This is a genomic window from Thermaerobacillus caldiproteolyticus (genome assembly GCF_015326725.1).
GTDB lineage: Bacteria > Bacillota > Bacilli > Bacillales > Anoxybacillaceae > Thermaerobacillus > Thermaerobacillus caldiproteolyticus.
This window is the reverse complement of the sequence record NZ_CP064060.1, coordinates 3,497,672-3,555,342: the sequence shown is the minus strand read 5'-3', so window position 1 is coordinate 3,555,342 and position 57,671 is coordinate 3,497,672. Positions and strand designations below refer to the sequence as shown.

General features: G+C 39.7%; 55 protein-coding genes, 3 pseudogenes, 1 CRISPR repeat array and 1 riboswitch (1 of these 60 cut by a window edge). Of the genes and pseudogenes, 20 read left to right on the top strand and 38 right to left on the bottom strand.

Going from position 1 to position 57,671, the window contains the following annotated elements; all coding sequences use genetic code 11:
* The 3 genes in view from ISX45_RS17870 to ISX45_RS17860 are tightly spaced (at most 4 nt apart) and all read left to right on the top strand, a layout consistent with a single transcriptional unit that may run on beyond the window.
* A protein-coding gene (locus ISX45_RS17870; protein ID WP_194519559.1) for a xanthine dehydrogenase family protein molybdopterin-binding subunit crosses the window boundary here: on the top strand, nucleotides 1-1,365 show its 3' portion. The gene continues 960 nt to the left of window position 1, outside the view; only the last 1,365 of its 2,325 coding nucleotides appear in the window; its start codon lies off the left edge, out of view; the stop codon is at nucleotides 1,363-1,365.
* Nucleotides 1,352-2,182 (top strand): FAD binding domain-containing protein, encoded by an 831-nt coding sequence (locus ISX45_RS17865; RefSeq protein WP_181557322.1) that lies wholly within the window; start codon nucleotides 1,352-1,354, stop codon nucleotides 2,180-2,182. Before ISX45_RS17870 ends, ISX45_RS17865 begins: the two co-directional genes overlap by 14 nt.
* Before the next feature lie 4 nt (nucleotides 2,183-2,186).
* A complete protein-coding gene (locus tag ISX45_RS17860) occupies nucleotides 2,187-2,663 on the top strand; it encodes a (2Fe-2S)-binding protein (RefSeq protein ID WP_194519558.1) in 477 nt (158 codons plus the stop codon).
* 45 nt (nucleotides 2,664-2,708) lie between these two features.
* On the opposite strand, the gene ISX45_RS17855 is transcribed toward ISX45_RS17860, so the two are convergent.
* Nucleotides 2,709-4,205, bottom strand: a complete 1,497-nt coding sequence (locus ISX45_RS17855) for a YhgE/Pip domain-containing protein (protein WP_194519557.1) — start codon at nucleotides 4,203-4,205, stop codon at nucleotides 2,709-2,711.
* A gap of 60 nt (nucleotides 4,206-4,265) precedes the next feature.
* Complete coding sequence (locus ISX45_RS17850) at nucleotides 4,266-4,592, bottom strand: YhgE/Pip family protein (protein ID WP_228485732.1); 327 nt, start codon at nucleotides 4,590-4,592, stop codon at nucleotides 4,266-4,268.
* A gap of 184 nt (nucleotides 4,593-4,776) precedes the next feature.
* Between ISX45_RS17850 and ISX45_RS17845 the strand changes: the two genes are divergently transcribed.
* Nucleotides 4,777-5,196 (top strand): MerR family transcriptional regulator, encoded by a 420-nt coding sequence (locus tag ISX45_RS17845; RefSeq protein WP_181557326.1) that lies wholly within the window; start codon nucleotides 4,777-4,779, stop codon nucleotides 5,194-5,196.
* A gap of 16 nt (nucleotides 5,197-5,212) precedes the next feature.
* Nucleotides 5,213-6,376 (top strand): MFS transporter, encoded by a 1,164-nt coding sequence (locus ISX45_RS17840; protein ID WP_181557327.1) that lies wholly within the window; start codon nucleotides 5,213-5,215, stop codon nucleotides 6,374-6,376.
* An 83-nt stretch (nucleotides 6,377-6,459) separates the two neighbouring features.
* Here ISX45_RS17840 and ISX45_RS17835 read toward each other — a convergent pair whose 3' ends face one another.
* The 3 genes from ISX45_RS17835 to ISX45_RS17825 all read right to left on the bottom strand — a co-directional run bounded on the left by ISX45_RS17835 (nucleotide 6,460) and on the right by ISX45_RS17825 (nucleotide 10,069).
* Nucleotides 6,460-6,651: a coiled-coil domain-containing protein gene (locus tag ISX45_RS17835; protein ID WP_194519556.1), complete on the bottom strand. Its 192-nt coding sequence runs from the start codon at nucleotides 6,649-6,651 to the stop codon at nucleotides 6,460-6,462.
* Complete coding sequence (gene thiC, locus ISX45_RS17830; protein ID WP_194519555.1) at nucleotides 6,629-8,350, bottom strand: phosphomethylpyrimidine synthase ThiC; 1,722 nt, start codon at nucleotides 8,348-8,350, stop codon at nucleotides 6,629-6,631. Before thiC ends, ISX45_RS17835 begins: the two co-directional genes overlap by 23 nt.
* Before the next feature lie 143 nt (nucleotides 8,351-8,493).
* Nucleotides 8,494-8,608, bottom strand: a riboswitch (TPP riboswitch).
* Nucleotides 8,609-8,815: 207 nt separating this feature from the next.
* Nucleotides 8,816-10,069, bottom strand: coding sequence for a methyl-accepting chemotaxis protein (locus ISX45_RS17825; RefSeq protein ID WP_181557329.1), 1,254 nt, complete (start codon nucleotides 10,067-10,069; stop codon nucleotides 8,816-8,818).
* 198 nt (nucleotides 10,070-10,267) lie between these two features.
* Here ISX45_RS17825 and ISX45_RS17820 point away from each other — a divergent pair, with 198 nt between their 5' ends.
* Entirely contained in the window at nucleotides 10,268-11,134 is an 867-nt protein-coding gene (locus ISX45_RS17820) for an NAD(P)-dependent oxidoreductase (protein WP_194519554.1), read from the top strand.
* Nucleotides 11,135-11,166: 32 nt separating this feature from the next.
* Here the strand turns inward: ISX45_RS17820 and ISX45_RS17815 are convergent, their stop codons facing one another.
* From ISX45_RS17815 to ISX45_RS17805, 3 genes are all read right to left on the bottom strand, one after another.
* The gene (locus tag ISX45_RS17815; RefSeq protein WP_194519553.1) at nucleotides 11,167-11,592 is read right to left on the bottom strand and encodes a DUF2935 domain-containing protein; all 426 of its coding nucleotides are present in this window, start codon (nucleotides 11,590-11,592) and stop codon (nucleotides 11,167-11,169) included.
* 74 nt (nucleotides 11,593-11,666) lie between these two features.
* Nucleotides 11,667-13,793: a PAS domain-containing sensor histidine kinase gene (locus ISX45_RS17810; protein WP_194519552.1), complete on the bottom strand. Its 2,127-nt coding sequence runs from the start codon at nucleotides 13,791-13,793 to the stop codon at nucleotides 11,667-11,669.
* Between the two features lie 277 nt (nucleotides 13,794-14,070).
* A complete protein-coding gene (locus tag ISX45_RS17805) occupies nucleotides 14,071-15,168 on the bottom strand; it encodes a nitric oxide synthase oxygenase (RefSeq protein WP_194519551.1) in 1,098 nt (365 codons plus the stop codon).
* Nucleotides 15,169-15,243: 75 nt separating this feature from the next.
* Here ISX45_RS17805 and ISX45_RS17800 point away from each other — a divergent pair, with 75 nt between their 5' ends.
* Nucleotides 15,244-15,471 carry a hypothetical protein gene (locus ISX45_RS17800; protein WP_194519550.1) on the top strand — a complete coding sequence of 76 codons (228 nt, stop codon included), beginning with the start codon at nucleotides 15,244-15,246 and terminating at the stop codon, nucleotides 15,469-15,471.
* 323 nt (nucleotides 15,472-15,794) lie between these two features.
* Here ISX45_RS17800 and ISX45_RS17795 read toward each other — a convergent pair.
* The 7 genes and pseudogenes from ISX45_RS17795 to ISX45_RS17765 form a co-directional block, all read right to left on the bottom strand.
* Nucleotides 15,795-16,203, bottom strand: a pseudogene (locus ISX45_RS17795) (RDD family protein).
* Nucleotides 16,204-16,326: 123 nt separating this feature from the next.
* Nucleotides 16,327-17,373, bottom strand: coding sequence for a class I SAM-dependent methyltransferase (locus ISX45_RS17790; RefSeq protein WP_194519549.1), 1,047 nt, complete (start codon nucleotides 17,371-17,373; stop codon nucleotides 16,327-16,329).
* A complete protein-coding gene (locus ISX45_RS17785; protein ID WP_194519548.1) occupies nucleotides 17,348-17,698 on the bottom strand; it encodes an Mpo1-like protein in 351 nt (116 codons plus the stop codon). Before ISX45_RS17785 ends, ISX45_RS17790 begins: the two co-directional genes overlap by 26 nt.
* Nucleotides 17,699-18,537: 839 nt before the next feature.
* Nucleotides 18,538-19,761, bottom strand: a complete 1,224-nt coding sequence (locus tag ISX45_RS17780; protein ID WP_194519547.1) for a S1C family serine protease — start codon at nucleotides 19,759-19,761, stop codon at nucleotides 18,538-18,540.
* Between the two features lie 127 nt (nucleotides 19,762-19,888).
* Nucleotides 19,889-20,401: a PepSY-associated TM helix domain-containing protein gene (locus tag ISX45_RS17775; protein ID WP_194519546.1), complete on the bottom strand. Its 513-nt coding sequence runs from the start codon at nucleotides 20,399-20,401 to the stop codon at nucleotides 19,889-19,891.
* A 303-nt stretch (nucleotides 20,402-20,704) separates the two neighbouring features.
* Nucleotides 20,705-20,881, bottom strand: coding sequence for a hypothetical protein (locus ISX45_RS17770; RefSeq protein WP_194519545.1), 177 nt, complete (start codon nucleotides 20,879-20,881; stop codon nucleotides 20,705-20,707).
* A 319-nt stretch (nucleotides 20,882-21,200) separates the two neighbouring features.
* Complete coding sequence (locus ISX45_RS17765) at nucleotides 21,201-21,677, bottom strand: GNAT family N-acetyltransferase (protein WP_181557340.1); 477 nt, start codon at nucleotides 21,675-21,677, stop codon at nucleotides 21,201-21,203.
* A gap of 644 nt (nucleotides 21,678-22,321) precedes the next feature.
* Between ISX45_RS17765 and ISX45_RS17760 the strand changes: the two genes are divergently transcribed.
* Nucleotides 22,322-23,128 carry a MerR family transcriptional regulator gene (locus ISX45_RS17760; RefSeq protein ID WP_194519544.1) on the top strand — a complete coding sequence of 269 codons (807 nt, stop codon included), beginning with the start codon at nucleotides 22,322-22,324 and terminating at the stop codon, nucleotides 23,126-23,128.
* A 481-nt stretch (nucleotides 23,129-23,609) separates the two neighbouring features.
* Here ISX45_RS17760 and ISX45_RS17755 read toward each other — a convergent pair whose 3' ends face one another.
* Nucleotides 23,610-24,143, bottom strand: a complete 534-nt coding sequence (locus ISX45_RS17755) for a hypothetical protein (protein ID WP_194519543.1) — start codon at nucleotides 24,141-24,143, stop codon at nucleotides 23,610-23,612.
* 236 nt (nucleotides 24,144-24,379) lie between these two features.
* Complete coding sequence (locus ISX45_RS17750) at nucleotides 24,380-24,634, bottom strand: hypothetical protein (RefSeq protein WP_194519542.1); 255 nt, start codon at nucleotides 24,632-24,634, stop codon at nucleotides 24,380-24,382.
* Between the two features lie 476 nt (nucleotides 24,635-25,110).
* Here ISX45_RS17750 and ISX45_RS17745 point away from each other — a divergent pair, with 476 nt between their 5' ends.
* Nucleotides 25,111-25,659: a GNAT family N-acetyltransferase gene (locus ISX45_RS17745; protein WP_181557343.1), complete on the top strand. Its 549-nt coding sequence runs from the start codon at nucleotides 25,111-25,113 to the stop codon at nucleotides 25,657-25,659.
* 717 nt (nucleotides 25,660-26,376) lie between these two features.
* Here the strand turns inward: ISX45_RS17745 and ISX45_RS17740 are convergent.
* Nucleotides 26,377-26,475 (bottom strand): YjcZ family sporulation protein, encoded by a 99-nt coding sequence (locus ISX45_RS17740; RefSeq protein ID WP_181557345.1) that lies wholly within the window; start codon nucleotides 26,473-26,475, stop codon nucleotides 26,377-26,379.
* A 1,008-nt stretch (nucleotides 26,476-27,483) separates the two neighbouring features.
* The gene (locus tag ISX45_RS17735) at nucleotides 27,484-28,278 is read right to left on the bottom strand and encodes a M43 family zinc metalloprotease (protein ID WP_194519541.1); all 795 of its coding nucleotides are present in this window, start codon (nucleotides 28,276-28,278) and stop codon (nucleotides 27,484-27,486) included.
* Nucleotides 28,279-28,399: 121 nt separating this feature from the next.
* Between ISX45_RS17735 and ISX45_RS20370 the strand changes: the two genes are divergently transcribed.
* The gene (locus ISX45_RS20370) at nucleotides 28,400-28,669 is read left to right on the top strand and encodes a tyrosine-type recombinase/integrase (protein ID WP_407649671.1); all 270 of its coding nucleotides are present in this window, start codon (nucleotides 28,400-28,402) and stop codon (nucleotides 28,667-28,669) included.
* A 214-nt stretch (nucleotides 28,670-28,883) separates the two neighbouring features.
* Here ISX45_RS20370 and ISX45_RS17725 read toward each other — a convergent pair whose 3' ends face one another.
* From ISX45_RS17725 to ISX45_RS17710, 4 genes are all read right to left on the bottom strand, one after another.
* On the bottom strand, nucleotides 28,884-29,774 hold the full coding sequence (locus ISX45_RS17725) for a transposase (protein WP_194519539.1): 891 nt from the start codon (nucleotides 29,772-29,774) through the stop codon (nucleotides 28,884-28,886).
* Between the two features lie 257 nt (nucleotides 29,775-30,031).
* Nucleotides 30,032-30,472, bottom strand: a complete 441-nt coding sequence (locus ISX45_RS17720) for a threonine/serine exporter family protein (RefSeq protein ID WP_181557349.1) — start codon at nucleotides 30,470-30,472, stop codon at nucleotides 30,032-30,034.
* 18 nt (nucleotides 30,473-30,490) lie between these two features.
* Entirely contained in the window at nucleotides 30,491-31,249 is a 759-nt protein-coding gene (locus ISX45_RS17715) for a threonine/serine exporter family protein (RefSeq protein WP_194519538.1), read from the bottom strand.
* A gap of 151 nt (nucleotides 31,250-31,400) precedes the next feature.
* Nucleotides 31,401-34,151 (bottom strand): dynamin family protein, encoded by a 2,751-nt coding sequence (locus ISX45_RS17710; RefSeq protein ID WP_194519537.1) that lies wholly within the window; start codon nucleotides 34,149-34,151, stop codon nucleotides 31,401-31,403.
* Nucleotides 34,152-34,527: 376 nt separating this feature from the next.
* Here ISX45_RS17710 and ISX45_RS20365 point away from each other — a divergent pair.
* Nucleotides 34,528-34,654 (top strand): annotated as a pseudogene (locus tag ISX45_RS20365) (IS3-like element ISBth8 family transposase); the annotation flags it as partial.
* 712 nt (nucleotides 34,655-35,366) lie between these two features.
* Here the strand turns inward: ISX45_RS20365 and ISX45_RS17700 are convergent.
* On the bottom strand, nucleotides 35,367-36,002 hold the full coding sequence (locus ISX45_RS17700) for an AmiS/UreI family transporter (RefSeq protein ID WP_181557490.1): 636 nt from the start codon (nucleotides 36,000-36,002) through the stop codon (nucleotides 35,367-35,369).
* Nucleotides 36,003-36,553: 551 nt separating this feature from the next.
* Here ISX45_RS17700 and ISX45_RS19770 point away from each other — a divergent pair.
* From ISX45_RS19770 to ISX45_RS17690, 3 genes are read left to right on the top strand one after another with little or no spacing between them, the layout of a single operon-like run.
* A complete protein-coding gene (locus tag ISX45_RS19770; RefSeq protein ID WP_228485582.1) occupies nucleotides 36,554-36,823 on the top strand; it encodes a winged helix-turn-helix domain-containing protein in 270 nt (89 codons plus the stop codon).
* 53 nt (nucleotides 36,824-36,876) lie between these two features.
* Nucleotides 36,877-37,113 carry a hypothetical protein gene (locus ISX45_RS19765; RefSeq protein ID WP_228485581.1) on the top strand — a complete coding sequence of 79 codons (237 nt, stop codon included), beginning with the start codon at nucleotides 36,877-36,879 and terminating at the stop codon, nucleotides 37,111-37,113.
* Between the two features lie 21 nt (nucleotides 37,114-37,134).
* Nucleotides 37,135-38,412, top strand: a complete 1,278-nt coding sequence (locus ISX45_RS17690; RefSeq protein ID WP_228485580.1) for an MFS transporter — start codon at nucleotides 37,135-37,137, stop codon at nucleotides 38,410-38,412.
* Between the two features lie 211 nt (nucleotides 38,413-38,623).
* Here the strand turns inward: ISX45_RS17690 and ISX45_RS17685 are convergent.
* The 5 genes and pseudogenes from ISX45_RS17685 to ISX45_RS17665 all read right to left on the bottom strand — a co-directional run.
* Nucleotides 38,624-38,961 (bottom strand): annotated as a pseudogene (locus tag ISX45_RS17685) (transposase); the annotation flags it as partial.
* A gap of 132 nt (nucleotides 38,962-39,093) precedes the next feature.
* Nucleotides 39,094-40,485: a 23S rRNA (uracil(1939)-C(5))-methyltransferase RlmD gene (gene rlmD, locus ISX45_RS17680; RefSeq protein WP_194519536.1), complete on the bottom strand. Its 1,392-nt coding sequence runs from the start codon at nucleotides 40,483-40,485 to the stop codon at nucleotides 39,094-39,096.
* Between the two features lie 76 nt (nucleotides 40,486-40,561).
* Entirely contained in the window at nucleotides 40,562-41,488 is a 927-nt protein-coding gene (locus ISX45_RS17675) for a diacylglycerol kinase (RefSeq protein WP_181557487.1), read from the bottom strand.
* Between the two features lie 366 nt (nucleotides 41,489-41,854).
* Nucleotides 41,855-43,375: a flotillin lipid rafts scaffold protein FloT gene (locus ISX45_RS17670; protein ID WP_194519535.1), complete on the bottom strand. Its 1,521-nt coding sequence runs from the start codon at nucleotides 43,373-43,375 to the stop codon at nucleotides 41,855-41,857.
* Nucleotides 43,376-43,392: 17 nt separating this feature from the next.
* Nucleotides 43,393-43,932: an NfeD family membrane protein gene (locus ISX45_RS17665; RefSeq protein ID WP_194519534.1), complete on the bottom strand. Its 540-nt coding sequence runs from the start codon at nucleotides 43,930-43,932 to the stop codon at nucleotides 43,393-43,395.
* A gap of 143 nt (nucleotides 43,933-44,075) precedes the next feature.
* On the opposite strand from ISX45_RS17665, the gene ISX45_RS17660 reads away from it, so the two are divergent.
* The 4 genes from ISX45_RS17660 (at nucleotide 44,076) to ISX45_RS17645 (ending at nucleotide 47,428) form a co-directional block, all read left to right on the top strand.
* On the top strand, nucleotides 44,076-44,738 hold the full coding sequence (locus ISX45_RS17660; RefSeq protein ID WP_181557484.1) for a response regulator transcription factor: 663 nt from the start codon (nucleotides 44,076-44,078) through the stop codon (nucleotides 44,736-44,738).
* 34 nt (nucleotides 44,739-44,772) lie between these two features.
* Nucleotides 44,773-46,101, top strand: coding sequence for a sensor histidine kinase (locus ISX45_RS17655; protein ID WP_373367415.1), 1,329 nt, complete (start codon nucleotides 44,773-44,775; stop codon nucleotides 46,099-46,101).
* A 152-nt stretch (nucleotides 46,102-46,253) separates the two neighbouring features.
* The gene (locus tag ISX45_RS17650) at nucleotides 46,254-46,778 is read left to right on the top strand and encodes a hypothetical protein (RefSeq protein WP_194519533.1); all 525 of its coding nucleotides are present in this window, start codon (nucleotides 46,254-46,256) and stop codon (nucleotides 46,776-46,778) included.
* Nucleotides 46,778-47,428 carry a PspA/IM30 family protein gene (locus tag ISX45_RS17645; protein ID WP_181557481.1) on the top strand — a complete coding sequence of 217 codons (651 nt, stop codon included), beginning with the start codon at nucleotides 46,778-46,780 and terminating at the stop codon, nucleotides 47,426-47,428. Before ISX45_RS17650 ends, ISX45_RS17645 begins: the two co-directional genes overlap by 1 nt.
* A gap of 246 nt (nucleotides 47,429-47,674) precedes the next feature.
* On the opposite strand, the gene ISX45_RS17640 is transcribed toward ISX45_RS17645, so the two are convergent.
* From ISX45_RS17640 to ISX45_RS17610, 7 genes are all read right to left on the bottom strand, one after another.
* The gene (locus tag ISX45_RS17640) at nucleotides 47,675-47,971 is read right to left on the bottom strand and encodes an antibiotic biosynthesis monooxygenase family protein (protein WP_194519532.1); all 297 of its coding nucleotides are present in this window, start codon (nucleotides 47,969-47,971) and stop codon (nucleotides 47,675-47,677) included.
* A 79-nt stretch (nucleotides 47,972-48,050) separates the two neighbouring features.
* The gene (locus ISX45_RS17635; RefSeq protein ID WP_194519531.1) at nucleotides 48,051-49,124 is read right to left on the bottom strand and encodes an ABC transporter substrate-binding protein; all 1,074 of its coding nucleotides are present in this window, start codon (nucleotides 49,122-49,124) and stop codon (nucleotides 48,051-48,053) included.
* Nucleotides 49,121-49,924: an ABC transporter permease gene (locus ISX45_RS17630; RefSeq protein ID WP_194519530.1), complete on the bottom strand. Its 804-nt coding sequence runs from the start codon at nucleotides 49,922-49,924 to the stop codon at nucleotides 49,121-49,123. Before ISX45_RS17630 ends, ISX45_RS17635 begins: the two co-directional genes overlap by 4 nt.
* 10 nt (nucleotides 49,925-49,934) lie before the next feature.
* Entirely contained in the window at nucleotides 49,935-50,726 is a 792-nt protein-coding gene (locus ISX45_RS17625; RefSeq protein ID WP_194519529.1) for an ABC transporter permease, read from the bottom strand.
* Nucleotides 50,716-51,801 (bottom strand): ABC transporter ATP-binding protein, encoded by a 1,086-nt coding sequence (locus tag ISX45_RS17620; RefSeq protein WP_194519528.1) that lies wholly within the window; start codon nucleotides 51,799-51,801, stop codon nucleotides 50,716-50,718. Before ISX45_RS17620 ends, ISX45_RS17625 begins: the two co-directional genes overlap by 11 nt.
* An 803-nt stretch (nucleotides 51,802-52,604) precedes the next feature.
* On the bottom strand, nucleotides 52,605-52,754 hold the full coding sequence (locus ISX45_RS17615) for a YvrJ family protein (protein ID WP_194519527.1): 150 nt from the start codon (nucleotides 52,752-52,754) through the stop codon (nucleotides 52,605-52,607).
* Entirely contained in the window at nucleotides 52,747-53,280 is a 534-nt protein-coding gene (locus tag ISX45_RS17610) for a sigma-70 family RNA polymerase sigma factor (protein WP_194519526.1), read from the bottom strand. Before ISX45_RS17610 ends, ISX45_RS17615 begins: the two co-directional genes overlap by 8 nt.
* 407 nt (nucleotides 53,281-53,687) lie before the next feature.
* Between ISX45_RS17610 and ISX45_RS17605 the strand changes: the two genes are divergently transcribed.
* Together ISX45_RS17605 and ISX45_RS17600 are read left to right on the top strand one after the other, a co-directional pair.
* Nucleotides 53,688-54,149: a DUF6843 domain-containing protein gene (locus ISX45_RS17605; RefSeq protein WP_194519525.1), complete on the top strand. Its 462-nt coding sequence runs from the start codon at nucleotides 53,688-53,690 to the stop codon at nucleotides 54,147-54,149.
* A gap of 424 nt (nucleotides 54,150-54,573) precedes the next feature.
* Nucleotides 54,574-54,750 (top strand): DUF3238 domain-containing protein, encoded by a 177-nt coding sequence (locus ISX45_RS17600; RefSeq protein ID WP_267240186.1) that lies wholly within the window; start codon nucleotides 54,574-54,576, stop codon nucleotides 54,748-54,750.
* A gap of 165 nt (nucleotides 54,751-54,915) precedes the next feature.
* A CRISPR array of direct repeats spans nucleotides 54,916-56,463; the repeat unit is 30 nt; unit sequence GTTTCAATTCCTTATAGTTAAGATAAAAAC.
* A 181-nt stretch (nucleotides 56,464-56,644) separates the two neighbouring features.
* Here ISX45_RS17600 and cas6 read toward each other — a convergent pair.
* Nucleotides 56,645-57,391 carry a CRISPR-associated endoribonuclease Cas6 gene (gene cas6, locus ISX45_RS17595; protein ID WP_194519523.1) on the bottom strand — a complete coding sequence of 249 codons (747 nt, stop codon included), beginning with the start codon at nucleotides 57,389-57,391 and terminating at the stop codon, nucleotides 56,645-56,647.
* Nucleotides 57,392-57,400: 9 nt separating this feature from the next.
* On the bottom strand, nucleotides 57,401-57,664 hold the full coding sequence (cas2, locus tag ISX45_RS17590) for a CRISPR-associated endonuclease Cas2 (protein WP_062677354.1): 264 nt from the start codon (nucleotides 57,662-57,664) through the stop codon (nucleotides 57,401-57,403).
* Nucleotides 57,665-57,671: the final 7 nt, after the last annotated feature.

The window sequence follows — 57,671 nt, the reverse complement described above, 5'->3', positions numbered from 1 at the left end:
ATTGATGTCAGCCGCGCTGGTGCTGTTGATTGCACAGGCCCTTATCATATTGAAAACGTCTGGTGCGATTCATTGTGTGTATATACCAATCATCCGTATGCATGCCCATTCCGAGGATTCGGTCATGGAGAGCTCTCATTTGCGATCGAACGAACGATGGATTTATTAGCAGAAAAGTTACAAATGGACCGTCTAGAATTGCGGATGAAAAATGCCATCCGCCCCGGCCACACGACACCGACACAAGTTCTTTTAAACAACAGCAACGTTGGCAATTTACCAAAATGCATCGAACGATTGCGCGAATTGATTCATTGGGACGATTGGCAGCGTATCGAAATCGATGCACGGACCGTTCGTGCCAAAGGAGTTAGTTGCATATGGAAAACGTCAACTGTTGATACAGACGCTAGTTCCGGAGCTATTTTAACATTTAACCCAAATGGGAGCATTAACCTTATCTCCGGTGTTGTCGAGATTGGCACTGGGACAAAAACGATTCTTGCACAAATACTTGCCGAAAAGATGAAAATGGATATAAAAGACATTCATGTGAAGATGGAAGTCGATACGCAAACAACCCCTGAACATTGGAAAACGGTAGCGAGCCGCGGCACATTTATGGCAGGAAGAGCCGTACTGAAAGCGGCAGACGATGCGATTCGTCAGCTAAAAGAAATTGCATCTATCGTATTGCGCGCGTCCGTTGAAGACTTAGAAGTCGGCTACGGAAAAGTTTTTTTACGGGACGACCCAGCCATTTATGTCAATATAAAAGACATCGCCTACGGTTACAAATATCCGAACGGAAACGCCATCGGCGGGCAAATCATCGGACGAGGCAATTACATTTTAAGACATTTAACGTATTTAGATAAAGAAACTGGCGCAGGAAAACCAGGACCGGAATGGACGGTCGGAGCGCAAGCCGTCGAAATCGAATTCGATAAACGAGATTACACGTATAAAATCATCAGAGCTGTTTCCGTCATTGATATTGGAAAAGTGCTCAATGAAAAAGCAGCCATCGGGCAAGTGATGGGGGCAATGAGCATGGGGCTTAGCTGGGCAAGCCGCGAAACGTTCCTCTTTGACCGATATGAAAGAGTGTTGAACCCGCAGCTACGAACATATCGACTGCTTCGCTTCGGAGAGCATCCAGAGTATATTGTCGAGTTTGTCGAGACACCGCAAATTGATGCTCCGTATGGAGCCCGCGGCGCCGGTGAGCACGGACTCATTGGAATGCCGTCTGCATTAGCGAACGCCTTATCAGTCGCTGCCGAAGTGCCCCTGAATGAACTCCCTCTTGTTCCTGAACTGATTTGGCGAAAAAAGAAGGGGGAACATCATGGTTCCATTTGATTTTACGTATCACCAGCCGTCATCGATTCACGAAGCCATTCAATTGTTTCAGACACTACAACAACAGGGAAAAAAACCGATGTATTATGCGGGAGGAACGGAAATCATTACGCTCTCACGACTCCATCTCGTCTTTACTGATGCGGTCATTGACATCAAACAAATCCCCGAATGTCAAGTTCTCGACATTCAACAACAGCAGCTTGTTCTTGGTGCCGGTGTATCGTTAACGACCATCGAAGAAGCCAACCCCTTTCCTCTATTAACGAAAACCGCAAGCGAAGTCGCTGACCGTACGGCACGCAACCAAATTACATTAGGTGGAAATATTTGCGGACAAATTTTTTATCGAGAGGCAGTATTGCCTTTATTGCTCGCTGACAGCGAAGTCGTCATTGCCGGAAAGGACGGGGTGCAACAACGTTCGATCCATCAAGTATTTCAACAGCACATGCAATTACAACCGGGCGAATTTCTCATTCAAGTGAAAACGGAACAGACATACTTATCTCTTCCATATGCCCACATAAAAAGGCGAAAACAAGGAGAAGTCGGGTATCCGCTTGTGACGGTGGCAGCATTAAAAAAAGATGGGCAACTCCGGGTGGCATTCAGCGGCGTCTGCCCATTTCCGTTCCGCTCCCAAGCGGTCGAAGAGCGCTTAAATCAGCAACTTCCGGTCAATACACGAATTGACGAAGCCCTTCAACACCTTCCCCGTCCAATTTTAGACGATATTGAAGGGTCAGCACAATATCGCCTCTTTGTGCTAAAACATACGCTCTTTGACATCATCACTGAACTGGAGGGAGAATAAACGAATGGCAACAACACAACAATGCGAAATGCTTCTAACGGTAAATGGAGAAGCACACTCTGTCATCGCGCGACCAGCCGACACATTGTTATTTGTTCTCCGCAACAAACTTCGTCTCACAGGAGCCAAACCCGGCTGCTTAAACGGAGATTGCGGAGCTTGTACCGTGTTGATAGATGGCGTCCCAATTAAATCGTGCATGATGCTCGCGATTGAAACCGTCGGAAAAACAATTACGACCATTGAAGGGCTAAAACATTCACCGATTCAGCAAGCATTTGTCGAGCATTTTGCGTTTCAATGCGGCTATTGCACCCCCGGGTTTATTATGAACGCCCACGCCTTAACCGAAAAATATCCTGATGCCAGCGACGACGTCATTCAAGAATGGCTCGAATCAAATATTTGCCGTTGTACGAGTTACCGGGAAATCGAGCAAGCTGTCAAATCCGTTTTACTAAAAAAGCATCGAAATGATTAGCGTCTTTCGCTTATGAGCACGACCGCTCGTAAGCGGGAGACGTTTTCATGATAACGCAGGCAACGATGAAACATTCCTCTTTTGTTGCAGCCACATCCACCCATACGTGAACACGATCGCCATAATCATAAATCCACCTAAAATAATGATGTCGTTTCGTAAAAGAGCAAAATCGCCTGTGGAAATAATGACACGAAATCCCTCTACTGTATATGTCATCGGCAACAAGGAACGAACGTCTTGTAAAAGCTGCGGCACGAGTTCTACCGGATACGTGCCAGAGCTTGCTGTTAATTGCAAAACAAGCAACACAATCCCGATAAAGCGCCCCACATTATCAGCTACAGTCACAAGACACTGAACAATCGCCATATAGGCTAAACTAGCAAAAAGCGAAAACAAGTACATCTGCCAAGTATAAAGCGGTTGTAATCCAACAATATGAGTCAACAAGACAACCATTATCACGCTTTGTCCCAAAGAAATAAGCACTAAAATCACAAATTTTGATAAAAACCATGCAAGCGCATGAGGCGGAGCATGCTCCGTTTCGCGAAGCGAATATACCGTCGTAAGCAATAATGCTCCGACATATAAGCTAATCGAGAGAAAATAAGGCGCCATTCCCGTCCCATAGTTCGGTACAGCATGGACCGGCTGCTCCTTCAAGCGAACAGGATTGGCCATCATCTGATACATCGGCTGTCCAGCGTGAATATGCTGCACTCGTTTCGCCCCATCTGCCAACTTTTTAGTTAGCTCATAGCTCCCTGATAATAATTCATCTTCTCCTTTTTTTAACGCTACAAGATGATTTGTCACATTATCCCACCCATTCGTCACACTACGAGCCCCATCTGCAAGCGCGCTCATCGAATCATGGAGCGTTTTTTCCCCAGCAGCCAGCTCACCAAGTTTCGCATGTACCGTCTTCGTTCCTTCCGCCAACTGTTGCGTGCTATCACTGATCTGTTTCATTCCGTCCCTAAGCGTTTCAGCAGCCGAGGTGACTTTTTGCATACCTCTATTCATTTGATCGCTGATCTCTGTCATTTGCATAAACGCAGAGTCTTGTTGCAATTCCGGATGCTGCTGCCCATAAGCTTGCATCATTTCATGCAGTCGAGCTGCGCCGACTGATAGCTGATTCATACCGCTTACGAACTCACTCGAACGAGCAGAGAGCTGCACAGTTCTTTCTTTGAGAGTTTGTATCCCTTCATTGACAGCCGTCATTCCGTTATGAAGCTGGATCGCCCCTTGAGATAGCTTTGCTGCCCCGCTTTCCAACTCAGCAGCACCGCTTGAAAATCGTGCAATCCTCCCTTGTTGTTCCTTCATTCCTGCGATAAGTTCCCCTGTTCCAGAAGATATGTTCATCAATCCGTCACTAATTTTCTCAGAACCTTCGCTTGCTTGAGCCAATTCTTTTCCTAATTCGTTTATTTGTGCAAAAATAGCCGCCGTATATTTTTCTGTTAATGTCGACGCTAATTGTTGGCGAATTTTCTCGACACCCGTTTGTCCGATTGAGCGAAGCAAGATAGTTAAACCCTTCATTCGATTTGTAATACAACTCTAACGGTGTCGGCTTCTGTGCCATTAACATTGTCGCACGCTTGGAAAAGTTGCTCGGAATGAGTACCTCAAAATAAAATTCATTATTTTGCAATCCTTTTTCTGCTTGCTTTCGGTCAACAAAATGCCACTCAAAACTTTGATCTTTTTTAATTCGTCGACTAACTCATCTCCAATGGCATACGTTGTTCCTTTATATGTAGCAGGACGGTCCTCATTGACAACCGCCACAGGCAATCGTTCCAAATGGCCGTACGGATCCCAAAATGCCCAAAGATATGTTCCGCTGTATAAAATCGGGATAAATAAAATCCCAATCAACACAATAAGTCGTTTGGGACGTTGAACAATGCTTTTCCATTCATCAATAAGCCATGATGCTAACGCGATCTTCCTTCCATTAAATCAATTGTTCCCCAGTTAGAATATCCGCTTCCATATCGTTACATGCAACGTATCATTGACAAAATGTAACATTAACGTTAATGTTATATTTATAAAAGCTCTTTAATAAAATAAAGTGAGAGGAAAAATGATGAAGCAATTTAAAATTGATGATGTCGCGAAAGAAACCGGCCTCACGAAACGGACGATTCGCTATTATGAAGAAATTGGGCTCATTAAGCCGCCTGAACGAAGTGAAAAAGGCACAAGGCTATATACGGAAGAGGATATTGAACGCTTAAAAAAGGTGATTGCTGCTAGAGAAGTATTAGGATTTTCCTTGCAGGAACTACAACAATTTTTAACATTAAAAGAAACAATTGAAGCCCACCACCGCGATTATCGAAACGCAACCGATAAAGAGCAAAAACAACAAGAGCTAAAAGAAATCGCAGCAGGAGTTCGTGAGCAAATCGACATGCTCGAACAAAAAATGAAAAAAATGCTTGAGTGGAAGAAAGAACTTAAACAGCTTCACGAAAAAATTCAAGCCATTTTAGAAGAGCAATAAAGGAGAGGAAGAAAATATGGACGAAGGGAAACAAACGCGCGCCCGCTGGATAACGGTATTTGCGGCATTTTTAGCGTTTATGGGAATCGGGATTGTCGATCCGATTTTACCGATGATCGCTGAAAGCATCGGTGCGACCCACTGGCAAGTCGAAATGCTATTTACCGCTTATATTTTTACGATGGCAATTATGATGATTCCATCCGGAATGTTCGTGAGCCGTCTTGGAGATAAAAAGATGATGGTAACAGGACTAGCCATCGTCACCGTTTTTTCATTATTATGCGGTTTATCCAACAGCATTCCGCAACTTTCTGTCTTCCGAGCCGGATGGGGGCTTGGAAATTCAATGTTTTTCGCAACAGCAATGACGTTATTAATTGCGCTTACTCCCCAAGTGCAAACAGCGGTCGGTCTTTATGAAGCAGCCATTGGTCTCGGTATGGCGGGCGGGCCTCTTGTTGGCGGCATTCTCGGCCAGCATTCATGGAGATATCCGTTTCTTGCGACAAGCATATTAATTTTTGCAGCGCTTTTACTCGTGTCATTCTTCGTCTATGATCCAAGCAAAAAAGTAACAAGAAAAACTGCTAGCATCAAAGAAATGGGCCGACTTTTATCATTCCCTCCATTTATTAAAGGGGCTATTGGCGCCATGTTGTACTATTATGGCTTTTTTGTCGTGTTAGCATATTCGCCATTAATTATGCAGCTATCGGCCATTCAAATCGGTCTCGTCTTTTTTGGTTGGGGGCTTTGCCTTGCTTACGGCTCTGCAATTTTATCACATCGCTTAGAAAAAACGTATACACCAAAACAACTTTTGCCATATAGCCTCTTTATATTTGCCATCTTTTTGCTTCTTTTATTTGTCGCAAATAACATGTGGGTATTAGTCATTTGCATTATCTTATCGGGATTAGCGTCTGGATTAAATAATGCGTTATTCACAAGTTATGTTATGGAAGTATCGCCATATGAACGCGGCATTACTTCCGGAACATACAATTTCGTACGCTGGATGGGAGCAGCGATTGCTCCAGTCTTATCAGGGGTGATCGGACACGCTTTTTCCAGCAAAGCGCCATTCATCGTAGCGATGGTACTAGCACTAATCGCCTTTTTATTTCTGTTGTTTGGAAAAAAACAACAACAACATCCTCTCTCACAAACAAGCTAATGGCTTTCTTTCCTTAAACAAACACTATATAAGTAAAGTAAACTAAACGGGGCTGGCCCATCTTGTGGGTCACCCCCGTTTTTCTAATAATATAGGCTTTCTACATAATGACACCTAACACACTTTCGCATGACGGGCGTTTCGAAAAAGACGTGTCGGCACTTTTGTTGAATGTCGGAAATTTGTTGTTCTAATTGAGTGATCCGTTCTTTTAGCTGAAGGATTTCCTGCTTTAACGCCGCTACATCTTCATTATTGGTAAAGGGTTGCCCCATTTTCCACAAACTCCTTCGCTTTTTGTTTCATTCCTTCTTCTTTGACCGCTTTTTGCAAATCGTGAGAAATTTTCATCGAGCAAAACTTCGGTCCGCACATCGAACAGAAGTGAGCCACTTTCGCTCCTTCAGCTGGCAATGTTTCATCATGATATTCCCGTGCCCGTTCCGGATCGAGAGAAAGGTTAAATTGGTCGTTCCATCGAAACTCAAAGCGCGCTTTCGATAATGCATCATCGCGCATTTGTGCTCCCGGATGACCTTTCGCCAAATCAGCCGCATGTGCTGCAATTTTATAGGCAATAACCCCTTGGCGCACATCTTCTTTATTCGGCAATCCTAAATGTTCTTTCGGCGTCACATAACAAAGCATTGCCGTTCCGTACCAGCCAATCATCGCTGCACCGATTGCGGAAGTAATATGATCGTATCCCGGAGCAACATCTGTTGTGAGCGGTCCCAATGTGTAAAAAGGAGCACCTTTGCAAATTTCGATTTGTTTCTCAACATTTTCTTTAATTTTATGCATCGGCACGTGGCCCGGACCTTCGATCATTACTTGCACATCATGCTTCCACGCAATCTCCGTCAATTCTCCAAGCGTCTCCAGCTCGGCAAATTGCGCTTCGTCATTCGCATCGGCAATCGAACCAGGTCGTAATCCGTCTCCAAGAGAAATAGCAATATCGTATGCTTTTAAAATTTCACAAATTTCTTCAAAATGTGTGTACAAAAAGTTTTCTTGATGGTGGGCTAAACACCACTGTGCCATAATCGAACCACCGCGAGATACAATCCCTGTTGTACGATTGACCGTCATTGGGATGTAACGAAGCAATACCCCGGCATGGATCGTAAAATAGTCCACTCCTTGTTCAGCTTGTTCGATTAACGTATCACGGTATATTTCCCACGTTAGTTCCTCCACAATGCCGTTCACTTTTTCAAGCGCTTGATAAATCGGAACTGTCCCAACCGGAACCGGTGAGTTGCGGATAATAAACTCTCTTGTCGCATGAATATGCTTTCCTGTTGACAAATCCATAATCGTATCGGCTCCCCAGCGAATCGCCCAAAGCATTTTCTCGACTTCCTCTTCAATGGATGATGTTACAGCGGAGTTGCCGATGTTTGCATTAATTTTCACATGAAATTGACGTCCAATAATCATCGGCTCACTTTCAGGATGATTAATATTAGAAGGGAGAATCGCTCTTCCTGCTGCGACTTCCTGGCGAATGAGTTCAGGGTCCATATTTTCACGAATTGCAATAAACTCCATCTCTGGAGTAATGATTCCTTGTTTGGCATAATGCATTTGCGTGACCGTTCGTCCTTTTTTCGCACGAAGTGGTCTTCGATGAAATGGAAGAACGATGTCTGATTGGTTTCCACTGCGAAGTCCGTTATCTTCCGGTTTTACTTGGCGCCCCTCGTATTCTTCCACATCTCCTCGTTCCAAAATCCAACGTTTACGCAATTCTGGTAATCCTTTATGAATGTCAGGCTGAAAATGGGGATCGGTGTAAGGTCCGCTTGTGTCATATACTCGGACAGGTTGGTTTTCAAACGTTCCTTCCTCTGTTTTCGTAGAACTTAATGCAATTTCTCTCATCGGAACACGAATATCCGGCCGAGAACCTTCGACATACACCTTTTTACTTGCAGGAAACTGCATGAGGGATAAAATGTTTGGCATGTAACTTCTCCTCCTCTTTTGTTTTTTGACCCGAAGTTACACCAAAACGTGTGGACGATAGGAGGGAGAAGACGAAGAAATAAAAATCGGGTTCTCCAACAAGAGAACCCGACGGAATGACAAATAGCGCAAGTATACAACAATACTCCCACTATCTACTTCCCTACGCTGGCATAACCCAGATCAGGTTCAAAGGGTCAAAGAACTTAAGCGCGTTCTTCTCTCAGTCCAAGCTATTGGACTCCCCTAGTAGATAAGCAATGAATCATATTCATTTTTCTAAATATTAACACATATTTTTATGGGTGTAAATGCTTTTTATACTTTGGTTCTGTTCGTTTCATTCTCCTGAACAACTTTGAGCTCACATCCGATACGATGAGACGCATTCAGGGAAAGTCCTGCCCTGTAGGAAGTTACCATGCTTTATTTGAATTTGAAAGCACTTAAAATCAATAATAGCGCTTATACTTTAAATTGCTGCAATAGAGACTGCATTTCTTCTGCCATCTTGCTTAAAGAGGAGGCGGATGAGGCAATTTCCTCCATTGACGCCATTTGCTCCTCTGTAGCAGCGGAAATGTTGGCTGAGCCTGTGGACGACTGTTCGACAATTGCGGTAATACTCTGAATTGAAGCAGCAACATGCTGAGCGCTCTCCGTCATTTGCTGAATGGCTGCAGACACTTGTTCAATTTGTTCATTAACACCGTTAATAGATTCCCGAATTTGTTCAAAAGAAAGACCTGCCGTTTGAACGGCATGAATCCCTTGTGAAACTTCGTTAACGACCGTCTCCATAGAATCGATGGCCTTTTCTGTCTCTTCTTGAATATCACTAATGAGTTGTGAGATTTGTTGAGCTGACTGAGCCGATTGCTCTGCTAGTTTTCTCACTTCATCGGCTACTACCGCAAATCCTTTTCCTTGTTCTCCTGCTCTCGCTGCTTCAATGGCCGCATTCAATGCGAGCAAATTTGTTTGTGAAGCGATTCCTGTAATCACTTGCGTAATTTGACCGATTTCATTGGAACGTTCTCCAAGCCCTTTGACAACTTGTCCAAGTGATTGAACATGCTCATAAATAAACTGCATTTGCTCTTCCATTTGCTCAATGGATTGTCTCCCTGCTTTGGCTTTCGCAAACGTTTTATTTGCATTCATCGATACATGCTGCGTATTGGCTGACACTTGGGTAAGTGTTCCTGAAATACCGTTCATTGAAATCGATGTTTCCTGTGCCGTTTTGACTTGTTGTTCAGAGCTTAAAGCAATCGTTTCCATCGTTGATGCAATTTGCTCTGTCGCTTTTGTTGTCTGCTCGGCAATATGAGTCAACTGGTCAGAAAATAACGACATGTCATCGGAATGACGCTTGATGTTGGAGATGACCGCTTGCCATGTTTCTACCATCTCATTCATGCAAACGGCAATCGGCTTTAATTCTCTCACCTCGTCAACAGGAACACGCGTTGATAAATCCCCCTCTGTCATCTTTTCCAAGTAGTGATTAATCACCGAAATTGGAGCAATAAAGCGCCGATAGTTTAAGATAGCTGATAAAATACCAATGATAGCGCCAAGCAGTATTGTGCCGACCATCGTCCACCAAAACGCTGAACCGGCTATTCCGTTTGCCATACATATTCCTAAACCAACAAGAGCAGTACTCGGAATGACAACAAACAGTGTACGAATGACATAGCTATGTACTGACATATTTCCCCTCACCTTTCAATGAATTGAAAATTTATATATAATTATAACATTTCCTTTTTTTAGATGGGAACGACGTTTTTTATCATAAATACATAGAGAACCAATAAATATAAAAAACAACAGCCAAGAACAATATTTGACAATAAGAGATCTTTTGTTTTACAACTATAATAAACGAAAACGAAAGAAGGGATATAGATGATCGGGTTTATCGGTTTAGGTATTATGGGAAGCAGGATGGCAGAAAACTTATTAGATAAAGGCTATGAACTGATTGTTTATAATCGGACGAAAGAAAAAGCAACACGCCTACTAGAAAAGGGCGCTACATGGGCCGGCTCACCAAAAGATGTCGCGCATCAGGCAAAAATAGTATTCACCATGTTGACTCACCCGAACGCTGTAGAGGTTATCGCACTCGGAGAAGATGGATTTCTTCATACCCTTTCAAAAGGAGCGATTTGGATCGACTGCAGCACCGTCCACCCTTCTTTTACGAGAGCAATGGCAAAAGAAGCAGAACAACGAGGCATCCGCTTTCTTGATGCTCCTGTCTCAGGCTCAAAAATTCCCGCTGAAAAAGGAGAGCTCATCTTTTTTGTCGGAGGAAAACAAGAAGATGTAGAAGAAGTGAGACCGCTTTTGAATGCGATGGGAAAAGCCATTTACCATCTTGGAGCAAATGGAACTGGAACAGCAATGAAACTCGTCGTCAACCTCTTGCTTGCTGAGTCTATGGCTGCTTTTGCTGAAGCTGTCACGCTCGGTGAAGCGCTCGGTCTCAATAAGGAAACGGTCGTGAATACACTTTTAAACAATCCGAGTGCCGCGCCATTTCTACAAGGGAAAAAAGAAAAAATTATTCGCAACGATTTCGCCACAGAGTTTCCGCTTGAACATATGCAAAAAGACTTGCAACTAATCTCACAAGCTGCCTATGAAAATAACGTTTCTTTGCCACTTGTCAATGCTGCAAAAGAACTTTACGGTTTGGCAAAACAGTACGGATTCCATCAGAAAGATTTCTCCGCCATTTATCAATTCTTATCGCATAAACATCAGTAAATGCCTATCGTAACAAGGATAGGCATTTACTTTTACTTACTATATAGCAACACTTGAGCAATACCGACAAAATATTCCGATTCACGAATAATGTGATTAAGCACAACTTTCGCGGTCGGATTTTTACTCACAGCAGCACTCTCGTTTTTTAACTGTTGGCATAGTTTGATAAATTCTAAGCTTTGCTGCAAACAATAAGACACTAATTGCAACACTTGATTATAGAGCTGATCAGGCAAATAATATCCGGCACGAGTGACCGATTCAATATAGCGCACAACTTGTTGATGTGTCGCAGAAAGAACTTCTTCCCATTTCTTAAGTGTTTCCACATACGGCTCTTCTAATCCTGCTACAAGCTCGCGGATCACAACGGTATGTTCTTCTTCTTGATGTTTCCAAAATTCAGCTTCATCCAAGATCCGAAGCGGCATTTGCTGACCATAATAAAACTGCATAATCCCATCTCCCCGCTTGCGCTTCTCATTTCAATATATGGGGAGGATGGAAAAGATATGATTTCCCATAACTTTCAAATTGGAAAAATAATATCCACAGTAGTTCCTTGACCAACTTCACTTTCGATTTTAATACTTCCGTTATGTGCTTCGATAATCTTATAACTTACCATTAATCCTAAACCTGTTCCCTTTTCCTTCGTACTGTAAAAAGGTTCTCCTAACTTTGATATTCTGTCTTTAGGTATCCCGCACCCTTGATCTATAAAGCGAATGACAAGACAACTATCTTGCACCTTCGCCTGAACTTTAATCTCTCCACCGTTTGTCATCGCCTCAATGGCATTTTTAATAATATTAATGAATACCTGTTTTAATTGATTTTCATCACAATAAAGTAGCGGAAGATTCGGTTCAAATTCCGAAATCATTTTAACATTATTTAAAATCGCCTGTGCGTCAAGCAAGGTCATCACATCTTTCAAAAGAACAGAAACATCCTTCCGCTGAAAATTCATCACCTGTGGTTTCCCTAGCATCAAAAATTCGTTAACAATAAAGTTAATTCTCTCCAACTCCGATTCCATAATTTCAAAATAATGTTTATGTGTTTCACATTCTTCTTTTAGCAGATGCATAAAACCATTGATAGAGGTCAATGGATTTCGAATCTCATGGGCCACTCCTGCAGCCAGCTCCCCCACAACCGCAAGCTTTTCTGATTTCCGCAATAATTCTTCCGCTTGTTTGCGCTCTGTGATATCAGTAGAAACAAATAAGATTTGATCGGTTCCCTCATTTGGAGAGAAAATAGGTAGTCTCACTGTTTCTACCCATCTAGTCTTTCCTTCCTGATCTTTGAACTCTTCTTCAAGAACGATTCGTTCCTTCATTTTCTCTATTTCTTCCCACACACTAACTGGATTAGATTCTATATTAAACTGAAAATCATCGATCTTTTTGCCAAGAAGATGCTGTGTTTCTGTTCCTAAAAGCTTAGCGAACGATTCGTTTACAAGGGTGAAATTTCCTTCCTTATCGATGGCATATATATAACTTGGGTTCATATCGATAATTTTACGAAGAAATTCCTTCTGTTCTTTCAGTTGTTCTTCTTTAAGCTGCAAATTCGTTTTCGACTGGCGAATATACTGAATCATTTCATTGAAGCGACTGGATAGTTTTCCGATTTCTGTATTGTCAATTTTCTCTATCCGTTGATTATAATCTCCTTTCGCCACTTGATCTACAGCAAGATATAATCTGCGGATTGGATGAATAATTTGCCGTGCATATAAAGCAGTAAGAATAGATAAAACAATAAAGGCAACAAGCGAAATCGTCCATAATGATTTTTGAAATGCAAAATATGGTTCATAAATTTCATCAGCCGGTATTTGCGCTACTACTCCCCAATCTAAAATCGGGATATACTCAAATGAAGCAAGCATAGTAATCCCGTTTGTATTCGTAACTTCTTGATACCCCGATTGCTTTTTTAACAGCTTCTTTACAATAGGATTTTGACTTACATCTTTCCCGATTCGTTCTTTTGATGGATGAGAAATAATTTTTCCGTTTCTATCAACAATAAACGTATACCCATTTTCCCCGATCTTAAAACTTTGAAATATAGATTGAAAAATTTCATTATTTTCAATACGTAACGATAAATTGACTATTCGCTCGACTTCTTTATGATCGTTTACGACCGGGATTGAAACAACGAGCAAATATCGGCCTGTATCCGCGGAAACTACATTGCTTAAATAAATTTTTTGTGTTTTGAGTGCTTGCTGAAAATATTCCCGTTTGCTTAGGTTATAATTTTTCAAATGTTTCAAGTCATTCGGATAAAAAGCTCGTACATATCCATTTGTATCCAGAACCGTACCACTATCAATATAAGGGGAAATATCAACAATATTCGCTAACCCCCTAGAAAGTTGATTAAAATCATTCGACTTAAAATTTTCATTCGACTGAACGTAATTCTCAAGACTTTGAAGGTCTTTGGCAATAAGAGAAATCTGATCTTTCATGCGCAAAACCGTTTTATCAGTAACTTGCCGATATTGTTCCTTTGAAATTTCCGGTAATATGATACGTGATACAATAAACATTAAGCCTAAAAGTGTACAGATAATGGCTAGATTAATGATATAGATTTTCCAAAAAATCTGTGATTTAAACCATTTCATATTGCTACTCCTTAACTCATTCATAAATAGAACACGAAAAGAAAAAAGGTAGGGCATTCTCTGATTTAACAAAAAATCTAAGAGAAAGGGGCACCCTACCTTATATCTAAAAATATGCCTAACTTCGAAATCACTTCCATCACATCTTTCAGATGACAATCTTTTATATCCAAAAGTATACCTAACTTCGACTTCACAATTCAACTCTTTCAATCCACTGTTACTTCGCAAATTTTTTCAAACTCAAGCGGTGACAGACATTTATAACATGAGAATATCACGGTTCATAAGGTCGACTTTGGTAAAAATAATTTGGCGTCACGGTCGTATTGTCATAATTTTTATGGAAAATATGGGTGGTCGCCGGGGAGACAGGCGGTATCAACCATGTCCAGTCTCCTGTTACATGGCGGCCATCTTGTTGTTCTTTTTGCTCGAATAACTTAAACTGCTGCGATGCCGTGTGGTGATCGACAATGCTGACGCCCGCTTTTTTATAAGAATATAAAACAGCGATGTTTAACTCGATTAACGCTTTATCTTTCCAGAGCGTCGAGTTCATGCTCATGTCTAGTCCCATGCAAGAAGCGATTTTCGGAAGCATATTGTATCGGTAATCATCAGCAAAATTTCGGGCACCAATTTCTGTTTCCATATACCATCCGTTAAATGGAGCTGCCGTATAGCGAATGCCACCGATTTCCAGACTCATATCCGAAATAATGGGAACGGCATACCACTTTAACTGTAAATCTTTAAACCAAGGGAATTCAGGATGTTCGATCGGAACTTCTAAAATTATATCCTTCGGGATGTGAAACCATTTCGGTTCCTTTCCCTTCACTTGAATGACCAAAGGCAGAATGTCAAAATGGGTTCTTTCTCCTTTCCATCCCATTCGTTCACATGCTTTTGTAAAAGAAATCGAGGAAGAATCGCCAATAACGCCGGTTTCCGTTTCATAACCAGCGTAACGAAGCAGCTGATGATTCCAAATCCGCACATTTTCCATGCCTTTTTCAGCTGGTTTAAACACCGTAATTGCTGGACGTATTTTCCCCCCGTTCGTGGCAAACTCGATATGATGAAATAAACTTTGGACGACATCTTCCTCTTTCTCTAAATGTCTGGCGTCAAATACGTGCAACGTTTGCCAAAACAAGCGGCCAATGCAACGATTGCTGTTGCGCCATGCCATTCTCGCTCCATGTTGGAGTTCCTCATACGTATGGGTATACGTGCCGGTACGACGGATTTCTTGTTGAATTTCCTGCAAGCGCGATTCCACTTCTGCTTCGCTTTTACCTAACTCTTGATAGCACAAATGAATAAACCGCTCCGCTTCGTTCCACAACCATTCTTGATTTCTCAACATGACTCCCTCAATTTCCACTGTATTTTTGTACTTTTTTATCTTACCATAGAGCTGACTACGGAAAAATCACTGTGTTTGAACAAAATAAAAAGCGACACGCTGATGGGCGTATCGACTTTAGATCTATTATTTCATTATGCTCCTACATCGATTTTCTCCGTGGCCTTCATCTTTGAACTAGGGCGATACATTGTGTCTCATGATGGCTATTATGCTGCCGAAGTGTTATATATCGAGAAAAATCATGGAGGGTATTTTGTGATTCTCCGCAGCGGGACTCACCATTTACGCTTACCTGCCTAGTGGAAAATGAATCACCCTTGTTCCATTATATCGATTGATCATGGGACTACCCATTTGAACATCCTGCGATTCAAGAAGAATGTGTCACATTCGCTGGCGAGCTGTGTACTCCAAACAACGTTTTAGTCCGGGATACATTGTTCCCATCTCCGTGTTGGTGATGTCATCCTTTTTCAGTGTGCGGGTGCATACGGATGGGACATCTCACATCACGAGTTTTTAAGCCATCCTTATCCAGAATTTATTTAGAATAGTTTTGTAGAAATAAAAAACATCCATCGCTTGCTCGACATCTGTCTAGACAAAACGATGGATGTTTGTGATTATGGCTGCTCTGTGGTCACATATGTCCCTGCGATGAAATCGTGAGTGAATAGCACGTTTGTCTTCACGAGCCGCTACCATAATCGCACTTACAATAAGGGCAAGACCGAAAGTAATTCCGTAAATAATGGATGCGACAATCGAACGCAAAAACATCGCGCCAAATCCTAGCTTCTCCCCATTCACTTTCACAATACGAATACCGATCATTTTCTTTCCAACTGTATACCCGGACCAGACAACAGGAACAATCCAAAAATATAAGACATTTACAATGGATGTAAAAGCGTCTCCTTCCCAATCCCCTGTAATCCAATAACTAATCAATGCTAAAGGAATACCAATAATGATGCCATCTAAAATAGACGCAAGAAACCTTTTCCAAAACCCAGCCGGTTTTGTCACCATGATGTATAGCCTCCCTCTGAAGTCATTGAACCCTTTCTACCAATGTATTCATTACCAATATTCCTGATTCATGGAAGATCATTTAATCCTATCATACCGGCTTCTTCCGATATTGACAACCACTTATCTTGGTCGGGCGACAATTCCGTTGTGCACTTTAATAAAACCGTGCCGTAAAATTTCAAAGCCGCCTTCATAGACATACAATCCCATTTGCCGAATATCCATGAGCTCACGGTACGTATGGTTCATGACATCAGCCATAATTTTATAGAAAAGCAGTGATTTTAATTGATAACGAGGAGTCGTCATAATCACATATCCGCCCGGTTTCAGAAACCTTCTGTGCCAATCTAACACTTCGGGTTTATGCTCATCAGGAAAATGCTCCAGCAATCCGACGCTAATGACAATATCAAATTCTTTATCAAATGGTAAGTTACGAATATCGTCAACAATATAATGGATGTTCATCTGATCCTTATACCATACTTTCGGCTGATCCGTCGCTGGATTCGTCCCTAAAAACGGATAGCTTTCCGGAAATGTCCCAAAGCGGTCGGTACGGCAAAATTCATCATAATCAACAAGAATCACTTCTCCACCGGGATACATCGCATATAGCTGCATCGCTTCGTATCCTTCTGCTGCTCCTAAAAAAAGTATGCGGGGCCGCTTCACATCAAGCCCTTCAAAAAGCGCCCGCTTTCCTCTCGGATCCCAAATTCCGTCTTCGATCCGGTGCGCATAATTCCATAACGAAAGGCGCAACGTTTCTCCCAATGCCTTTTTCACTTCGCTCATTTGAAAGCGAGATAAATAGCGCCATGCCTTCTGTTTTGCTTTAGATATCTCTTTTGGCACATCTTTTACAAACCATTCATGAAACGAACGGTTAAAAAATTCCCACGACTTTTTCACAGACATTGGCCCGTTTTCGTTTTCCCATTCGCGTTTTTCTTTCGCCACTGTTTTCACCTCATATGGCTTTCCGACTTCCTTCCACGTCAGCTGCGACCAATCAGACACAATGTTGGCGTTAATAAACTTGTCTAGATGCTCGTTCATTGGATTACGCAAATCAACGCGGTAACTGGGAGTTAATTCTGTCCTTCCAAAATCGTCCTCGGAATAAAAATAGTGGTCAGTGTTCGACTGAAGAATTTCCATAATATTGCCCCCTTACCATCTCCAATTCTTTTTGCAATTGCCCAAACAGCATCAGCCGATACATGTGAAAATCAGCGCGGAGTGACCAAAGCGGATGACCAAACGTGGCAGGTTTGTTTCTTTCGATAAAAAAGTGGCTAAACCAAGCAAATGAGTAGGCGGCGACCGGAGCCGCAAGCAGCCACCAGACATGAAGTGTTACAATTGCAAGCAAAACAAAGACAAACACAAAGCTTGTACCTATGAAATGCCATACTCTTGTCGCTCTTTTACTGTGCTGCAACAAATAAAACGGCCAAAACTCCTCGTAATCTTTAAATTCCATCGCTCTCTCCCTCCCCCCAAAAAATAAAACGCTTTCATTTATCGTTCCATCATTCATATCTAAATTCCTTTCCCCTTCCATTATATTTTGCTTTTCTCTTTGACAGTACAGACATCATTGTGTTCCTGCCTGTTTTTACTTAATTTCAAAACAGAAATGAAAAATAAAACAGCGGCTTTCTATTCGGTGCGAAAAGCTATGCCGCTGTTTGCCAAATTTATATGCTATTTTGTTATTTCCTATCGGTCCTTTTCGTCAGGGGCATGGTTCACCACAATACCCATGCCTAAGCCTCCCCGGAAGCAATACTTGCTTTCCAATAATATAGGGGTATTCAAAAATTACGATTGCTTGTCACGTGTAAATATCTATTTAAAGAAACTAGCCCCTTTTTTCCTTGTTGATTATAACTTATAACTAATGAATTTACAGCCACACTCCCTTATTCTCTGCTTGGCTTAGAGTTTTATCGATCCAAAAGGCAGGCAGAGAATTATAAGAAAACTACAGTATATCAGCATTGCACCACAATCTTCATCAAACAGATTCCTAAGTTAGCAGAGTCAAAAAATATTACCGATATCCAATAGAAAAATAGACATGATTCCGAATGCAATGATTTGATCTGATGCCGCATTTAACCGCTTATATGTAACAGTATTCTCTTCTTAACCCAATCTCTTTCGGGATTTTATCCTTCTTTCGAAATGAAAAAGCAAAGAAAGAGAGGTCCCGTGTAATCTTGACTATAGCGTTCCTTTCATGAGAGAGAGTTACCTTTAGTGCCTGTCATTGTAACGATGACAGGCACGTTTTTTAGCTAGGACGTCTGTCCATAACTACTGCTGGCTCTCCCCTCGTTCGCTTAGCTTAAGAGACACATTGATTTTTTTCCCATCACGCAAAAGTTCTATGTTGACTTGCTCTCCGACTTTGGTTTGCGTATATAGGTACTTTCTCAATGTACTAACGCTATCTATTTTTGTACCATCAACCGCTATAATCACATCTTTTGCTTGAAGTCCGGCTTCTGCCGCAGGAGAAGAAGGCTCCACAGCCGTAATAACGACCCCTTCCGTTACATCTTTTGGCAAGTTCAACTGCTCGAGTCGAATCGTTGACGGAAAATCGCTTACATCTTGCAATCCTACTCCAAGATATGGCCGCTTCACTTTTCCGTATTGTAATAACTCTTCAACAATCGGCTTGACGTCTTGACTTGGAATCGCAAATCCTAATCCTTCCACACCTTCTTCCGAAATTTTGAGACTATTAATGCCGACAACTTGCCCAGCGCTATTGATGAGCGCTCCGCCGCTGTTTCCCGGGTTAATTGCGGCATCGGTTTGGATCACGTTTAAGTCCCATTCTCCCGCTGAAGTGGAAACAGAAATTGTTCGCTTTCCGCTAACAATTCCTTCCGTCACAGTTCTTGATAAATCTAGTCCTAGTGGATTCCCAATCGCCGCTACTTGCTCCCCAATCCGAAGTTTCGATGAATCCCCAAAACTTGCTACCTTTTTTACATGCTGACCATTGATTTTTAATACAGCTAAGTCGGTTAATGGATCAGTACCGACGATATCTGCTGTCACTCTTTCCCCATTCGCAAGAGATACTTCCACCTTATTGGCCCCTTCAATGACATGGTTATTCGTCACAATATAAGCATCATTTCCGGATTTTTTAAAAATAACCCCTGAACCTGTGCCTGCTTCTTGATCTTGAGAATAATTTGAATAAAAATTCGTTTGTTGCTGAATATTTACCACTCCCACGACCGCTTCCGTTACGTTTTCAATCGCATTGATCATGCTGTTTGAGCTGCTTGAAGTTGGTTGAAGCGGCAACGTGCTGTTAGAAGTGGCACTTTGTTCGACAACTGCTGTTTTCTTATTTTCAACACTTTGAGTAGATGGAGTGATTCCATGAATCCCTAGAATAGGAGCTAAATAAAGAGTAGCAATACTTCCTAACACAGCTCCTGTAACAGATGCAAACAACGATGGGAAAAAGCGCCGCTTTTTCGGTTGATGATTCATTTCATATGGCTGTATGTCCATCTCACAGATCCCCTTTCTCATTCGTTTTATTTGTCCCTCATTCTAAACAAGAACGGTGAAAATACGGTGAAAAATAAAAAGCGCAAGATGACTTTTCTTACACTTTTTTCCACAAATAAATTTGTTATTACCCTTCCGCTACATTCAAAGTCCGTTTCTTTCGACTTCTTCTTTGTGCCAGCAACAGCTTTACAGATAAATAAATACCCGATAACGTTAAGAAAATCATACTAATAGCAGCAATATCAATCGCCCATGTAATATCTATTGTTCCTAACCGTCCTTCATGGAGCCCACGGATGATGCCGACTAATGAATTACTTCCCTCTTCTCCATGAAATCCTTCTCTCGGTCCGAATCTTCCTTGCTCTAAACCAATGCCTGATGAACCGTTTTGTTGTGCCATAGTACCTGCTGAAGCTGAACCTTCTTGAGTGGTGCTTGGCGAAGAGTGCCCTTGTTGAGTACTGCTTGCTGGAAGTTGACCTTGCTCCATATTTTGCATAAACGCCGACCTCTCCCTCGACTGCTGTCCGATCAGCCATGGCTCTGTCAACAGTAACCCGGTAACAGCTTGTATCAACAACAAAATAGATGTAATTAATCCAATCCATAAATGCGCTTGTCTCATCTTTTTCATATTCGTTCCTCCTTGTCCGATCTCAGGTAGGATTATAAAGAAAAAAAGTGAAAATATGGTGAAAAATAAAAAAAGCGTAAAAGGCTTATATCACAGGTATTGGCTCAACTCCGTACTTGTCGATCGACTTTTGACATATTCAAACGTTTCTTTGTTATACAATATTCCATATGATTTTCGAAATCATGAACACGTTGTCTTGCCTATAGGCCGAAAAAAACCGATGCTTCATCTCCAGTTTCAATGAGGACAGGCATCGATGTCGTGAACTTCGGCAATTTCTTTTTGTACTTTATCATAGACCTAGAAACGGTAAGTCTGAGGCTCATTTCGAGCGTTTCGCTTCTTTTCTTTAATTCCTCCAATTTGTTTATTGTCAATACAGAGAATAATTTCGTTGACAGATTTCTCTCTATCGATTAATCTTTCCGTTGGTGTACCTTGTTCTAAATGCGGAGCGATTAAAAGATAGGCTTGCATGAGTTAACATTAGATCAAATGCTTGTGGCTATAATCCAGGCGGTGACATTCCCTTTTTCAAGAAGCTATTGCAAAAATAACGTACATCAAATTCTCAGAAGTAAACTAGCGCTTTTAAAAACCTCCTCCTGTCATCACTGTGACAGGAGGAGGTTTCATTGTAATTCTAATTGTCCTTTATGATCGTGAAGGACAAGCTTATTCTAGGCTTTGATTTAGTTTGAAAATACGAATAATGGTTCGATGTTGTACCAATTTGATGTAAGAGCCATAGAGCATCGGTTCCATACGGAACACTTATGGCGGAATTTCCTTTCTTTTAAACTTCTTTTTTCATAATTACTGTTTTTACTGGAAAACCGTTAAGATTTATCACTTCTTCTTCTTTATAAACCGTGTATCCAACTGATTGATACAACTGTATATTTTGCGGAAGGGACATGCGAACTCTGCACCACACTTCTGATTTTCCATGCTTTTGTGCGTAGTTCTCAAGCCATTTTAGCATCGTTTTCGCGATCCCTTTCCCTCTTGCCTGGGGGCAAACAGATAGACGAGAAAAATAAAGCGTATTTTCGTCAGTTTTAAATCTGACAGAACCGAGTGCAAGACCATCAACAAAACAAAGTAAGGCTTTTTCGGAGCCGTTTTTGATTGCCTCTTGTATCGAGTATACCGTTTCATTAAGTGCACTTGAAGGAACATCAATGTTTCTATATTCCTCAAAAGCTGATATCATAACTTGATGAACTAAGTAAGCATCCTCCGGATTTGACAGCCGAATGACAAAATTCATCTAACTTCCTCTCCTAAAACTCTCCTTTAAAGTTTTTCATTCTAATATAAGCCCAATTTGATTTCTCAACATGTGTAAAGATGCAAGCCTTCTGTCTATACTGCGCCTAACAAAAAGACGAGGAGCGGATGAATGTGAGAAAAGCTCTGCAAATTACGATCACCATGGATGGGCGATAGAACAGCCTTCAAGCTTTCAAACGTACCCAAAGACGTGATGTCCATTTCTGAAGATGAGAGTCATATCAGGATGGTCAAGCTCTTCATGCCACATGGAACTCAAATCAATCCCCACCCTTGCCACCTTTAACGCTATGAATGGAGGACTTTTGTGCATGCAACTATTTTTAGAGTATATTATGTTTCAATATTCTGACAAGAATCTTGTCAGGGTTTTTAACAACACAAAAATTCCCCCTGCCCTGACTATGTAATAATATTTCTGGCTTTTTCGCGAAATATAACAAAAATAATAAAAAACAGCATTCAGATTTTATAGCAGAAAGTGTATTTACATGGTTAAAGGTATTAGTTTCTTGTCACACTATCTGGTAGGTTGATTGAATAGGAAAGAACTTTTATAAAAACTATTTGACCATGACATTACGTCATCCTTTATCCTTTAGATAGAAAGGAGGGAACAGCTTGGATCGAAATTTTTACCGTATTACCGAGTTTGCTCGAAAGGCTTCTGTTTCAGTGAGAACGCTGCGCTATTACGATAAATTAGGGTTGTTAGTCCCTAAGTATAATCAATCAGGTTATCGACTTTATACAGATGAAGATCTGATTCAACTTCAATATATTCTATCTCTAAAGTTTCTGGGGTTTTCTCTAAAAGAAATTAAAGATTTTCTTAAAGCTGATGCTAAACATTTGCAAAAAAGATTAACACAGCAGAAAGCAATGATGAAAGGGAAGATTGCTCAAATCGAAAAAATAATTGAAGCAATTGAAAACGTAGAAAATGCTTTAATGTCAAATAAAATGGATTACGACTCCATTATAAATACGATCCAAGTGATACAAATGAAACCTGAATGGGTCAACCAATATCTCACTACTGAAGAACGAAAGACAATGAGAAAATTGGTAAAACAATCATATTCGAAAGAAGCGTTACAAAAATTAGCTGCTAAAGGTTGGACAGAAGAGGACCACAAACAACATATAAATCAATATCAATTATTTAGAGAATCATTGACAAAACTTGTTAAAGAAGGTGCCAGTCCTGATAGTCCAGAAGCGCAGGAACTTGCAAAATTTTTAATGGAGATGATTCATCGTCGCTCACAAGACGACCCAGATATTAAGGAAGGGATGAAAAAGACTTGGGAAAATTTTAACTCCTTACCAGATCGAGAGAAACCTAAGATTTATACAATTCCAGCTAATGAAAGAGAGTTTATAAAGGAGGCTTGCATCATATATCACAAGAATAAAATTGGATAAACAAATCTTGAATAACGAAATTATCAAGACTTTTTATTCAACTGACGAAAAGCGACAGTCCAAGAAAAATTAAATGGTGGAATTTTGTCCAATATAAAGCCTGTTCCATCATTTCATCCGAATATCCAAATAAAAAACGGATATTTCAGAAGCATTCCTAAACGAGCCCTCACTTTTTTAATAGGAAGTTGATGATTTAGGAGTTTATAGTAACACTTTTGATGGATGATGGTATTGATAACTTTACAACGACCTCTGAACAAGCGAAGCAACACAGCCGATTAACAATTTCGAGCATGGACTGACCTCCTCGTTATTTTTTATACACCTAAAAACTTCAAATCCCCTCCAACACATATTAAAAAACCCCTCTCGAATGGGAAGGGGTTCTCTTACATTATTCTGCATCATACGGGCGATATTTTTCCATGATTCTCTTAACTCCGCTTGCAGTTGTTCAACGTCTTTTATTTATTTTAGCTTAATTTTTGTACATTCCAGCGTTGGCTTGTTCAAATTGCAATCTATATGACAAAGATGAAGAGTTTTTATTGAATAAAGTTCCGAAAACAGGGGGAGCAATAATCGTGATAAAAAGTGCGATCATAAAAATAGCAAGTGAAAAAGGATTTATCTGCTTTCCAACTTCATCTTTGTATTTTTTCTCAAAATTTTTTATTTGAGCATTCTTTGTAACTGAATCGATAAGCTTCTGATCATCTAAGTCATAATAGTATATCTGTTTTACATCAAAATAGAAAATGCTGTCTCTAACTTCTTTTCCTTCTGCCAATACTACCTTAATGTTTTTTGTTTGTTTTGTATCTCCTTCAGTGATTTCGGCAGAAGTTGTTATACTATCGAGTATTTCAGCGGAATTATCTTTATAATAGGTAAGATTTTTTTTGAATTCTTTATTAACTGCTTCTGTAATATCTTGATTCCCCTTTGCCAATGCTGTGAAAGGAGCAGCCCAAAGTAGAGATAAAATTAAAAAGAAAATGATTCTTTTCATTTTATCACCTCTTTTGAATATTTTTATAAATTATATCATATTTTCCATCTTGATAAACTCCTTATATATTTTTTGTTGAGGTTCTAATTCATCCCTTTTTCCGCATGTTTTTTCTATTTTGTCACCATGCTAAAGCAGAACGGTTGCCCTGCTTTTTTTGACCATTCTTAAACCCTCAATTTTTAGGTGAAGTGACTCTTAAATAGTAACCATCTGGTCGGTTAAACGAAAATCTGTCATTCCCATTCTTGTTGTTTTAGTTCTGATTCCACTTCAATTTGCATTTCGCATGTACGTTGATAATAACTTTGAACATCTGGAACTACTAATATTATTTCAACTCCCCTTCCTTTGCGAGATGTTTTAATTTCACTAAAATAGTAGTTACTCAAAATCACATCTTCCTGGGTTAAAAGTAAGTTAAGATTTTCCGCTTTAAACATAGCACTGTTTTCATTTTGAGAAGATAATGACGTTCTTGTAAAAATCAACAGATCTTTGCAAATCTTTCACGAACAATTCTAAGCGTATATTCACCGTCATTTCCACAACCTCCAAACAAACATTATTGTCACTATAACGCAACCGATCGACCATTTCGCATAAGGAATCCATCACCTTCTCACTATTTCTGTCCCGCATGAATAAAAAAAGCCCTGTCCAAATGGCTAACGGGTTCTGTTTTGGGGTGCAAAACAGGCATTTGACACACAAAATGACGTGCGGATTGGCAATTGATTCGGCATGCCATTTGTTTTGTCCTTACAAGGCTTTTCAAATAAAGTCATTCACTTTAGCAGGAGGAAGTTTGAACGATCTCGAAGATGAAAGATAAAAAGAATTTATGAAGAGTGTCAATTGCATGCCAATTCAAGTGTCATTTCTAATGCCAATTTCTATGAGACGAGATACTCCATCCATCACAGGATTCCTGTGGTGCTTATATGAAAAGAAGGGATGAAGAAAGGTGAATTTGGTGGGACACAAAATCTATTTGCGATTTTTAAAGGATACAGATGTGGGTCCGTTGGCAGAGATGCACCGTAGAAACCGGGAATTTTGGCAACGGTATACGCCAGATAGGACCGAGGAGTTCTATACAGAGGAATATCAGTTAAATCGAATCCAAACCAGCTTGGCGAAGATGAAAAGAGACGAGCAATACACGTTCGGCATTTTCCTCATCGGTACTGATGAACTGATTGGCATCATTGAGTTGACTGAAGTGGTCCGTGGTCCTTTACAGACATGTTGGCTAGGCTATTATGTAGATCGCTCGCACAACGGACATGGCTATACTACTGAAGCTGTGCGTCTGGTCGTTGACTATGCCTTTGAGGTTCTCAAGTTACACAGAATTGAAGCAGGGGTCATGCCACATAACATCGGGTCGATTCGAGTTTTGGAGAAGGCAGGATTCCATAAGGAGGGGCTTTCCAAGAAGAACGTGAAGATTAACGGAAGGTGGGAAGATCATTTACACTTCGCTATCGTGAATCCAAATGATTCAGAATGACCAGAACGCCCCAATTTTCCTATTCTTTGTTACAAAAATGGCTGACCCCAAATGAAGTGACCCCTGTCAAGTAGACAGGGGTCACTTCAAACGCAGGGTTCCAGCTTGCCGACAAAATTGACAAGCTGGAAAGAAACTATGATGAGGTTGATTAAATCATCCATTGATCATTTATTCATTTGGCGAATCGAGGACAGAGAATTCAAATGATGAATCAAAGACTTTTAGTTTTCTTTTTAGAAAACGCGCCGTCTTCCGAATCTTAAAAGAAACAGAGAAGCGATTAAGAAAAATGGGATAAATCTTCTTCCAAAGCCGGTACGAAGAAACATTCCTCCTGGTGGTGGGTCTCCGTCTATCACTCCTCTATGAACCCTTCCATAGCGATCTATCACCTCAACAGGCTCTCCCTGATATCTTCGGACTAAATGTTCCACTTTATTCCTCCTTTCTGACATAGAAGACTTTGGACAGGAGGTACATGAACGAGTCTTATCCATTTTTGTGAATAAAGGTACCTTATAGGAGCCGCAGAATACAGTGATTTTACGTTAGTCGGTATACTAGATGATAGACTTACTGCTCATAAATGTTTGTCCAAGTAAATGTTTCGAAAAAGGACAGATCATTAAAAATCTGTCCTTTTTCTTTTCAATAAGCAAAACCAACTATTTCTGTTAAATCTAAGAGAGTATTTTAATGTCACCTTGCGGAGAATTAATAACCGCCTAGACCTGAACAAGAACATCCTACAATGATAAGTAAGACGAATAAGACAACAACTAAGGCAAAAGCGCCGCGAATTCCATCACTCATATATAACACCTCCCATCGAGTATAGGGGGAATGGCTAATTGCTATCCCTACTTTTAAAGTATGTTCTTAAGACAGAGGTGGATTGGATCAACTCATCAACTGATAAGAAAATTCCACGTTTATCTAATAGAATACTATTTAATTATGTTTCTAATAATCCATTTATGTATAGTGGGATATTACCACTAAAAGAGCTCAGATCTAGTTCTGATCTAATCCCAGCTTGCCGCTGCCAAACGTTATAGTTCAGTTTGATTTTGTGTCCGACACAAATTAGATTGGGATTTTTGATATTGTTGAACTTTTGTAACGCTGTAGTGGGGATTTGATTGTATGCCTTAGTTGTGTCTACTTGCTTTAATATCTCTTGAACATGCTTTTAAAGTCTTCGAACGCTTTAGAATCTTTTAACCCAAGGTGCCGGGCAATGTTTATGCGCGATGCGGTAGTGTCTAACAATCTCTTTAATCAGTCCCAGCTTAAACTCTTGCAAAATTCCACAAACACATCCTCTGTCCGAGCAATTGCATCTGGATGGAAAGTGCCATCCTTTTCAACACATATTTCCACTCCAAGAGAAAAAAATTGACGTTCGTCACCAACTCTAGAACACCGCGATAGTGCACCATTGACTCGGTAAGCCACTTCATCAAGAGGAATAATGTTAACGGAAATGTGAGTAAAAGCGCAACCGTTAGCTTCTATAATCGTCTTATCGCGGTCCAATGCAGAATTAGCTCTTTTAATGTTAAACCTGAGCGAGAATACTCTTTTTATGAATGAATTTTTCTGTCCATACTGCCCTTACTTATTCTTTCCTTTTCTAAATAATAGGCCCTGTTAATTTTCAGTGTTGATTGGTTGAATAAGGAGATGTCATGTTTCAGCCATTTTCCTCATCTGTTAATAAAAAAGCGTATCGAACCTCTTTAGGGTCCAAACGCTCTTTTTATGATGATTGATATGATGATTAATCGATAAATGAATGTTCTCGTAATAAAAGGCTCTCTACATAGGAGGAGGACATGGTGGTATACAAACTTCCGGTTCTAATAACTTAGGTCTATAGACTTTCGTAACTCTAAAGATCCTTTCTATTTGTCCTAGTGTAAATGTATCTTTACAATCGGTATAATTCATGTAGTTATTAATAGGAGCTCTTTTTTCTCCGGGACAAGCATTGTGTATTCCTTCTGGAGGACATCCCCTAATTTCATCACTATGAGCTTCTGTATCGTCAACATAATCACCAGGAAGATTACATCCATTTTCAAATGTATGAACAAGACCAAACCAATGACCTACTTCATGAATGATCCAATGATATGATTCTTCATTTTCAATATTTCTATAATCGACTACCACGCCATCCATTACTGGATCATCCTCTAATTCCCATGGAAAAGAAGACCAGTTTCTATATTTAGCACCATCAAAGGTATCTGCAGAGTAAATATGCAAATAAACATTAGGGTCTCGTTGTGTCTTTGTTTTAATATATCTTTCCTCTTCACTGTCCTTCAATAATCTAAAATAATCCGGACAATATAGTCCTTGGTCGTTCAAATCAATATGATTAAATACAAAACGAGAAGAGAAGGCTTTGACCAAAGCATTTACTACTTTTCTTCTTTTGTCAGAAGATATGATTCCATTCATCCCATCGTGCACAAAAACGAAACGAACATACAATCTAATTGGACTATTCATAGAAAAATTTGTATATAACTGAAAGTGTTGTGATATACGCTCTTCAACAATCTTCATTTTTTCCTCATTAATTGTGGTTAAACATTCAAACATGATAGATGGTCCCTCCGTATTTTATAGAACTTTTATTGTTTTTTATTATGAGTAACGATGAAATATTTATAAGATCTTTGATTTCTATTTGTTAAAAAATTAGTGCCAATTATACATAAGTATGCATGAACTGAATCAATATAAAGCCAATGAGACTGAAATGAAATTGATTGTGGAAAATCAGTATGAGGATACAGACTTTGTTTTTGCACGCGAAACAGGAAAATCGATTTTTCCGTGCACCCTAACACATGTATCTAACCGGGCAAACAAAGCAGCCGGAGTTAAGAAAGTACGTTTTCATGATTTAAGAAATACTCATGCTACCTTGCTTCTCGAGGTAGGCGCTGACTTAAAAAAATGCACATGTCTTCATCAAAACAACTGGTGACGTGTACGCCCACGCAACGAAAGAAATCGAAGAAGAACCGTACATACATTCGATAATTTTATACAAAAAAGGCTAGGTAGCACAAATGTGGTCAAATACTACCTAACCTCTTTAAAAATCCTTTTATTTCAATGTTAATTGAGCCACACATTCCACATGTGTTGAGTTAATAGTACGTATAGAATTGACATTAATTCAAGATGGTGTTGCAAAACTAGAGTAAAAACTCGAAGTTATGCATAAGGATGCAACATAACACATGCAGTAAATATCGATGAAATCCATACCATCGGGGTTGCTCCACCCCATCACTCTTTAGCTCGTTAAATACCCGTTCAATCTCGCGGAGAAGCCCAAACAGCCATTGGCCAAATCTCGTTTTCAACAAGACAGGAAGAACCCGGCCATAGGCATCTTTTCGTTCCTTGCTATTGCGGCGGTTGATGGGGGAAATGAATAAGATTCCTGCTTGCTCAGCAGTTTGTCGAACCTTTTCGCTGTCATACGCGGCATCCCCTAACACGAACTCAATATCCCATTGCCCCAAAGAAGCAAGCAATTCTGGTGCCACTGCCGCATCATTCCGGTTCGCTGTGGTCAACACGTGAGATAAGATGATTCCCTCGGTAGTGGTACAGAGATGGAGTTTATATCCTTTAAACCAGTGATATCGGGTGGACACTCCCCACTTTGCCTGTGAATCGTAAAGACTGCTTCGAAGGGCCGTGCTGTCGATCAGCACGATTTTGGGATACCGTACTTCTAGATCTTTGAGCAGCTGTGCGTGAAAAACAGGAAATCCCTGTTCCCGAAACCACTTTGCCGCACGGGAAAACGTAGAAAGATGAGGAACTTCACTAAGCCCGCAAGCCCGCTGAAAACAGCGAAAACGCTGCAGAATGCGTACTAATTTTCGCAAGGAATCAATGGAAAAATAGGTTTTCAAAAAGAAACATTTCAATAAAGATTTTTTCGACACCGGCGGTCTTCCTGTCACATACGGTGTCTCCGGCAACGACAGCGAGTCGATATATCGAAATAAGGATGCTAAAAGTGGATCGATTTCATAAGACCATGCATGTTCTTTGTTTAAATTGGAAATCATGATAGTGTCCACCCCTTGGTAGTTGGTTTTGGTCACTGTATATGATTTCCAAGGTGGTGGATTTTTTATGTGCATTTATGCATCCATTATGCGTTTTGCAACACGTTCATTCAAATAAAAATGAAGGGAAAAAGCACCCTTTGGTATCATCCCCTACGGGTAGACAGAAAAAAGAGGGCATTTGATATGATGTTCTTAGGAGTTTTCCTGAGAGGGGTTATGTACACCCTGCATCACTTTTCTAGTATTAACTGTTCTTAATTACATTTTAGTTTAGATTTCCTGATGATCTGGTTAATGACTTCAGAAAATACAAGTCCCATGACGATCGAACCGGAAATCATCGTTGCTTTTGCAACTAGATTGATAGCAGAATTATAATCATTTTGAACAAAATTTCTCATCGCATCATATGCCAATCCACCTGGTACAAGTGGAATAATTCCCGCTACACTGAAAATAATGATAGGGGTCTTGTACATTTTCGCGAAAACTTGACTAATTACCGAAATGAAGCATGAAGCGGCTAAAGTTGCTGCCACTGGCTCGAAACCATTAGTTTCCATTATGAAATAAATAATCCATCCGCTCATACCGACCAGACCGCATTTTACTAGAGTTTGTTTCGGGGCATTAAAGATAATGCCAAAGCCCGCAGAAGCAATAAAACTGGTAACCAGTTGTTCGATAATAACCATATTGCTTCCTCCCCATTCCTACATAAATGATAAAATCCCTGCTATTCCTGACCCAATTGCCAAAGCAGTTAAAAACGCTTCGGCTCCTTTTGACAAGCCGGAAACTAAGTGACCTACCATTAAATCTCTGACAGCATTCGTAATCAAAAGCCCTGGTACAAGAGGCATAACCGAACCGATAATAATTTTATCGAGCTGATAACCAAATCCTATTTTTACAAACAGAACAGACAGAAAGCCGATGATAAATGCTGCGAGAAATTCAGCCAGAAATTTTATCGGCACAAGCCGATGAAAATAGGTGACGCATACTAAGCCGACACCGCCGGCAATCATTGCCGGGATAAAGTCCCGCCATTCTCCTTTAAACATAATTAAAAAACAGCCACTTGCAATCGAAGCAGCGGTTATTTGCAGCCAAAAAGGATATTGAAGGCTGGCTGATTCAATCTCCTTCAAAGATTGATATGCCTCATCGAGTGATAAATCCCCGCTGCTAATTTTTCTCGATATACTATTGACCTCTGCTATTTTTTCAAGGTCAGTCGTTCTTTCTGTAACCCGAATGAGTTTTGTTTTTGTCAGTTCTCCTTCAATTGAAAAAATAATCCCCGTCGGTGTTACGTAACTGTGGGATTCTCGAATGCCAAAAGAGGCAGCAATCCTCATCATTGTATCTTCAACCCGGTACGTTTCAGCCCCGCTCTCAAGCATAATTTTCCCAGCCATCAGACATAGCTCCATTACTTTATCTGTATAACTCGTTTGATTTTCCATTCTAATCGCTCCAACTACGTAAACCTTCATGCATACAGTTTAATGAAATTTGCCAGTGTTAGCAATTTAAATATGATGTTTCATAGTTTTTAAAACATTTTCACAACGAAAAAAATCGGCCTCATGGACCGATTTTTTTCGTTACATCTCGTTATATTTGAAGAACTCCTTTTGCGGAAATGGTAATCCACTCGTATTGGCGGAGTTTTACTTCAAACAATGTTAGCGGATCGCGGTACGTTTCCGGATTTGATCTCATTTTCTCCAGCTCTTCTTCTTTGTCATTGATTTCCTTTTTCGTTTCTTCTACCATTTGATTCAATACGTCAAACGGGTTTCGGAAAAAGATCGAAATATCTCGTTCCAGTGATTTCGCAAACAATTCGAATTGCAGAAGCAACTTGTTCGTAATTGATTCGGTAACGTCTAAATAATCCTCATTTTCGACAAACTGCTTGTATTTGTTATATAATATCGCATTGTTTTGCTGGAAGGCTCCCAGCAGCCTGCCGGCACTCTTCAATAAAATTTGATACGGTGTGCGGCGGAGGAAAATATTCACCTTCTCAATTTGCACGCCGCTCGTCATCCGGTCTGCATCCCGGCACCAGTCATCAAGCACTTTAAAGTCGCACTTCAGCTTAATCCGCTCTTCCCCATACATCGCATTAAACCCATCGCTCATTTCATCCAGGAAAGATTGACAGTGATCAAGTTCATCATTTGCCGTTACGATCCATTCCTGAAGAGAACGATAAAGCTCAGGCAAGATCTTATCATTTATATAAGCATGTACCCTCCTGTTCATCTCATCATTTAGTTCAAGGTGAATTTTACGAAAATCACTGTCTTCTTGAATCATATCAGAACTTTCTCGTAAAATTTTTGGAATATTTTCCGATAGATCCGATCTGATGTCCTCCAAGACTTTATGGAACGTTCTCGTGATAATTCGCACTTTTTCTTTTTTCAAATCAGTTAATTGATGGATTGCACCACTTAGCTTTGTGACCATTTCTTCATTCCATTTAATCGAATCAGCCAGGCTGTTTTCCATTTCTGACCGTTTATCCAATAAATGCCCAATTAAATTACGAATAAAGATTAATATTTTCTCAATTCGATCATCTTCAGCAATTGGTCGGTTCAAGTTTTTCAAAAACTCTGCTAGATCATTTTGTTGTTTTCTGCTTCTTAATCGGGATGAATAGGCAAGCACCTTAGCCTGCGGCAAATATGCCCGAACTCTCGAACGAGTATCTTCAACAATGCTGGCAGCTTCTTGTTCATCATAAATTTCATCCATTTTATTGAGCAGAAAATGAATTGGAAGATTAGGCGCGTATTCGCGAATCTGCATTAAAATCTCTTGTTCTTTTTCGGTAAAAGGATCGTTCGCATCAAGAACAAATAATAAACTGTCGGCAAAATGCAGATATTTCCACGCTTCACCTTCCATGCCATTACGGTCGCTAAATCCCGGCGTATCCATAAGAACCATCCTGTTTTCCTGCAAAATTGGCGCTGGAAGAGAGAACTCAATAATCGCATTGTCAACAACCTTATTCAGCCGTCTATCTACTGCCTCCTGGAATTCATCGAAACTTGAAAATGTGGTTAATTCTTCATCGGATATCTTTCTAATCTCCGTCTCATCATCCCCCTTAAATACAATAACGGAAGATGTCGGAGCAGCTTGGATATTTTCTCCAAGGATCGAATTGATAAAAGCAGATTTTCCATTTCCGGAAGTTCCAGCTACAAATACATGATGGGTTTCAAAATCAACCAGTTCTCGGATGAGCCATCTGAAGCGGTGCCCTGGATCAACATGCTGCGCTTCTGCCCATTTTACAATGGAATCGAATAGTGTCAAGCTGTATTCCAAACCGTCTATCTCATTGCGGGAATGGAAAATAAGATTTTCAGCATCATTGACAACCTCTGGGCTAATACTGGATGGAAATTTCTCGCTCCATGCCAATACCGCTGCTGAAGCGAATAAAGCATCAGCACGATCGGCTATTTTGATCCAGTTCGTTAAGAGATTCGGAATAATCTCTGCCAATTCTTTCATTAAATACGTTCCATCGATCAATTCAAAATAAGTTTCCTGATAAAGTGAAGACAGTTCTTTCCACGATTGTTCCCGGTTTGCGTCCAGATTTAAGAAAAGTTGATTAAATTCCCGCAGCCATGAAAAATATGAGCTCTCGTTTCTATAGCCATTCCATAGCGCATGGACCATCTGTTCAAATCTTGTCTGATCCACTCCGTATAACACGACTAAGCATTTTGAAAAATAATTCGGTTCAAAGGTGTTTGTTAGTCCTTGGTCTGCATAGGTTTTCAAAATATCAAACCAGTGATGAGACTCTGTCCGGATCGCTTCATTTACGGCCAGTTCAATGGCGCTCTTCCAATCCTTATGTTTTTCGAAAAAGGCACGAGCAATGTCAGTCACATTCGGATAGTCCGGATTAAGGGATACTGCTTTTTTAATCACTTGATCAGCTTTTTCAAGCCTGCCTTGGTCTATGTAAAGCGAAAATAATTGCAGGGCAACTTCTGATTGTAAAACACTGCTTTCCGTATCAATGGATTTATAAATCTCTTCAGCTGTTGATAATTGCCCGATTTCATAATAACAATCCGCTATATTTTTCTTCGCCCACGGTTCTAAATCATTATGAGTGTTTTCCCATTTGAAAATCGCTGCTTCATAATCTTTGTTATGAAAATATACTTCCCCTTGGGCAAAACGGATTGCCGAAATGTCAGCCGTCCCATCTTTATGCCCGGCAAGAAAAGCTTCTCCGAGCACGCGGATAGGATTTTTTTCATCTGCTTCCATAAATGTTTCATAAAATGTTTTTTTGATCAGTTGATTCTCTAACGTCATGTTTATCACCCGACCTATATATTTATCAATATATTTTACTTACCGTATAATATAGTTATTAAAACTTCCCTGTTTCTAACCTTAATATTTTAACAGACTTACTTTTACACAAAGTTTCAAATTGCTTTCATTTATAATACAGTTTTTTATCATCGTGTAAAATTTCAGCTAAATTATGTTATTAATTGGATTGAAATGTAAAAAAGCCGAACAGTCCTCCTGAGACCGTGCAGTTTCAATTCGTACTGGATGCATTTTTCGATTTACCTCATTTGGCTTCGTTTTCATGCAATCATTGCAAATTAACTACGATTCTTCATATACTTCATTTTTACTAATTACTCTGGTGCCGACCTTCTTTCAAGCTTAACCTTAATTTTCCGGCCGTAGAGGATCCGCGGTATTTTCGAATGTATTAAACCGCGAATTCTGTGCTGAGATTTCGTCCCAAAAGCTCGCAGCGGATATTTACTTATGTGCGTGCAGGAGATATGTCCGCTTATTATCTTCGCACAAACCCAAATGCTCATTTCTGTAAACTATGAGACAAGAATGTAGTACAAACAAAATCGAAAGGAATGTATATGGGGATACAGTAGACATGGGAACATAGTCACCATGCTATCAAAGAAAGCAGCCTTACATCACTTATCCTTTCCGACCTAAAAAATACGCAAATGAAATAATAAAAGAATTAGAAAACAAACGGTGAAAAACTGAGAAAGCTACAAACAAAAAACTGGCATTGAAAGGGAAATGAAGCAGTTAGTTGAAATTTCTAAACTTATTAGCAACTGAGGTCTTACTTAAAGCTGATTATCAATCATGCAATTGAAGAAACCAATAACGCATTAAAAAACTGTCTGTTCAAAAGACTGAACTGCAACACTCATTAAAACATAAAAATATCCATGAGGAATTTGCTAAACTAAAATCGAAGCTAGACAAATACCTTTTGTTCAATGAATCAACAAAAGAAATGCTACTCCGCTTTGTTAAGAGAATGGAAATAAAAAAGCAGATGGAACACCGAAAATCTTTTACAGATTTTCGGCTCCTTCTGCTCAATTTTCCCTTAAAACGATCTGCAGCACACACTCCATATGGCTGAACTGCTAATTGTAGATTATAGAGTGCCAGACACCACAAAGGACAGCGCTCTTACCTCGTAAACATCCTTCGCAAGTCAGCCTCTCTTTATACAACACGAATAATTTAGGAATTTACCTGTACATCCATGTTTTTTTCTCTGCTATTTTTTAATGAAACTTTTAATCTAATGGTACAAATACAGAAATAAACAATTGATAATATCAATACATAGAACCATACACGTGAAACAAAATCTGTTTTCCACACGCCTGTTAGAGATAGGAGTGCCGGAATGGTAAGAGTGACCCATGATTGCACGAAGGCTACTTTTCCAATATAGGTATCAATTTTCTTATTAAGAGACATGGATAAAAAGAATAAGAACCATAAATAAGCCCACATTATCCATATTAAAGCATTGATTATGTCATGAAAATGTATGACAGATACAACTGCATATACAATCGCTATGATGGACACCCAGAGAGAGTACCATCCCAATCCGTTGCCTTCAAGGCCTTTTAGCGTAGTAACACCTACATATAAATAGGTAAAGCCAAATAAAAAGATACAAGCTAGATTAAAAATGGTCCAATGATGTTGATCAGAAACAGCAATTAAATAAAATGGCGCAATGACTTGAAAAGCCCCTACAAACAAATTGAAGACTCCCACGCTTTTTTCATTCGCTTTTCCAAACAACATTAAACTGTTTAAAAATAATGTAGCTCCTGAAAGAAATAAACCGACATCACCCATATAGATTGCCGTGAAAAACTCATCTAGCTTCTCACAGCCATATCCTCCTTACTTTTTATTTTTTGAAAAAGGAAAAAGCAATTCCTTTCCACGATCACTATACCAACCTAAAGAACAAATGTAAATGTAGTATTGAAAAAATGTAAAAACGTCTTTTCCCATTTCTCAAAAACATCGTATTTTTCAATTTTTAGAGTGTTCTAATGAAAGACTTATGAAAAAACCAACTAAGCTAAACAACTCTTGTTAAGAGAAAAAAACCGACCGAAAGCATAAAATAGAAAGATTTTCAAAATATTTCAAAATATTTTGTTAACCGATTGAGAGATTGGTGGTATTATCATATTAACAAAATTTAACATATTAAAAAAATAACACGATTAAGGAGGTTTTTCTTTGGAAACGCCAGTAAAACTTATTGATGACCATCCAACTCCGTCTTCTGATAAAAGAACAAACCTTTTTGACCCTACATACCTACAAGTGTATTCAGAATTATCAGACAGACTACATATTTAAAAAATAATACGTTTAGGATGTGTGCGCTTATTATGGAAGATATTTTTTATGTGGATGATTTAAACCAATTAAAAGCCTTGAGTGATCCATTCAAGGTAAAAATTCTATGGGAAATAGACGAAGTACCTAAAACAGGAAAAATGTTGGCAGACCAATTACATTTATCTCCATCTAAAGTACGGTATCATTTAACTGAACTAGAAAAAGTCGGACTCATTAAAATTGATAGAACAGAAGAAAAAATGGTATTATTCAAAAGTTCTATCGAACGGTTGCAAAAAGAATTTCCCTTGAGAAGGTAACTCCATTTATAAATAAGGATGATACCAATCCCAGTAGAGGATTAAAGGAAAGCATGATAATCTCTTTAAACAGATCAGTACAAGTATTGGCTGGGCAAGAGATCGTCGATACTGCTGATGTAAATCAAATTACAGGGGAATACTTTCTGAATGCACAAGAAGTAGAAAAATTCAAGCAAATGATAAAGGACTTATATTCTTTTTTAAATGAAGCAAACCAAAAAAATTTGACTCAAAATCAAGAAGGGGAAAAATATCATGTGAACTTAACTGCTTTTAAAAGTAGTTAAAACGGAGGGTGAACTTTTATAGTGACTTTATTTAAACAGAAACCCTTTTTGTTTTTCTTTTTAGCCCAATTTATTTCACGCTTCGGGGATGGCATAACAACTACTATTGTCTTATATATTATAGGAACTTTGTCAAAAGATCCTTTTTTTATTGGACTTGTTCTTTTAGCACAATATAGCCCTACGCTTTTACTCGGATTTTTTACAGGAACGATTGCAGATAGATTTCCTAAAAATTATATAATGATCGGAGCAGATTTATATCGCGCTCTTGTTATGGTGATGATGACGTTTTCAACACACTCTGTTTGGTTATTAATCATTTTAGTTTTACTTTCCGGTATTGGAAATGCTATTTATTATCCAGCTAGGTCTTCATTTATTCCTCATTTGGTTGGAGAACAACACATTACACAAGCTTTGAGCATTTCTCAAATTATCAATTCTATCATGCAAATTGCTGGACCAGGAGTGGCAGGAATATTACTTGTTCTTACATCACCATCTAATATACTAATGATTGACGCCATAACTTTTTTGTTTTCAGCATTTTTTACGGGGATTTCTGTTAAATTAATTAAATATAAGCAAACAATCAAAAAGAACACTCAACCAAATTTATCAATTTGGAATTCTACAAAAGAAGGAATTAAAATAGTTTTTAACTTATCCCCTCTTACATTTCTCATTTTAATAATACAAATTATGTTTGCTGCCGGTATTTTTAATACTACATCGACTTCACTAATGCTCCAAGTGTTCAATGTTTCCAGTTATCATTATGGAATGATTGAAGCCATGTTAGGTGTAGGTGCATTTTTAGGGGCTGCTATGGGACCATTTCTATTAAGCCATTTCAAACCAGGTTATCTGCTATTTTTTTCAACGATTTTAATGGGTATATGGATGATCTTAGTTATACCTCTACACCAGTTTCCTAACATTTATGTTATTCCTGCTTTATATGTTTGGGTTTCGATAATAGGATTAATTAACTCATTTCTCAATATCCCGATAAGCAGTTTATTTCTTGGATTAACCCCTGAAAATTATAGGGGCAGAGCAATGGCTATTTTACAAATGGCTTCTTATACAGGATTGTTGTTAGGAATTGTGATTTCTGGAATACTCTCTAAATTTTATGGTTCCATATCTGTGACTGCTATATCTGGTTCCTTATTGGTTATTATTTCAATCATAACCGTTAAAACAAAGGGATTTAAAGAACTCTTAACCATTGATAAAAAAGTAAGTAGGAAAAAGAAAAATAGTGTTTTAGTATCAGGAATGGAACAATAAGATGCATTATCATTGCCCGCTAAATCAGAGGAAATTTAGACATAAAATTTTTGCATAAATTATCACTAGTGTTGCATAAATACTGTCATAATTTTCAGTTTAATCACATTTCCTGTTTAAAGCCAAAAAGGTAAATACCCAATCAAGGGTGGCTTTATCTACTTGAAAATTTATTCACAATTAGAGCTGTGCGAAGACAACAATTAGCTTATTAAGGAATGGTTTTTCCTTCAATCTTTCGAAGCCAGATTCTCGCTGGTTTCCACAATGAAGCCCTTAAATAGCGGCTAATTTGTAAGGTTTTTCGCTTACTCCGTGTTTCCATTTGTGCGAGTACATGTAGGCAAAAAACAATAAGAGCGATAAATACTTGATTTTGAATCCCTCATTCACTTTGAGCGTAGAATCTTTTGATGTTGGGATGTTGCTTTATCCATTTACAAAAAGTTCAATTGCCAACCGTGATTTATACATCTCTGAGATTTCTTCGGCACTCAAGTCAAAACGATTGGTGATTAATTGGAGTTCATTCCCTTTTGAATCCCTCACTTCCGCAACGATGAAGTAACACCAAAAATTCTACATCGATTAATTAATCGGTTCGATGAAAAAGAGGACCGCACACCGGTTATTCACTACCGATCTGACTCTCCAACATTTTACAAAAGAAGCAGGAAATCTTTAATTTTTTCCTGCTTCTTTTTTTAAAACTATCTGCGCCACACACTCCACATGTGTTGTATGCGGGAACATGTCGACGGGCTGGATTTCGAGCGTTTGGTAGCCGCCATCTTCGAGAATGCGCAAATCGCGGGCGAGTGTCGCTGGGTTGCATGATACATAGACAACACGCTTGGGCTTCATCGCAATAATCGTTCGAAGCAGCGCTTCATCGCATCCTTTGCGCGGCGGGTCGACAACAATGCAGTCGGCTTGAATGCCTTGTTCATACCAGTTTGGAATGACCTCTTCCGCTTCCCCTACGGCAAACTCTGCGTTGTCGATGCCGTTGAGCTTGGCGTTCCGTTTCGCGTCTTCAATCGCCTCTGGCACAATTTCGACTCCGTACACTTTTTTCGCTTTTTTGGCCAAGAAAAGCGAGATCGTGCCAATGCCGCAATAGGCGTCGATCACCGTTTCCTCTCCTGTTAATTCCGCGTATTCGAGCGCCTTTTCATACAGCACCTTTGTTTGTTCTGGGTTCACTTGATAGAAGGAGCGAGCTGAAATGGCGAATTGAATATCACTGATATAATCATAAATATACTCCGCCCCCCACAAAACCTTTGTTTCGTCTCCCATGATAACGTTTGTTCGCTGTGGATTGATGTTTTGAATAATAGACTTCACGTTTGGCACATTTTCGATGATTTCGCTAATAATTTTCTTTTTGTATGGCAAATCGTCTGTGCGCGTAATGAGAACAACCATCACTTCGTTTGTCACTAGTCCGTAACGCGCCATAATATGTCTGAGTACGCCTTTATGCGTTTCCTCGTTGTATGCTTGTATTCCGTATTTTTCACAAATATTTTTCACCGTTTGCACAACAACATCATTCATTGTCTGTTGGATGAGACAGGCGTCCATGTTAATAATTTCATGGCTTCGCTGCTGATAAAACCCAGCGACAAGCCCGCCTTCTCGCTCGCCCACAGGCACTTGCGCTTTATTGCGGTAGCGCCACGGATTGCTCATGCCAAGTACAGGATGAACAATAACATTTTCAATTTTTCCAATCCGAGCAAGCACTTCTTTGACATGTTTATGCTTTGCCTTTAGTTGTCCTTCGTAACTCAAATGTTGCAGTTGGCAGCCGCCGCATTGTTTATAAATCGGGCATGGCGCGTCCACGCGATCCGGACTTCGTTCGTATAGTTCGATTAAACGCCCGTACCCATACCCTTTTTTTACTTTAATGACCTTTATTTTCGCTTTTTCCCCCGGCAGTCCATTGGCGACAAAAATCGGAAATCCGTCGATTTTCGCCACCCCTGCACCGTCGTGCGTTAAATCTTCAAACGTTACGTCATAATATTCGTTTTTCGTAACTGGAGCTTCTACTTTTGCCATCTTGCCTACTTCCTTTTCGTAAACATGCTGCATTGATTGTATCACACAATGACTTTGGACACAAAAAGAGAACAGGTTACCTCCCTGCTCTCATTTGTTCCGCTTTTTCTTTTGAGACAAATACTTCAAGATGTTGATACAAGTTGACAAACTCACCCGGCAACATCCCGCCGTATTCGCCATCCAAGTTAAGCTGCATGTTGTTCGGGGAGGTCACTTTAATTCGATTCGCTTTTGTGTAAATTAAGTGTGGGTCGTTCACATGTTCACCGCGCGCTGCTAACGTCACTACTTTAATAAACTCGGCTAAATTCGTTTTCTTTAAAATAATTAAATCAAACATACCATCGTTGAGCGAGGAATCAGGCGCCAATTTTTCAAAGCCGCCGACAGAATTCGTAAGCGAAACTAAAAAAAGCATGATTTCGCCTTCGTATACTTTTCCATCATATTCAATTCGCGCCTCAGTCGCTTTAATTGATGGCAGCATTTCAATTCCTTTTAAATAATACGCCAGCTGACCGAGCATCGTTTTCAGCTTGCTTGGTACTTCATACGTCAACTCAGTTAAGCGGCCGCCGCCGGCAATGTTGATAAAATAACGCGTTTTCCCTTCATTCATGACACAGCCAATGTCAATCGGGACCGCTTCCCCTTTGGTAATGACGTCGCATGCTCCTTCAATCGTGCGCGGCACGCCAATCGCCCTTGCAAAATCGTTCGTCGTACCAACGGGAATAATGCCGAGTTTTGGGCGATACTCTTGATCAGCAAGACCGTTTACCACTTCGTTAATCGTTCCATCGCCGCCAGCTGCAACGACAAGATCAAATTCGCGCTCAACCGCCCTTCTTGCCGCCTCAGTCGCATCCCCGGCCCCCGTTGTCGCATGACAGGACGTTTCATAGCCTGCTTTTTCTAATTGAACAAGCACCTCTGGCAAATACTTTTTAAAAATTTCTCGTCCTGATGTTGGATTATAAATAATTCTTGCACGTTTCATAGCCCCATCATCCTACTTATGTTTTATGTGAATTCCACTATTTAACATGATAGCGAAATCGATACGTTGTTGCAAATGATTTCGTCCTAAAAGATAAAAAAGTGGAGACGAGTTGTTAAGTACAATGAAGAAATGTTCTTTCCTCAAAGAAGTGCCTGATTTAGCAGTTGCAAGCCTAGATAAACAGTGAGAAAAGCGAAAACGGTGTAAATCAGTCTCGAAGCCAAACGTTCTTCACGCGTAAAAATGCTTTTCGCTTCGGAGCAAGCTGACCTGATACAAGACAGCTAGACAGTTCCCTCTTAACATGTATACTTTGCTGGTCATTGGAAAAAGGACTGACTTTATCAGCCAGTCCCTTGCCGCTCACTGCTCTGTCTTTTTCTGTTCAGAAATTTGTTGTGTCAATTGGTCAATGCTATTTTTTACGTTGCCTTTTCCGGAAAAGTTCTCAAGTAATTCTTTCACATCAATACCGGAAGATGCTTTCAACGATTCCTGCAATGCTGCCATTAAGTTCGTTGCATAGCTTGTGACCCGGTTTGCTCCACCATTGGCATCACTGCTTCCTGTATCGACGATCGTAATCTTATCAATATTCGCAAGCGGGCTTGCCACTTGTTTTGCATATTCAGGAAGCATTTTTAAAATCATGTCGAGAATGGCCGCTTTGCCGTATTGTTCGAACGCTTCGGCGATTTTTTGTTTCGCTTCCGCTTCGGCCAATCCCTTTAAGCGAATGACTTCTGCTTCGGCTTCCCCTTTTGCTTTTTCCGCTTCGGCTTTTGCAAGCCCATCGATGCGTACCTTTTCAGCTTCCGCTTTTGCCATCGCTTCAATGCGATATTTATGCGCATCGGCTTCGGCCATTTGTTTTGCTTTTTCTGCAGCTGCTGCCTGCTCGACGGCGTAACGGTCCGCATCCGCTTTCTTTTTCACTTCTGAATCATATTGACGCTCGCGGCGTAAAATCTCTTTTTCTTCGAGTTCAATTTGTTTTTGCCGCTCAATAATTTTAATTTGCATTTGCTGTTCGATGACTTCCTGCTTCGCTTTCGCTTCTTCTAGATGGTACGCTTGGTCGGCGCGCGCTTTTGCAATATCTTGCTCGCGGCGGAACTCCGCCATTTTGAGCTGATTGATCTTTTCGGCTTCAGCAATTTCGGTTAGCCGTTCTAATTCCGCCTTTCGTGCCTCTTTATCGGCTTCGGCCCGCTTAATACGCGTTTCTTTTTCCGCTTCAGCGGTGGCGATATCGGCATCGCGTCTCACTTGGGCGATGCGCGGTTTTCCTAACGCATCAAGATATCCATTTTTGTCACGCACATCTTTAATCGTAAACGAAACGATCACAAGCCCCATTTTCGCTAAATCGTGTGAAGCGACACGTTGCACTTCTTGCGAGAACTTATCGCGGTTTTTATAGATCTCCTCAACTGTCATCGAACCGAGAATGGAACGAAGATGACCTTCCAATACTTCTTTCGCTTCATTCTCCATGTCTTGTCTTGTTTTTCCTAAAAATTGCTCGGCCGCTGTGGCAATTTCACCAATGGAGCTGCCAACTTTAATGATCGCCACTCCATCCGCCATGACCGGAACGCCTTGCTCTGTGTATACTTCTGGCGTTTGCACATCCAGCTTAATGGAAAGAAGGCTGAGCGGTTCGGCCTGTTGGAAAATCGGTAACACAAATGTTCCGCCGCCGCGCACAATTTTGATTTTATTTCCAGATTCGTCGACATGAACATTTTTACTGCCAAGATAACTACCTGTGACGATGAGCGCTTCATCAGGCCCCACCGTGCGGTAGCGCAACATAAAGATTGCTACCAAACCGAGAAGCAATAGTACTACGACTCCAATGACTACTAAGATCGGCATCATAAAAAATCCTCCCCCTTTTATTGCAGTGGAATATAATATGGATCGTGCTTCGCGACTGTCGCGAAGCCGTTTTCCATTTTTACAATGATCACTTCTGTTCCTGATGGAATCTCTTCGTTTTTTACACCTTTTGCTGGTTTCGAAATCGTACCGCTTGCTCCTTGAATGAGAATTTCACCAAATCCATCTTGTGGAACGGTGACAATGACTTTGGCAATGCGTCCTTCTAAATCCGCTTCTGAATAATTTAGTGAGGCTTCTGCGGAGCGAAGCGGGATGAATACGAAAAAGTGCAAAAGCAACACAATGATGAACGCAATCCCAGCACTAATAAGACCAATGAAGCCTTTTGACATACTCATATATTTTTCAAACAAATAACCAGATGCGCTAAACACAGTCAAAAATGATAAAATTAGCTGCGGGCTCAACAAGGGGTGATCGGGCACATCAAAAATCCCATCTAACATATCGCTTAGCAAAATATAGACAAACGTCAAACTTCCGCTCACAACGAGCAGAATGATATAAATAGTTTCCATCGGATATCCGAACATTTCTTATCACTCCCTTTTTTTGCCCATATTACCTAAATATACGAATTATCCGATAAAGTGTTTCATCTTTTTTCACTTATTTTTCACGAAGGTTTGTTATGATGATAAAATAAAGGAAGGAAAACGAAAGGGAGAAGGAACAAATGAAAATTTTGCTGGCAGAAGATGATCCATATTTAGGTGAATTGATTGTACATATGCTCAAGAAAAAAGGGGTCGATAAAGTCGATTGGGTCGAAGAAGGAGAAGATGCGTATGATTATGCACTTGCTTCCTTCTACGATGTTGTTATCTTGGATTGGATGCTGCCAAATGGAGATGGCGTAGATATTTGCAAACGTCTCCGCAAAAAAGGGTATTCAGGGGCCATCCTCATGCTTACAGCAAAAGACGCGGTGCAAGATCGCGTCGAAGGGTTAGAAGCAGGAGCAGATGATTATCTCGTTAAGCCATTTGAAATTGATGAACTAATGGCGCGCTTGAAAGCATTGTCGCGGCGCACATTCGTACCGATTCAAGAGGAGACGATTCAATTTAAAGACTTTGTTCTCAATCGAACAAGTCATACACTGCATCGCGGCGATAAAGAAATTTTTTTGACGCCTCGTGAATTTCAGCTTCTCGACATGCTGCTGCAAAATAAAGGGCGGGTATTATCTCGTGAAACTCTTTTCGATCGCATCTGGGGATACGATGCAGATGTTTCGATGAAAACTATCGATGCCACTGTCAAACTTCTTCGAAAAAAACTTGATGCTGACATTATTCAAACCGTACGCGGGGTGGGATACAAAATTGAAGAATAAATTCCTCTCCTTCATTGCAAAAAACAAACAGGATATGTTTCGTCTCACCCAATTGCGTTTAACCGCCCTTTACAGCGGAATTTTAATGATTTTCTTAACGGTATTCATCATTATTGTTTATTTCCTGCTTTACATGATTATCACAAATGACCAAGAGCGAAGGATTACGAGCCTTGCCGAGCAAGAAATGAAAGCGATTGAAGACATTTTAATCGAACAAACGAATCCCGACTTAATCGACAGTCAAAACGTTGTGTTTTTAAACGAAGACCAGTTCTTTTTTTATGTCATTGACCCGCGCGGACAGCTTATAATGGGGGATGAAATCAATAAAGGACTCAGACCGATCCTTCTTAAGGAGCTGCAACAATCAGCTCCAAAGGAAAACGAGTTAAAGTATGTAGATGTTAATCTTCCGTCCCATATGTATGAATTTTCAAGGTTCCATTCACCTGAATTAAGACTTCTTACCATTGCCCGACCCATTATCATTCGCAATCACTTTATCGGGATGCTATATATCGGAATGGATGTCACATCGTTTTCGAAAGTTTTCAAATGGTTACTTATTGTTTTGATCGGGCTAGCGATATTATTTATTGGTGTCGCTTTGTTATTGAGCCACTTTATGTCAAAGCGGGCGCTCGTCCCCATTCAAGAGTCATACAATCGTCAGCGTGAATTCGTTGCCAATGCCTCTCATGAGCTGCGGACACCGCTAAGCGTCATTTTTTCATCTGTCGAGGCATTGGAGATGGACGGAGAAATCACTGCAAATGATTTTAGTCAAAAAATCTTGCATCGTCTGCGGGAAGAAGTGAAGCGAATGACAAAGCTGATCAATGACTTGCTGACACTTGCCCGCTCAGACTCCGAACACGCTTCGCTTGAATTAGTAAAGGACATTTTTGATTTTCGCCCACATGCAGAACGGACGTTACAATCATTCGAAGATTTAGCGATGAAAAAAGAAATACACCTCCATTTCGATGCTCCGGAATCTGTCATTATTTCTGGAGATACTGATAAGTTAACGCAACTATTGTACATCTTGTTAGACAATGCGATTAAATACACACCGAATAACGGGGAAGTCACGTTACAGCTTCGCGTCGAACCATTCAAACATCAACATATGCTCACGATCTCTGTCAAAGACACGGGAATTGGCATCCCGCGTGAAGATATCGCAAGAATTTTTGATCGGTTCTATCGCGTCGATAAAGCGAGGTCGCGCCAGTACGGCGGCCATGGTCTTGGATTGTCGATTGCTAAATGGATTGTTGATGCCCATAAAGGACGAATCGAAGTCCATAGTGAAGTGGGGAAAGGAACCGAGTTTATCGTGAAAATTCCTTTTTAAACCAAGGTGCTTTTCGCAACGAAAAGCGCCTTTTTTTCTTTTTTCATAAAAAATTTTTCAACTTGTCCTTGTTTTTCACCTAATTTTCTCTTTTCTTTTCTACAATGCAAAGTGTAAATAAGCTCTAAACAAAAAAGGAGGTGAAAAACTGAGTGAAAAAGCGAACGATCGTCCTACTGCTTCTTCTCTTAGCGGTCATCGTGTACGGCACGATTCAGATCGGCGCTTTCATGAACATCGGATTTGGCCGGGGATATCACAATATGCCAATGGCAGACATACCTCGCCACTATGGTCCATTTGTTAAGCATCATCATTTCGCCTTCCATTATGGTCCAAGAGGTGACTTTATGGAACCAAGTGGATGGATGCTGTTCGGGATCATTCCGATTCTTTTCCAACTAGCCATGATCGTCATTGGTTGGATCATGTGGAAAACAGCAAGCCGTTCCCGTGCTTGGAAGTGGACAGGGCTTGCGCTCATGGGAGTTGGGGTAGTAGCACTTCTGCCAAAACTATTGCTCATTCCGCTTGGGTTAATCGCAGCTTACATGATTTATAAAAAAACAAAATATGAAACTGTTAACGAGGATCTTTCAGCATTAGCAATTCCTAACGTAAACCAACGTCACTTTTTAGATGAATGGGAAAAGAACATTCGGAAGGAGGAACAATGATGGGACTTTTGAAGCGCGTCAAAAATGTCGTGCTCGCGGATTTGCATGAGCTCGTCGACAAATTTGAAGATCCTATTAGCATGACAAAACAATACCTTCGCGACCTTGAGGAACAAATCGAAAAAGCCCAACATGCGTTAGCACAACAGTTTATCGTCGAACGTCGCTATGAAGCGCTCATCCAGCAAGCTGAAGAAATCGTGGAAAAACGAGCTCGCCAAGCTAAGCTAGCAGTTGAACGAAACGAAGAATCCATTGCGAAAATGGCGTTACAAGAAAAACTCGCTTACGAGAAAAAACTTTCCTTGTACAAGCAACAATACGACACGCTTAAGGAAAAAACAACATACTTAACCGAACAATTGAAACAGTTAAAAGAAACGTACGAAGAACTAAAGGTAAAACAGCTCGACTTAATCGCGCGTGCTAATGCTGCCAAAGCGGTGAAACAGATTAACGCATCGCTCGTTTCCTTTCACCCGGATCATGCGCTAAAAGGCTTTGCGCGTATGGAAGAGCGTGTATTTGCCCTTGAGGCCGAAGCAAAAGCAAGCAGTTACTTATATGAATCACACAAAGCACTTCATTCTTCTTCACAATTAGAAGAGGAAGTTGAAAAAGAGCTAGCCCAATTAAAAGCAGCCCGATAATTTTATAGCCTTGTACTCTATAACCCCCCTTTTTATATAGATTCCCTCCCCCTTGCGTAACAGCGAGGGGGCTTTATTATGGAAACAACCAAAAAGAAAGCAGTGGACATCCATACACCCTTCGCCTTTTAGGTCACTTTTTAACAGTTTTGAAGGACTCTGCCCCCTAACATGTTAGTTAACGCCTCGCTCCTGCCTGCACATCGTCTGGAGAAGGGAGGATTTGCGAAAAACGTGTTAAAATTTTCATGAGAGGTCTACTCGTTGGAAATGCTCTACTGTTGGAGATGGATCATAGAAGTGATGCAATAAAGCTTTCCACTCTTGGTAATCTGGTGATTGACGAAAACCAACTGTATGGTCTTCAAGCGTTTCCCACTGTATAAGAAGAAGATATTTTCCTTTTTGTTCTATACAGCGTTGGAGTTCGTGGTGAATATACCCTTTCATCTTTGAAATAATGCTTGATGCTTTCTTGAATGTCTTCTCGTACTCTTCTTCCATCCCTTCTCTGACTTGTAACATGACAGCTTCTAAAATCATTGAATCTCCTCCTTTTTCACCATGGAAAACTACGAAAAATACCGATGTTTCCTGCCGTTTTTTTTAAAACCTTCCTCACTTATTTCCGATGCATTTTAAATTCAAGAAATAACTCATTGTAGTAAGCGAGCATTCGTTTTCCTAAATTTTCATACACTTCTAAGTTGCCGATGGAGGTAAAATCGGGATAGAATCGCTTATCATCAGTAATCTCTTTCGGCAAATACTCAAGCGCCTTTTCGTTTGGCGTAGAATAGCCGACATATTCGGCATTTTTCGCTGCGTTTTTTGGATCAAGCATAAAGTTGATGAATTGATGGGCCCCTTCGATGTTCTTCGCCGTCTTTGGAATGACCATGTTATCAAACCATAAATTCGATCCTTCCTTCGGCACGACGTAATCCAGCTTTTCATTTTCTGCTATCATCTCGGCCGCATCGCCGGACCAAACCACACCGACAGCTGCTTCTTCATTGGCGATCAGCATTTTAATTTCGTCCCCGACAATGGCTTTAATGTTTGGCGTCAGCGTATCCAGTTTGCGTTTTGCTTCCCGTAAATGCGCTTTGTTCGTGTCATTTAACGAATAATGAAGACTGTTAAGCCCCATGCCAATGACTTCACGCGCGCCGTCTACAAGTAAAATTTGATTGCGTAAATCCTTGTCCCATAAGTCATTCCAGCTCGTAATTTTTTTCCCGCCAAGCATGTCACGATTATAGACAATACCGACGGTACCCCAAAAATACGGAACGGAATACGTATTATTCGGGTCAAATGATAAGTGTAAAAAACGAGGATTGATATATTTCAAGTTTGGTAGCTTTGAATGGTCAAGCGGAACGAGTAATCCCTCTTCCTTCATTTTACTAACCGCATATTCAGAAGGAACCGCTACATCAAATGTCGTTCCCCCTTGAGCGATTTTTGCCATCATCGCTTCGTTCGAATCAAATGTTTGATAAATGACTTTCATGCCAGTCTGTTTTTCAAACTTTTTAATCAGCTTCGGATCGATATAATCCCCCCAGTTGTAAATCGTTAAAGTATGATGCCCGGAATATCCTTCCGCTTTATTGAGATGGAAGGCAATATACATAAGGGCGAATGCTGTTACGAAAACAGCTGCAAATAGTTGCACGAGCTTTTTCATTTTCTTCCCCCCATTCCGTACAAACGGCTGCTTCTTTGACTAATGAAGTAGTAGCCGACCACAAGAAGAACAGTAAACAAGAACAGAAGGGTTGACAACGCGTTAATCGAAAGTGAAATCCCTTGGCGTGCCCGCGAGTAAATTTCCACTGACAATGTTGAAAATCCGTTTCCCGTCACAAAAAACGTCACCGCAAAGTCATCAAGCGAATACGTCAACGCCATAAAAAAGCCGGCAAAAATCCCTGGCGTAATGAACGGCAAAATGACTTTGGTCAACACGTTCCATTGATTCGCCCCTAAATCGCGCGCGGCATCAATCAAGGTCGGACTCATTTCTTGCAGTTTTGGCAACACCATTAAGACGACGATCGGCACGCTAAAGGCAATATGCGACAACAGGACAGACGTAAATCCAAGCTGAATACCTATGATAGTAAATAAAATCAAGAACGATGCACCGATGATGACATCGGGGCTGACAATGAGAACATTATTGAGAGTAAGAAGAAGATTTTTCATTCTCCGCTTTTTTACATAATAAATAGCAAGGGCACCCATCACTCCAAGAATGGTAGAAATGGCTGATGACAAAAGGGCAATCACGAATGTATTCAACACGATAATCAGTAAGCGGGTATCTTGAAATACTTCCTTGTACCATTCAAGAGTAAATCCTTGAAAATGATGCATCGTCCCTCCGCTATTAAACGAATAGTAGATTAAATAGAAAATCGGAGTGTACAAGATGACAAACATAATAATTAAATACAGATTGCCCCATTTTACCTTTCGTTTCATACTTCGTCCCTCACTTCCGATTTCCCGTTATAATGACGACAATCGCCATGGCAATAATTAAGAATACTGCAATCGTCGCTCCCATCCCCCAGTCCTGGGTAACAAGAAAATGCTCTTCGATCGCCGTACCAAGCGTAATCACGCGATTGCCAGCTATTAAACGTGTGATCATAAATAACGACAACGCCGGAATAAACACCGCTTGGCATCCCGCTTTCACACCATCGATAGTCAGCGGAAAAACCACCCGACGGAATGTTGTCCAAGCGGAAGCACCAAGGTCCCGTGCCGCATCGACAAGCGACGGATTCAATTCCTCAAGTGCATTAAAAATTGGCAGCACCATAAAAGGAATAAAAATATAAACGGACACAAAAACAAAGCTAAAATCAGTAAATAAAATTTGTTTCGTGCCGATTCCAAGGGTTTCTAGCACCGCATTGGCAAGCCCATACGTCCCAAAAATTCCAAGAAACGCATATACCTTCAACAACAAATTCACCCATGTCGGCAAAATAATCAACAAAAGCCATAACTGTTTATGTTTTGTTTTCGTTAACAAGTAAGCTGTTGGATACGCGATAAGCAAGGAAAACACTGTAATCAAAAACGCATACCAAAAAGAACTGAACGTCATTTTTAAATAAATCGGCGTAAAAAACTTTTTATAATTCGCTATGGTCCACTGCCCCTCAATATCGAAAAAAGAATAGTAGAGAATAAGCAAAATCGGTGCCACGACAAATAAGACAATCCATAGTACATATGGAATGAGATAAACATTGCGTGTATTATGTTTCATCGGAACCCTCACCATCAGATACTTCTTGCGCTTCACTTACACGCATCACATGAATCGCTTCTGGCTCAAAATAAAGTCCGATTTCCTCTCCTACTTCTGCTTTTTTCGTTGAGTGGACAAGCCATTCATTTCCATGTTGGTCATAACAACAAAGTTCATAATGAACTCCACGGAACAATTGAGAATCTACACGAACTTGCAGTTTCCCTTGATCACGTGTCGTAATTTCCAAGTCTTCCGGGCGAATTACAACTTCAACAGGCTCATTCGGACAAAACCCTTGATCGACACACTCAAACCGTTTTCCCGCAAATTCAACAAGAAAATCCGCAACCATCGTTCCCGGAAGAATATTCGACTCCCCAATAAAATCAGCAACAAACCGATTCACTGGTTCATCGTAAATATCTTTCGGCGTACCGCTTTGTTGAATTTTTCCTTTATGTAGCACAAAAATTTGGTCCGACATCGCCAATGCTTCCTCTTGATCATGGGTAACAAAGATGAACGTAATCCCTAGACGGCGCTGTAATTCACGCAATTCATACTGCATTTCTGTCCGAAGTTTCAAATCAAGAGCTGACAGTGGCTCATCAAGAAGAAGCACTTCTGGCTCATTGACAATCGCCCGCGCAATCGCCACCCGCTGCCGCTGGCCACCAGACATTTCGCGAATTTCTCGATGTTCATAGCCCTCTAAATTGACAAAACGAAGCGCTTCAGCCACTTTCTCTTGAATATCGGCATATTTCATTTTTTTCACACGCAAACCAAAGGCAACGTTTTCAAACACATTTAAATGGGGAAATAACGCGTAATCTTGAAACACCGTGTTCACCTGGCGCTTATTCGCAGGAACATGGTTGATATTTTTCCCATTAAAATAAATCGTTCCCTTCGTCGGCTCGATGAATCCAGCAATAAGTCGAAGAATCGTCGTCTTCCCACACCCAGACGGACCAAGCAGTGTATAAAATTTCCCCCGTTCAATTTCAAAACTCACATCATCCAACACAACAAGACCGTCATACTGCTTCGTCACATGCTCAAAACGAATAATGAGATCTTTCGACATAAGCCCCACCTCTCGTTGAAAGAAATATCATGATGGCTTTCATCGCACCTTCTATCTGCCATTTGAATGTTCATACAATGAAAATTGATTCCAATGATCGTAAAGCCATAGGCTTCCTATCATCACTATTAGAACATGGCGGAGTGGAAAGTGCAATTGAAAATTTCGAAAAATGTCAAACATAAAAAACCACTCCCCAACACAAAAACGGAACAACAAGGGAGCGGGTAAAGCAATCGCGGCGAAGAAATGTCACCACTTGCAAACAAACGGGCAGCTTGTAGTTAAGAGAAAATCCACACACCGCAACAGCGACTTGAAAGAGCTGATATGAGTTCAGTTTCTCATAGTTAAGATACAAATCGTGTTGCCGGAACAAGTTCTTCCGGATTCTTGGTTGGTTTCAATTCCTTATAGTTAAGATAAAAACCTCATTGCCAAGACCAAAGAAGCAGCCGACCAAAAACAAAAAAGGAGAAAATCAAAAACACCGTTCATAATCGAACGGTGTCAAACATTTCTCCATCCGTTCAATAAAAAATCCAACGGTTGGAATACGAAATATGAGTAAACGGAATATATTGTTGTTCTCTCATATCATTTTCTTTCCTAAAGTTTATCATTTCAAAGAATCCCGGTAAATCATCAATATTTTCTTCCGTAACTTTCTTTATGATCTTTAGATATAGCTCTTGTTCAAGATCCTCTCTATGTTCAATTGGAGTTGAGTAAGTACTTTTTTTATAATTGGTTTGAGCATCTGGATTACTTCTTCTATCAAGATAGTGTTATCAGCCATCAACTCACTCCTTGTTTCGTACTACAGTTGCCAAGTTAACAATAGCATCCTCCAACTTCTCCAGTCTTTTCTCAAACCGATACAATAAATAAATAGTAATGGCTATAGGGAACCCAACGTTTCCAATAAGTTGCACAATATTAAAGTCATCCATTGGATAACTCCCTCCTTAACTTGTCCAATGCAGCTTTTCTTGTTTTAGAAACAGCCTGTTGTGAAATCCCTAATTTATTGGTTATTTCTCTATCTTTCATGTCTTGGAAAAAAGAATACTTAATCACTTCTTTTTGACGTTCTGTGAGGTCTTTTATGGCGTTTCTGATGTCCTCATTAGTTATGTTGTCTTCCCATGTTTCCAAAGGTATATCTAGGGTGTTTTGGGTAGGATCAGCAATAACATCTTTCATGGTTATACTTTCTTCTCCGTCGATGGGAGCATCTAAAATTAACAAAAACCTATCAGCTATTTTTCTTCTTTTCTTATCAAAATGTTTTGCTTCAAAGCCCATCGTTTTAGAGAAATAAGAAAAAGTCTTTATTTTCAAACAATACGATTTAAACGCTTCATTTATCCTGTCCAAATTTTCCTTGGAAGGCCGGGATAAGTATGCTCTTACAAGTTCATTTCCTTCTTCACTTTTAACAAAAGAGTCAGACAAAGGATTTTGAATGGCTTCCAAACTACATAGCCTACTCAATCTGACCCCCTCTTTAGACTGTTATGCTACCAAAAAACACGAATATATATTCGGTTTTTTAGCAAAAAAATAGGAATTTCACTTACCTATATAATAAAGGGGGTTCAAATTTTCAAAAATAAACTATCTAGAAATTTATTCCAAATCACTTTTTATTACATTTATGATTGGTATAGCCTTCCTTGATATTTTAGCACAGAACTTATGTTCTTTTCTGGTGAAAAATAATTAGAACATACCAACCATATTCTAATCGATGAAGCTCCTCTAACTAGATTATTTACAATCTCTAATGTATTTTTGTAATCATATGAACCAAATAAGTAAAAAATGGTTTTTAATATAAAAATTTGATACAATGAGAAAAATAGATATATTGGGGTTGTTTGATGAAGAAACTAATTATAAGTATTGCAGCAGTTGTTGTTTTAATTGGAGGGGGATGTAACCAACCTTATGATGAAGCATATGATGAAGAATACTTCATTCCTAAAGATTTTAAAGGATGCGTTTACACCGTGTACAACGTACAAGGAGCACCTCCTTTAGAGGTAAGAGATTACACAATTCTTTACAAGTTCGATAAGGATGGTGTGTTGGTCACGTCCTCACCTGAAAATTTTGGATGGGAAGGAAAAGAGCACTCTGGCTTCTTTGAAAGCCGATATTTTTATGTCGATGAAAATGGTAAGAAAATATCGGAAATTCCACAAAAAATGATTAGTCCACCTGTATTTGGAACCTATACAAGTGAAGATGGAAGAACTATTACAAGACAAACCTTTTCCGTTGGAGATAAATCCGCGTCATGCGACACTAATTACGGCAAGATTTTAAATAAATTAAAATAAAACATAGCATGGTTTCAAAAAATATAAATAATAGTTGTTATTTAAACCTAAAAAACTCCTTTTTTAAGTGTAAGGTGCAGCATCTTACAGAAACTTAAAAAAGGAGTTGTTCTTATGGCTAAACTCGAGTTACGTGTGCGTACATTTATTCCTGATAAAAGGATTTATTTTGCAGCGACAACTCTTACATTTATTATCTAGGAGATAATCGTAGTGAAGCATGGGAAGGGAGTTATCGTACATCACAGCGCTTCGTGATCGACACAGCACCTACTAACTATAGTGTATCAGCTTACGCCGATACAGGTACAACTGTTCGAGAAATATATGACAGAAATACTGGTAAACTTATTTCTACTACATCAGCTAAAGCCTCAACTTCTGGTCTTACTTACAAAAACGTGTGGAGGACGGTATTTTATATTTGGATATTACATGTTCAGTAGCTAATCCATTAGAATCTTTAGCACCGGCCATTGATTATGAATTCACATTAAAAGTAACTTGTTTGGGAAGTGTTCGTATCACAGGTCAACATGATGGATTCCCAGCATATGAATTTTGGAGAAAATTTGATGGAAAAAGTGCTGAAATTTATTAATTTAATTATAGAATAAGAAGGCAAAATGATAACGTAAAAATACTCCTTATATTATACGAAGTTCCTTAACTTTTTTAAGAGAAACTCCCTTTTTCTTTAAAGCGTACACAGTGTAAAAACTTTCTCAATCTCCTTCTACTCTAATCTATGTGAAAGATTATTTCGCTTTCAATCCCTCGTAGTTAAGATAAAAATGATAATGGAAACGTCAGGTTTGAAACTACAGAGGATAGTTTCAATTGCTTATAGTTAAGATAAAAACACTATGTGGAGTGGGTCATTGTAACCGAAATCACTAGTTTCAATTCCTTATAGTTAAGATAAAAACGCAATCGTAACGTTAGCTGTGCCGCCGTTGACGGTGTTTCAATTCCTTATAGTTAAGATAAAAACTCAATCTTCCAGTCTTTCGGGTAATGATAAAAGATAGTTTCAATTCCTTATAGTTAAGATAAAAACCCAGACGGCTCCCTACAGACCGTACCGTTCTCCCAAGTTTCAATTCCTTATAGTTAAGATAAAAACTGAATTTTATTTTTATATTCTTCTACAGCTTCAGGCGCGTTTCAATTCCTTATAGTTAAGATAAAAACACTATTTCCCGAATCATCGAAGCCTTTATCAAAAAAGTTTCAATTCCTTATAGTTAAGATAAAAACACACACGAAATTCTCCCTTCAAATTTTTATTACTATGTTTCAATTCCTTATAGTTAAGATAAAAACGATGTGTTATTAGAGGAGTATCATTTTGTGGGGGAGGTTTCAATTCCTTATAGTTAAGATAAAAACTCTGCGAATGAGAGTGCAGGCGTTGTGTCTGCGATGTTTCAATTCCTTATAGTTAAGATAAAAACACGTTGGTTTGAAAAATCTGTGAGAAAGGATGTTGTTGTTTCAATTCCTTATAGTTAAGATAAAAACAACAGCAAACACAGAAAGTAGCCTTCTAAAAGATAGTTTCAATTCCTTATAGTTAAGATAAAAACACTATCTATATCATTGTGTACCTCATCGAGACATAGTTTCAATTCCTTATAGTTAAGATAAAAACAACAGCAAACACAGAAAGTAGCCTTCTAAAAGATAGTTTCAATTCCTTATAGTTAAGATAAAAACACTATCTATATCATTGTGTACCTCATCGAGACATAGTTTCAATTCCTTATAGTTAAGATAAAAACCTGCAAATCAATCTTCCCTGACTTGTATTCATGACGTAGTTTCAATTCCTTATAGTTAAGATAAAAACGCATTCCAACTAAGTGACACAAAACCATCACCGCCAGGTTTCAATTCCTTATAGTTAAGATAAAAACAAGATCCATCTTTCGAGCATTTGAATGTTGAAACTTGTTTCAATTCCTTATAGTTAAGATAAAAACTCGTTCCAGAATCAATGTTATACACCGGGTAGTGCGGTTTCAATTCCTTATAGTTAAGATAAAAACGGTTGGCATTACTGTAGAAATTCGTAGCTTTCACAGTTTCAATTCCTTATAGTTAAGATAAAAACGCTTACTTATTTGTATGAAAAGTATGAGGAAGTTGGTTTCAATTCCTTATAGTTAAGATAAAAACGACGATGAAGGAAATAAAACGGTTGTAGGTGCTATTGCGTTTCAATTCCTTATAGTTAAGATAAAAACCGGTTGACGGACGCTTATCGCAAAGACCCGGAAAGGTTTCAATTCCTTATAGTTAAGATAAAAACCTCAAAACATATTGATAAATCAACCATTGGAAATAAAATGTAACTACATTATAAGCCATTTTGAAAATTCTATCAATACAGGAGAAAGCTTTATTTCTCTAAGTTTTGATCCTTAATAAGAAAATGTCGTCGATCCCCCGGGATTAGTTCGCTATTGAGGATCGACGACAAGGAAAGAAACCTATTCCACGATTTCAAACATACCGAATCCTTGTGAGTTTTTAGCTCCGATGCCAACGTCATACATAAATTTCAAATAAGACAGTGGAGCTTGAATTTCGTATGTTCCATTCCACGCATTGATGCGAAACTCTTTAAACGTTGTAACAACCTTATCTTTTTCCGCTACTTTTATCGGCTTAATGGTTACTCTCTCCGTTGGCTGCTCTTGAAAATAGGCTTGAAATTTATTAAAAAAATTTTTCTCTATCATATCAGAAAAAACAAGATCAAACGGTGAGAAAAAATGCGTTCGCTTTTCGCCGTATCGGTTTTCGTAAGTGCTATAGACAGTAAGCGGTGATAGCATACGAATTTGATAGGCATGTTTTTCCGCGATTTCTAATGGTTTTACCACTGTCTCCTCGATATGAATCGACTGTCCGTTTAATATAAATTGTTCTTTCAATAAGTAGTTTCGCGCTAAATCAACAATAAGTGAATCTAACATAGAAGAAACATACCATGTTATTTGGTCAAAAAACTCGATTTTTTTCTCATAACGATGAATGCGATATGTTCCATACAAACGGCTAAATGTAAACATTTTAAACCGCCGCTTTTCTTTCGTATATCCAACGTTATGCAAAAAATGCGCCAGCTCAAAATCTTGAATCGAACGGTATAAAAATCCTTGAAGCACCTCTTCATAATTGATCGGCAAAATAAGCGTACCATTTTTCGGTCTGAATCGAATTGTAAGCCTCATATATTCCCCCTACAAAATGTTGTCTTCTCCACCTTTGCGTAGCCCCATCTCTTCCCGCTTCGAATATTTTTGCGTGCGAAACGTATAAAACACTACAGAATCTACATCCGGATCCATAATATTCGCTAGCTCCGTTTTCAACTTTACATAGTTTGCTTCAGAAATCTCTCCTTCGAACACTGAATTTTGCACCCAGTATAAATATTTTCTTGCGATCTTTAAGGCTTTCGCGACACGTTTTTTCTCAAAATCATAGACTAGTATAACAAACATCGAGACA

Excerpts from the sequence above, each read along its gene's own strand:
- ISX45_RS17845 (WP_181557326.1), top strand. The coding sequence starts at position 4,777 with ATGAAGCAATTTAAAATTGATGATGTCGCGAAAGAAACCGGCCTCACG.
- ISX45_RS17790 (WP_194519549.1), bottom strand. The coding sequence starts at position 17,373 with ATGGAAATTCTTCAGTCGAACACTGACCACTATTTTTATTCCGAGGAC.
- ISX45_RS17765 (WP_181557340.1), bottom strand. The coding sequence starts at position 21,677 with ATGAATTTTGTCATTCGGCTGTCAAATCCGGAGGATGCTTACTTAGTT.
- ISX45_RS17700 (WP_181557490.1), bottom strand. The coding sequence starts at position 36,002 with ATGGGTGATGTCGGTTTATTTCTTTCAGGAGCTACATTATTTTTAAAC.
- ISX45_RS17725 (WP_194519539.1), bottom strand. The coding sequence starts at position 29,774 with ATGATTTCCAATTTAAACAAAGAACATGCATGGTCTTATGAAATCGAT.
- ISX45_RS17635 (WP_194519531.1), bottom strand. The coding sequence starts at position 49,124 with ATGAAAAAGCTCGTGCAACTATTTGCAGCTGTTTTCGTAACAGCATTC.
- ISX45_RS17820 (WP_194519554.1), top strand. The coding sequence starts at position 10,268 with ATGATCGGGTTTATCGGTTTAGGTATTATGGGAAGCAGGATGGCAGAA.
- ISX45_RS19765 (WP_228485581.1), top strand. The coding sequence starts at position 36,877 with ATGATAATCTCTTTAAACAGATCAGTACAAGTATTGGCTGGGCAAGAG.
- ISX45_RS17770 (WP_194519545.1), bottom strand. The coding sequence starts at position 20,881 with ATGCAAGCCTATCTTTTAATCGCTCCGCATTTAGAACAAGGTACACCA.
- ISX45_RS17825 (WP_181557329.1), bottom strand. The coding sequence starts at position 10,069 with ATGTCAGTACATAGCTATGTCATTCGTACACTGTTTGTTGTCATTCCG.
- ISX45_RS17675 (WP_181557487.1), bottom strand. The coding sequence starts at position 41,488 with ATGAAACGTGCAAGAATTATTTATAATCCAACATCAGGACGAGAAATT.
- ISX45_RS17720 (WP_181557349.1), bottom strand. The coding sequence starts at position 30,472 with ATGGTTATTATCGAACAACTGGTTACCAGTTTTATTGCTTCTGCGGGC.
- ISX45_RS17645 (WP_181557481.1), top strand. The coding sequence starts at position 46,778 with ATGGGACTTTTGAAGCGCGTCAAAAATGTCGTGCTCGCGGATTTGCAT.
- ISX45_RS20370 (WP_407649671.1), top strand. The coding sequence starts at position 28,400 with ATGCATGAACTGAATCAATATAAAGCCAATGAGACTGAAATGAAATTG.
- ISX45_RS17710 (WP_194519537.1), bottom strand. The coding sequence starts at position 34,151 with ATGACGTTAGAGAATCAACTGATCAAAAAAACATTTTATGAAACATTT.
- ISX45_RS17755 (WP_194519543.1), bottom strand. The coding sequence starts at position 24,143 with ATGAAAAGAATCATTTTCTTTTTAATTTTATCTCTACTTTGGGCTGCT.
- thiC (WP_194519555.1), bottom strand. The coding sequence starts at position 8,350 with ATGCCAAACATTTTATCCCTCATGCAGTTTCCTGCAAGTAAAAAGGTG.
- ISX45_RS17775 (WP_194519546.1), bottom strand. The coding sequence starts at position 20,401 with ATGAAAAAGATGAGACAAGCGCATTTATGGATTGGATTAATTACATCT.
- ISX45_RS17640 (WP_194519532.1), bottom strand. The coding sequence starts at position 47,971 with ATGATTTTAGAAGCTGTCATGTTACAAGTCAGAGAAGGGATGGAAGAA.
- ISX45_RS17715 (WP_194519538.1), bottom strand. The coding sequence starts at position 31,249 with ATGGAAAATCAAACGAGTTATACAGATAAAGTAATGGAGCTATGTCTG.
- ISX45_RS17655 (WP_373367415.1), top strand. The coding sequence starts at position 44,773 with ATGTTTCGTCTCACCCAATTGCGTTTAACCGCCCTTTACAGCGGAATT.
- ISX45_RS17670 (WP_194519535.1), bottom strand. The coding sequence starts at position 43,375 with ATGATGCCGATCTTAGTAGTCATTGGAGTCGTAGTACTATTGCTTCTC.
- ISX45_RS17860 (WP_194519558.1), top strand. The coding sequence starts at position 2,187 with ATGGCAACAACACAACAATGCGAAATGCTTCTAACGGTAAATGGAGAA.
- ISX45_RS17865 (WP_181557322.1), top strand. The coding sequence starts at position 1,352 with ATGGTTCCATTTGATTTTACGTATCACCAGCCGTCATCGATTCACGAA.
- ISX45_RS17615 (WP_194519527.1), bottom strand. The coding sequence starts at position 52,754 with ATGGATGACTTTAATATTGTGCAACTTATTGGAAACGTTGGGTTCCCT.
- cas2 (WP_062677354.1), bottom strand. The coding sequence starts at position 57,664 with ATGTTTGTTATACTAGTCTATGATTTTGAGAAAAAACGTGTCGCGAAA.
- ISX45_RS17665 (WP_194519534.1), bottom strand. The coding sequence starts at position 43,932 with ATGTTCGGATATCCGATGGAAACTATTTATATCATTCTGCTCGTTGTG.
- ISX45_RS17625 (WP_194519529.1), bottom strand. The coding sequence starts at position 50,726 with ATGAAACATAATACACGCAATGTTTATCTCATTCCATATGTACTATGG.
- ISX45_RS17740 (WP_181557345.1), bottom strand. The coding sequence starts at position 26,475 with ATGAGTGATGGAATTCGCGGCGCTTTTGCCTTAGTTGTTGTCTTATTC.
- ISX45_RS17805 (WP_194519551.1), bottom strand. The coding sequence starts at position 15,168 with ATGTTGAGAAATCAAGAATGGTTGTGGAACGAAGCGGAGCGGTTTATT.
- ISX45_RS17840 (WP_181557327.1), top strand. The coding sequence starts at position 5,213 with ATGGACGAAGGGAAACAAACGCGCGCCCGCTGGATAACGGTATTTGCG.
- ISX45_RS17630 (WP_194519530.1), bottom strand. The coding sequence starts at position 49,924 with ATGAAACGAAAGGTAAAATGGGGCAATCTGTATTTAATTATTATGTTT.
- ISX45_RS19770 (WP_228485582.1), top strand. The coding sequence starts at position 36,554 with ATGGAAGATATTTTTTATGTGGATGATTTAAACCAATTAAAAGCCTTG.
- ISX45_RS17810 (WP_194519552.1), bottom strand. The coding sequence starts at position 13,793 with ATGAAATGGTTTAAATCACAGATTTTTTGGAAAATCTATATCATTAAT.
- ISX45_RS17660 (WP_181557484.1), top strand. The coding sequence starts at position 44,076 with ATGAAAATTTTGCTGGCAGAAGATGATCCATATTTAGGTGAATTGATT.
- ISX45_RS17785 (WP_194519548.1), bottom strand. The coding sequence starts at position 17,698 with ATGGAATTTAAAGATTACGAGGAGTTTTGGCCGTTTTATTTGTTGCAG.
- ISX45_RS17835 (WP_194519556.1), bottom strand. The coding sequence starts at position 6,651 with ATGGGGCAACCCTTTACCAATAATGAAGATGTAGCGGCGTTAAAGCAG.
- ISX45_RS17780 (WP_194519547.1), bottom strand. The coding sequence starts at position 19,761 with ATGGACATACAGCCATATGAAATGAATCATCAACCGAAAAAGCGGCGC.
- ISX45_RS17735 (WP_194519541.1), bottom strand. The coding sequence starts at position 28,278 with ATGTTTGAATGTTTAACCACAATTAATGAGGAAAAAATGAAGATTGTT.
- ISX45_RS17815 (WP_194519553.1), bottom strand. The coding sequence starts at position 11,592 with ATGCAGTTTTATTATGGTCAGCAAATGCCGCTTCGGATCTTGGATGAA.
- ISX45_RS17605 (WP_194519525.1), top strand. The coding sequence starts at position 53,688 with ATGAAGAAACTAATTATAAGTATTGCAGCAGTTGTTGTTTTAATTGGA.
- rlmD (WP_194519536.1), bottom strand. The coding sequence starts at position 40,485 with ATGGCAAAAGTAGAAGCTCCAGTTACGAAAAACGAATATTATGACGTA.
- ISX45_RS17620 (WP_194519528.1), bottom strand. The coding sequence starts at position 51,801 with ATGTCGAAAGATCTCATTATTCGTTTTGAGCATGTGACGAAGCAGTAT.
- cas6 (WP_194519523.1), bottom strand. The coding sequence starts at position 57,391 with ATGAGGCTTACAATTCGATTCAGACCGAAAAATGGTACGCTTATTTTG.